This is a genomic window from Candidatus Eisenbacteria bacterium (genome assembly GCA_013140805.1).
GTDB lineage: Bacteria > Eisenbacteria > RBG-16-71-46 > RBG-16-71-46 > RBG-16-71-46 > JABFRW01.
Window position 1 is genome coordinate 1 of sequence record JABFRW010000086.1, and the last position, 46,021, is coordinate 46,021.

Below are 46,021 nucleotides of genomic sequence, written 5' to 3' on the forward strand. Positions count from 1 at the left end.
GGTTGAGTCTCCGCAGGCTTCGGCTCCGCGCGCGCCGGGCGCGGCGCGCCGGTCGGGCGCGACGCGGGTCCGACACCGGGGCCGCGTCGCTTGGGTCGCGTGGGTCGCGCTGAGTCCTGCTTGAGTTCCGCGATCTCGTCTTCGTCGAGCGCCCGAACGTCCCCGCGCCTCAGCTCGCCCAGTCGCAAGGGTCCGTAGCCGGCCCGGTGAAGTCCGGTCACGGTCAGACCGACCGCCTCGAACATGCGGCGCACCTGCCGGTAGCGACCTTCGTGCACGATGATCTCGACCAGCGGCCGATTCGGATCCTCGGCGCGCAGCCGCACGTCGGCCGACGCGCTGCGGATGCCGGGCTCGAATTCAACTCCACGCCGCAGTCGGTCGAGTTGGTTTGCCGTCGGCATGCCCGGCACTCGCACGCGATACACCTTGCGAACGCCGTAGCGTGGATGCATGAGGTGATGCGCCAGCTCGCCGTCATTGGTCAGCAGCAGCAGTCCACTGGTGTCGGCGTCGAGTCGTCCAACCGGAAACAATCGCGCACCGGGCGGCAGGAATTCGCGGATGGTGGGCCGGCCCTCCGGATCGCTCATGGTGGTGATGATGCCGACCGGCTTGTGCAGCATGTAGTAGCGCAGTGTCACGCGGCCAGGAATCGGCTTGCCGCGGACCATGATGCGATCGTGCTCCGGGTCGACGCGGGTGCCCAGCTCGCGAATCACCTCGCCGTTCACGCGCACGTCGCCTTGCGAGATCAGTTCGTCGCAGGCGCGCCGCGAGGCGATACCCCGGCTGGCCAGCAGCTTATTGAGGCGCACGCCGGTCTGCGGTTCGCTCCGAGCGACGTCACGTGCCACGGGTGCCTACCGTCTCGCTACGCGCGCGCTCTTCATCGGCGTCGTCATCGTCATCTGTTTCCTCGTCCTCATCGGCTTCCTCATCTTCTTGGGCGTCCTCGTCTTCCTCGTCTTCGAACTCCTCCTCGTCCTCGTCGTCGCGTTCCACGTCGCCGTCAATTCGGAAGTGTTCGTCGGCCTCGTCGGAGGTCTCGTGTTCGGCCCCCGGCGAGCCCGTCACCGGACTACCGGCCGGCAGTCCGGACGCGGCCTCGGCCATGACTTCGAGATCCGAGAGTTCCATCTGTTCGGGCTCGCGAGCGGCGACCAGCGCCTTCAGCTCTTCGGGGCGCGGCAATTCGGTCAGATCCTTGAGCCCGAAGTAGTCGAGGAACTCCGAAGTGGTGCCATAGAGCAGCGGGCGTCCCACCACCTTCGAGCGTCCGCGGATCGTCACGAGGTTGCGCTCGATGAGAGTCGCGAGCACGCCGGTCGCGTCAACGCCGCGAATGGCCTCGATCTCCGACTTCGTGACCGGCTGCTTGTACGCGATGATCGCCATGGTTTCGAGGGCGGCGCGGGACAGCCGCATTTTCTTCTTGCCGCGCAGCAGGCGGCTGACCCATTCCGCATGCTCCGGTGCGGTGACCAGCACCCAGCCACCCGCGATCTCGCGCAGTTGCACCCCCGCCTCGCGCTCGGCATAGGCAGCCTCGAGCCCGCCGAGGCCCTGCATCACTTCCTCGGGCGTGACGTCGAGTGATTCGACCAGCAGCGCCAGTGGCAGCGGCTGATCGGATGAAAACAGCAGCGCCTCAAGCGCCGCCTGGAGATGTCTCGGAGGCATGGTCGGAACTCCCCTCGGGGGCGCGGGCGACGATCGCGATCTCGCCAAACGCCTCGCTCTGCACTGCGGCCACCTGACCGAGCTTGATCAGCTCGAGCAGGGCAATGAAGGTCACGATGACCTCGGCGCGCCCGCGGCATCGCGCGATCAGCGTCGCGAACGACACGCCGTTCTGTTCGTGAGTGAGTCGGGTGATGAATGCCATCTTGTCATCGAGGTCGTAGACCTCGCCCTGCACCTCGTACACGACACGCTCGGGCATCCGCGACAACACGCGGTTGAGCGCATCGAGGAGGTCGAACAGCGTCGCGGGCGCGAGCGGTCGCGGACCGGCTTCCTCTTCGCCCGGCACCATTCCGCGCTCGAACAGCTTGCGGCGGTCGTCCTCGCGCACCTTCAACGTGCCGGCCGCCTCTTTGAACTGCCGGTACTCGATGAGGCGCTGAACCAGTTGTTCGCGAGGATCGCCCTCGTCCTCCTCCTCGCCCACCGCCGGCTGCGGCAGCAGCATCTTCGCTTTGATGCGCATGAGCGTGGCGGCCATCACCAGGAACTCGCCCGCCACGTCGAGATCGAAGGAGCGCATCAGATCGAGGTAGGCCAGATACTGCCGCGTGATGTGCGCGATCGGAATGTCGTAGATGTCGATCTCGTCGCGCTTGATGAGATGCAGCAGCAGGTCGAGCGGACCCTCGAAGCGCTCGAGTCGCACCATCACCGGCGGGCGACCCGGGCGGCGCGGCAGAACGGTCATCTCGAGATTCGAAGCCGGATCGGCCGGCGCATCCGGTGCCGGCGCGGCGGGTTCGACGTCGGCGGTCGGCGCGGTCGTGATTTCGGGCTCGGAGTCGCGATCGATCATGCCCACGTCCCCGCTCGGGCGCTCAGGCCCATCGCCGCGCGCGCCGCCTCGAGCGTCACGGTCGCGATCTCTCGCGCGCGCTGATTTCCGTCGCGAATGACATCGTGGACCGCGTCCAGATCGCGAGCCCAGCGCTCGCGGCGCTCGCGGATCGGCGCCAGTGCGTCGGTCAGGATCTGCGCGAGCTCGCGCTTGTCGGGCACGCACGCCAGCTCGCCTTTTCGGCAGCGCTCGGCGACTGACGCGGCGCCTGCAGAATTGAACTTGCGGTGGTACTCGTACACCACGCAGCCCGGATGCCCGTCCGCAGGATCCGGCTCCGGGCGTCCGGGATCGTTCGCGCGCAGCTTCTTCGGGTCGGTGTAGGCACTCTTGACCCTGGCCACGATTGCTTCCGGCTCCTCGGCGAGCAGGATCGTGTTACCGACCGACTTGCTCATGCGATTGCCGTCGAGGCCGCGCAGGCGAGCGAAATCGGTCAGCAGCACGTCGGGCTCGACGAACACCGGAGCGCGGTCCTGGCAGTAGGTGAAATTGAAGCGTCGCGCCAGCTCGCGCGTCAGCTCGACGTGCGGCACCTGGTCCTCGCCGACCGGCACGTGGGTCGCGCGGTAGAGAAGGATGTCGGCGGCCTGCAGCACCGAGTAGCCGAGGTGCCCGTAGGAGATCGTCGCTTCTTCGAGTCCCAGGTCACGCACCTGTTCCTTGAGCGTCGGAATGCGTTCGAGTCGCGCCTTGCTGACCAGCATCGAGAGCAGCAGGTGCAGCTCCGCGTGCTCCTTCACCGCCGACTGCACGAACATCACGCTGCGCGCCGGATCGAGCCCGGCGGCGAGCCAGTCGAGCACCATGTCGAGGATGTGATCCTGGAGCTGCGAGGTGTCCTCGAACCCGGTGGTGAGCATGTGCCAGTCCGCGACCATCAGGTAGTTGGTCCAGCCTGCGTCCTGCAGCCGCACCCAGTTCTCGAGCGCCCCGACGTAGTTGCCGAGATGCAGCCGGCCGGTCGGGCGCATGCCCGACAGGATGCGCCCGGTTCCAGGCGTCGAAGTCACGACAGCACCTCGCCAGGCGACAGTCCGACTGCCGTGAGGTAAAGCGAGACCACGGCCTCGAGCGGCCCCATGAACACCACGCGAGAAATCGCCGGCACGGCGAGCAGCACCGCCACGACCGCGAGTCCCGCGAGCCGGAAGCGCTGAATGGCCCGCACGTGTCGAAACGGCAGGAATCGCATCAGGAGCCACGAGCCGTCGAGCGGCGGGATCGGCAGCAGGTTGAAGAGCCCGAGAGCACAGTTGGCGATCACACCGATCAAGCCCATGACCCGCAACGGTGCGAACAGGCCCTGCTCGGGAGCGACGCGCGCGAGCAGCGCGAACGCGAGCGCCAGCAGCGCATTTGAGAGCGGACCCGCCATCGCCACCTTGACCATGTCGTTGCGCGGCTGTCGCAGCCGCGAAGCTTCGATCGGGACCGGTTTCGCCCACGCGAACAGAAACGGCGACTTGAGCAGCAGCAGAACGCCCGGCAGCAGCAGCGAGCCGATCGGATCGATGTGACGCAGCGGGTTGAGCGTCAGCCGCCCGCTGTCGCGCGCGGTCGGATCCCCACACCACAGCGCGGCCACGCCGTGAGCGCACTCGTGGACGACCACGCTCAGGACCAGGACGGGAACCGCGAGCAGCACATCGGGATCGAAGGGCACGGGACAGCTCCGGGGCCGGAAGATGCGGGGAGCGCGCAGCCTATCGGCCCGCTGGTGGCGCGGTCAAGAACGTGTTGCTCGATTCCGAGCGCTCGGCGTGCGGCTGCGCGGCATCGCCCACTCAGCGCGAGTCGGCCTGCGGCCTCACCTTGACCACCATGAGCGTCAGATCGTCGTTCTGGCCGCGCTCGCCGCACCAGTCGAGGACGGCTCGCACGATCCCGTCGAGGATCTCCTGCGCGCCGCGTTCGCGCAGCGCCGCGATGGTGTGCTCGAGGCGCGTGGTGCCGAACTGCTCGCCCATCGGCCCCTCGGCCTCGGTGACGCCGTCGGTGTAGAGCACCAGCACGTCGCCGTCTCGAAGCGGGAACGGCCGGTCCTCGTACTCCGCTTCGCGCAGCACCCCGAGCGCCACGCCACCGTCGGTCAGGAGCTCCACTTCGCCGTTTTGCCGCAGCAGAATTGGCGGGTTGTGGCCGGCGTTCGAATAGATCAGGACGCGGTTCTTCAGATCGAGCACCGAGTAGAACGCGGTCACGAACTTGTCGCGATCGGTGCTCTCGTGGAGCAGCGAGTTCACCTTGCGCATCACCGCGCGGATCGCGAAGTCGTTGCGGATCTCGGCGAGCAGGCTCATGCGAAAGCCGGCCATCAGGATCGCGGCCGGAATGCCCTTGCCGGACACGTCGGCGATCGCGAGTCCGAGGCGGCCATCGCTCACGCGAATGAAGTCGTAGTAGTCGCCGCCGACCTGCGTGTGCGTGAGTGCGGTGCCGGCGAACTCGAAGCCGGTGACCTGCGGTGCGCGCTTGGGCAGGAAGGACTCCTGGATCTCACGCGCGATCGCCAGCTCGCGCTCGAGGCGCCGCTGATCGACCAGCTCGCGCGTCAGCTGGGCGCGTTCGATGGCGACCGCGGCCTGCGCCGCAAAGGAAGTGAGCAGCTCGAGATGCCCCTCGTGATACGCGTCTTCGCTGTCGCTCTCGAGATTGAAAACGCCGATCGTCTTTCCGCGCAGCACCAGCGGCGCCGCGATCTCGCTGCGTGTCGAGGGACGCTCGGCGACGTAGCGCGAGTCGGCGCGCACGTCCGGAACGATCACGGCCTCACCCGTCTTGGCGACCCAGCCCACCAGTCCGACGCCGACCCGCAGGTTGAACACCTCCGCCGCGCCAGTGCCGAAGCCCACTCCGCTCACGCGCTCGATCGCGAGCGTCTTGCGGTTGACCAGATAGACGGCGGCCGCGTCGTACTGCACGACCTCGCGCAACGACTCGAAGATCGCCGCGATCACCGCGTCGAGATCCAGAGGCCCGGACAGGGTCTTGGTGATCTCGAGCAACACTTCCTTCTCGTGCACGCGGCGTTCGATCTCTTCGGTGAGCAGCGCGTGATCGAGTGCGATCGCGATCGCTTCGGAGGCGACCCCGAGTCGTTCGACGTCCACGTCTGTGAAACCTTCGGCGGCAGCGGCGCCCTGGCGATCGAGACACTCGATCACGGCGAATGCGGCGCCGCGCCGAAACAGCGGCACCAGCAGCGCGGAGCGAAAGTCGGCGTGTCGGGTGGCGTCCGAAGGCCGCGGATCCGAAGGCGCGAGCCGCATCACCTTGGGGTCCGCAAGCACCCGGCCGGCCAGACTCTCGCCCCGCAGCAGCCGCAGCTCGGCCACCGCCGCCCCATCTTCCCCACGCAGTTGCGTCACCAGCCGCCGCCCCCCGCGGCGCGCGAGCCACACCCGCGCGAGCCGACAATCCACGAGGCGCCGGCAGTGGCGAGCGGCGGTGTCGAGCAGCGAATCCAGTCGGGACGGGCCGGCCGCGGAGGTGACGCCCGCGCTCACGGTGTCCGCGATCGCGGCCAGAGTGCTCTCGGTAGGGTGGTCGGACACGCGGCGAACGCTAACAAAGCACCTCGCGAGCGGCAACAGAAGGCGTGTTCGAGCGGTGAATTTCGACCTCCGATCGGCCGATAACTCCCGGGTCAACCCCTTCAGTACCCACCTCGGAGTCACGGATGGCGCGCGATCACAAGCGACTGGGCGACCTCCTCATCGACGAGAACATCCTGACTCCCGAGAATCTCGCGGACGCCATCACCGAACAGCGGCGGAGCGGGGAACTTCTGGGATCGACGCTCGTGCGCATGGGGCTCGTCACCGAGCACCAGCTCATGAAGGTGCTGCAGCTGCAGCTCGGGCTCCCGCTCGTCGACCTCGCCGAGGTGGTCGCGGACGAGCAGGCGCTGTCGCTCATCAAGGAAGACCTGGCCCGCAAGTACAGCGCGCTCCCGCTCGAGCTGGAAGGGCGCAAGACGCTGGTCGTTGCGATGGGGGATCCGCTCAACGTCGCGGCGCTGGAGGACCTGCGCTTCCACTCCGGCATGTTCATCAAGCCGGTGCTGGCGTTGCCGAGCGCGATCCAGGAAGCAATCGCGCGCTACTACCACATCGACACTTCCATGAACGAGGTGATCAGCAACATCATCTCGACCGAGGAAGAGCTGGTGATCTCGGCGATCACCGAGGAAGATCCGCAGGCGCAGGCGATCGACGAGCTGATGAAGGAGGCCGAGGGCAAGCCGATCGTGCGACTCACGAACTGGCTGCTGCATCGCGCGGTCGAGGATCGCGCGAGCGACATCCACATCGAGCCGCAGGAGAAGGAAATCATCGTGCGCCTGCGCGTCGACGGTCTGCTGCAGGCGGTGCAGCGGCTGCCCAAGTGGACGCAGAGCGCGATCGTGTCGCGCATCAAGGTGCTCTCGAACCTCGACATCGCGGAGAAGCGACAGCCTCAGGATGGCCGCCTGATGGCCGACGTGCGTGGACGGCGCGTGGACATGCGCGTCTCGACGCTGCCGACCACGCACGGCGAAAAGGTCGTGATCCGCGTGGTCGACCAGTTGCGCGCCAACGTCAGCCTCGACGAAGTCGGCCTGCTGCCCGACGATCTCGCGCACATCCGGCGCTTCCTGGATCGCCCGCAGGGCATCATTCTGGTGACCGGTCCGACCGGATCCGGCAAGAGCACGCTGCTCTATGCGGCGCTGCGACACCTCCAGCACGAGACGCGCAACATCGTGACGGTCGAGGATCCGGTCGAGTATCAGATCGGCGGCATCAGTCAGGTACAGGTCGACGAGAAGGCAAAGAAGACCTTCCCCGCTGCGCTGCGTGCGATCCTGCGACAGGACCCGGACGTCATCATGATCGGCGAGATCCGCGATCGTGAGACCGCCCAGATCGCGTTCCGCGCCTCGGTCACCGGCCATTTGGTGCTCAGTACCGTGCATACCAACGACGCCGCGGGCGCCGTCACCCGCCTCGTCGACCTGGGACTCGAGCCGTTCATGGTCGCCTCTTCGCTGCTCGGTGTGGTGAGCATGCGGCTGGTGCGCACGCTGTGCCCGCGCTGCAAGGAGACCTACGAGGTCAACGCCTCCAATCTCAATCGCCTCGGTGTCCGCGACCTGGTCGACGGCACCGTCGAGTTGAGCCGCGGCCGCGGGTGCCCGAACTGTCGCGAGACCGGGTACATCGGCCGCACCGGCGTGTTCGAGGTGCTCGAGATCAGCGATCACGTGCGTGGCCTGGTGCTGCAGAACTCGCCCGACTCGGCGATTCGCCAGGCGGCGGTCGAATCCGGAATGCGCGGCATGGGTGAGGACGGCCTGAAGAAAGTCATGATGGGGCGCACCACGCTGGAAGAGGTCACGCGCGTGGTGTATCTGGCGGAGAACGAAGCCAAGACCTGCGTGGCGTGTGATGCCGTGGTGGCGCGCACCCACGAGTTCTGCACGCAGTGCGGTGCGTTCGTCGGTGACCACTGCACCAAGTGTCACCGCCGCATCGACACCAAGTGGACGTTCTGCCCCCATTGCGGAAACGACAGCGGACGCGCGCGCGAGGACGACGCCGAGGGCTCGAAGCCCGACATCTCGCACGGACGCCGGCCGCGCCGGGGTCGAGCGGAGCTGCGCAAGGCCGGTTGAGCGAGACACGCGAGCGTGCTTGAGAGCCGCGCGCCCGCCGCCTAGACTGCCGCCGCTCGCCCGCTCCTCGCTGCTTCCCGATCCGCGCCCGCTCCTGCTCGCGTCCTGGAGACTCGCTCGTGCCGGCACTCTACCTGGTGGTGATCTCGGCGCTGGTCGCGATCATCGCCTATCGCACCTACGGCGCGTTTCTGGCCGCGCGGGTCGCGACGCTCGACGACCTGCGCCGCACGCCCGCGCACACGCAGCGCGACGGCCGCGACTTCGTACCCACGAATCGATGGGTGCTGTTCGGCCACCACTTCGCGGCGATCGCCGGCGCCGGTCCCCTGATCGGCCCGGTGCTCGCCGCACAGTTCGGCTACCTGCCGGGCTTCCTGTGGCTGCTGGTCGGCTCGGTGCTCGCGGGTGGCGTCCACGACTTCGTGATCCTCACCGCCTCGGTGCGTCGCGGCGGCCGCTCGCTCGCGAACATCGCGCGCGAGGAGGTCGGCCCCATCACCGGAACCGCGACCGCGATCGCGATCGTGTTCGTGATGGTGGTGGCGCTCGCCGCGATGGCACTGGTGGTCGTGAACTCGCTCAGGGACAGCGCCTGGGGCGTGTTCTCGATCTCGCTCACGATTCCGATCGCGCTCGCGATGGGACTGTGGTCCTACCGCATCCGGCCCGGCTCGCTGCGCACCGCGACCGTATTCGGCGTGATCGCTCTGCTGGTCGCGGTCGCGGCCGGCGCATGGATCCAGAACTCGCCGATCCGCGAGTGGTTCGTGTTTCCCGATCGCGGCATCGCGATCGGCGTGATGCTCTACGGATTCATCGCTTCGGTGCTGCCGGTCTGGCTGCTGTTGTGCCCGCGCGACTATCTGTCGTCATTCATGAAGATCGGCGCGGTGCTGCTCCTCGCGGTCGGCGTGATCGTTGTGAACCCGGTGCTGCGCATGCCGGCGCTGACGCCCTACATCCACGGCGGCGGCCCGGTGTTCCCCGGCACGCTGTTTCCGTTCGTGTTCATCACCATCGCGTGCGGGGCGATCTCGGGCTTCCATTCCCTGATCGCCTCCGGCACCACGCCCAAGATGCTCGATCGCGAGCGCGACATCCTGCCAATCAGCTACGGCGCGATGGTGCTGGAAGGCTTCGTGGGAGTCATCGCGCTCATCGCCGCGTGCGCGCTGCATCCCGGCGACTACTTCGCGATCAATGCGAAGCCCGAGGTGTTCGCGAAGCTCGGGCTCGCGGTGCATGAGCTGCACGTGATCGAGGCGCAGGTCGGCGAGAAACTCGCCGGCCGACCCGGCGGAGCGGTCTCCCTCGCGGTCGGCATGGCCTCGATCTTCACCTCGATCCCGTGGCTCAAGGGCATGATGGCATTCTGGTACCACTTCGCGATCATGTTCGAGGCGATGTTCGTGCTCACGCTCATCGACACCGGCACGCGAGTGACGCGCTACATGCTGCAGGAAGTCGGCGGCATGGTGGTGCCGGCGTTGCGCACCTGGCAGGGCGTGGCGCCCGCGATCGTGTTCAGCGCGCTCGCGGTGCTCGGCTGGGGCTACTTCGTGTGGACTGGAACCGTCAGCACCATCTGGCCGATGCTCGGAGTGGCGAACCAGCTGCTCGCGGGGTTCGCACTGGCGATCGGGACCTCGGTGCTCATCAACATGGGAAAGCAACGCTACATCTGGACCACGTTGCCGCCGCTCGCCTTCATGTGCGTGAACACACTGACCGCTGGATGGCTCAACCTGAGCGTCAACTATTTGCGGCCGCAGCTCGCGGCCGGCGCCCCGAACCTGTGGAGCGCATTCCTGGCGGCGCCGACGCCGGCCCGCATCCAGTGCCTGATCACGCTGGTGCTCATGACGCTGCTCGTGATCGTCGTGGTCGACAGCGTGGCACACTGGACTCGCTCGCTGCGTGGGGCGCTTCCGGCGCAACGCACCACCGCCCCCTCGCATGCCGCCGGATCGTGATCGCGTGACCGCCGTGCGCCGTGTCCTGCCTGCGCTGTTCCTGGTCGCGGCACTCGGGGTCTCGGCACTCGCGTGGCGGTCGCAGCTGGTTCCGGTCATGCGCGAACGGCTCGAGCCGCGCTCGCTTCGACTGACGCCCGCAACTGAGCGCGCCGCGATCGAGTTCGACGTGGTGCTGCCGGTGGTGCCGGTCGGCGAACGGCGCTTGCACTCGCGAGGCCGACCGATGATCGTTCACTACTGGGCGCCTTGGGAACGGAACGGTCGCGCGCAGATCCAGGCGCTCGACTCGCTGCTCGCCTCGAGCGACGCCTCGGGGATCGAGGCGGTCGTGGTGTGCGGTGACCCGTTCCCGACCGTTGCGCGCTTCATCGGGCGGCATCACATCCGGGTGCCGGTGGTGCTCGACGGTGCGCGCGCGTTGCGTGGCCAGCTCCCGTGCCCGCTCCTGCCCTACACGTGGGTGATCGATGCCGGCGGTCGGGTGGCGGCGCGAATCGAGGGTGAGATCGACTGGCTTGCGCCCGAGACGCGTCGGGCGCTGCGCGAGCTCGCGGCCGAGGGGCCGGAAAGTGGTGGAGCTGAACGGGATCGAACCGTCGACCTCCTGACTGCCAGTCAGGCGCTCTCCCAACTGAGCTACAGCCCCACCTCGACTTGCGGCGTTCGGGCCGTCGGGTGGCCCGTCGCGAACGCGGAGTTATAGCGAGCCGACGGCCGCAGGGTCAAGGCGCACGCGCATCGAATCGACGATGCTCGCACGGCGGAATGCCGCGGACCGACGAATCGAGCCTCTAGAAGAGTCCGCGCCGCCTCGTGGTCCGGCGCCGCGGCGGCGGGCCGAGAAGGGCCCCCATCACGCCGCGCATCACCTGCGTGGCGGCGCGGCCCGCGATGGTCTTGACCAGCGGCGAGTTGAGCATTCCGGCCAGCCCGCCCGCTTCCGCCGCATCACGTGCGCCTCGCGCCGGACGCGCCGCCTCGGAATCCTTCGCGACTTCACCCGCGTCGCCGCCACGACCCGCCGCATCGCCGGTCATGCGTGCGGCGAGCAACTCCCGGGCACTCTCGCGATCGACGGCCTGCGCGTACTCCTTCACCTGCGCCGAGGCGCCGAGGCGCTGCTGCATCTCGGGTTCGGTGAGCGGCCCCATGCGCGAAGCCGGCGGAATCATGCGGGTCGCGAATGGCGGCGTGGGTGCACCGTTCGAGTTGAGTACCGTGACGAGCGCCTCTCCGATGCCGAGCGTCGTGAGCGTCTCTTCGATGTCGTAGAACGTGGTCTTGGGAAACGTGCGGGCCGCCGCCCGGAGTGCCCTGTCGTCGTCGGCTGTGAACGCGCGCAGCGCATGCTGCACTCGATTGCCGAGCTGGCCGAGCACATCGGCCGGCACGTCCTTGGGGCTCTGGGTGACGAAGAACACTCCCACGCCCTTCGAGCGGATGAGCCGCACCACCTGTTCGACCTGAGCGAGAAAGTCTTTGCTCGCGTCCGCGAACAACAGGTGAGCTTCGTCGAAGAAGAACACCAGCTTCGGCTTCTCGACGTCGCCGAGCTCAGGCAGCTCCAGGTAGAGCCGCGCCAGCATCCACATCATGAAGGTCGAGAACAACGCGGGCTTATCCTGCACGTCGTTCAGCTCCAGCACGCTGACGAGTCCGCGGCCGTCGCGTTCGATCTGGATCAGATCTTCCAGTTCGAACTCGGGTTCTCCGAAGAACTGACCGGCCCCCTGCTGTTCGAGCTGGATCATCTCGCGCAACAACACGCCGACGGTGGCCTTCGACATGCCGCCGTAGTCCTTGAGGTCGGCCGCACCGTCTCCGGTCAGGTGCTGCAGCACCGCGCGCAGGTCCGCGAAGTCGAGCAACGGGAGCTTGCGGTCGTCGCAGTACTTGAACACCAGCGCGAGCACGCTCGACTGAGTTTCGTTGAGGCCCAGCACTTTGGACAGCAGCAGCGGTCCGAAGCTCGAGACGGTGGCGCGCAGTTGCGCGCCGCGACCGCCCGAGAGGCTCAGGAACTCGACCGGGAACGAGTTCGGCTGCCAGGCGAAACCGGTGTCGGTGGAACGCTGCGCGACCCGTTCGCTCGTCTCGCCGGCCACGCCGAGCCCGGAGAGATCGCCCTTCATGTCGGCGACGAACACCGGCACGCCCGCGTTCGAGAGCTGTTCGGCGATGAGCTGGAGCGTCTTGGTCTTGCCGGTGCCCGTCGCGCCGGCGATCAGCCCGTGGCGGTTGAGCATGGCGAGCGGCATGCCCACCAGCGGCTCTGCGTGGCACTCGCCGTCTCGCAGCGGGGCGCCGAGCGTCAGTGCACCGGCGCCACGTGGAAACGAGGAACGAACCGCGGCGAGAAACGTCTCTTCCATGGGCATGCGCCTCCGAAGTGGAGGCGCATGCTATCGCGTCGACGCTACTTCTGCATCTTCAAGACCACGCGGGCCTCGTCGCTCTTGGCGCGCGCCACGAGACGCACGTGATCGACCTTGCGGCCGTCCGCGAACTCGAGAACGTCGTAGTGGCCGGGGCCGCGCGTGTACTCCTTCATGTCGACCACGCGCGTATCGCCGTTCTCGAACACGAGTTCCGCCCAGTCGAACTGCACGCGACCTTCGACCACCTGCAGCCACATCCGAGTGCCGCGGCTATCGGCATTCAGCGTGACCTCGGTCCAGTCCTCGTCGCGGCGGATGGTCTCGCCGTCCTCCCACACCATCGCGGTGCGCGCCGGAGCGGTGGCGATCATCGCGCCGCTCCACACCACGAGCGGCAGGTAGGTCACGGGCGCAATGCGAATCACGGTGCGCGCGGGACGCACGATCACCGCTCGATAGGGTCGGCGGATCGGCCAGCCGCGCCGGACCACTACGGTGGTGCGGCGGTGCGCGCCACCACGAACCACCACGCGGCGCGCCGCGAAGGCGGGCGCGGCGATTTCGACGCCGAGGAGCAGCACGAGCAGGACAGTAAGAAGTCGATTCATGGCGGACTCCGAGTTGGGGTGTTTGGGAAGTCACCGGACACGACCGAAGAACTGCAGGCCCTGTGCCACCCGAGCCGAGCCGCTAAGTGCTTGTCGCAGCGAGCCTGGCCGTGGAGTGGGCAGCCCGAGCGGGCCGCTGGCGGTCCACCGGCGACTACGGGTGTACCGGTTCGGGCGGCGACCCGGGATCGCTGCCCAGCAGCACCCCGACCTGCACGCGCCCCGAAATCGCACGCGCCAGCAGGGAGACTCTCGAGACGGCACCCGCCACGAAGTCGGCGCGCCCCGCTCACCACTTCACTCTCGAAACGAGTAGATGTCGGCCGGGTCTACGGCTTCCATTCCGGCAACCGACCGGGAGTCCACGGCGCTCGCGCCTGCTCGGCGGCGTTCTCAAGTTTCGACAAGTCGTTGCGCACCAGCCCTCGCAGCGTCTCGAGCAGCGGCGCGAATTCCTGCGCGACGATTTCGACCGCGCGTCGCTGCGTTGCGGTCGGGCTCGCGGTGCTCGACCACTGCGAGTAGACGACCGCGTCGAGTCGTTCGACCAGCGACGGCGCGTCGGGCTCGTTGCGGGAACGCCGCACTTCGTCGCCGTTGAATCGCGTGCGCAGTTCGCGCAGGCGCGCCTCGAGCGCGCGTGCATCACGCGCCAGCGTGGGTGGTGCGGCCGGCGTGTCGTCGATGGCCTTCTTCAGGTGGCTCACGCGCGATTCAGCCTCGGCGAGCGACCGCAGTGCTCCGCGCACCGCGCGCTGCGCCTCGGCGGTACGCCGGCGGAACTGCAGCAGCTCCGCTGCGTTGGTGGCCGGCAGCGTAGCCGCACCGAGCGGGGCGCATGTGAACTTCTGAGGCGGGCCGAGCGGCGTCTCGACGCCCTCGATGCGAGTGCTCAACGCGACCGTGTACTCACCGGGTGCCGCGGGTGGCCCCAACGTCGGCGCGGAGTAGCGGCCCGGCGGCGTCGGATTGAGATCGGTCGGTGTCGCGGCCGGGTACGTGAAGTCCCACGCCACGCGGTGGAATCCCTCGGCGGTCGGTCCGGACAATCGCCGCACCACCCGCCCTTCGGAATCGCCTACGGTCAGGATCAGGCTCGGCGCTTCTTCGCGGTCTTCGGCGCCGAGGCTGTCCCAGCTCGGGTAGTAGATGCTCTTGCCCGCTTCGGCGAGCTTCTTCTCGTCGGCGCGTCGCCGATCGCGACGCGACTTGAGTTCGTCGCGCAACCGATAAGTAAAGATCGCACCGAACGGCGGATTCGGCGCCACAAAGAAGTTCTCGCCCATCTCGGCCTTGCCGTCACCGCCATTCGGACTCGAGGGCACGTACATGAGCGCACGCTTGACCGGCGTGAGTCCCCCTGCCGAGGTCAGGTACGGCAACGTCGCGTGGCGCAGCGGCGAGTAGTCGTCGAGCACGTAGTAACCGCGACCGAAGGTGCCGACCACCAGGTCGTTCTCACGCTTTTGAATCGCGAGGTCGCGCACGCAGATGGTGGGGATTCCGCCCTTGAGCTGAACCCAGTGACGGCCGCCGTCACGGGTGAAGAACACGCCGAACTCGGTGCCGGCGAACAGCAGGTTGCGGTCGACGTGATCCTCGGCGAGCGCGTAGACGGTGCCGCGTTCGGGCAGGTCGCCGGCAATCGAGGTCCAGCTGCGGCCGCGGTCGTCGCTGCGCAACACGTAGGGCTTGAAGTCACCGATCTTGTGCGCGTCGAACGCGGCATAGACCACGTTTTCGTCGTGTTGTGAGGCCTCGAGCCGTGAGACGTAGGTGATCTCGGGTACGCCGGGAAAGCGCTCGGCGCGCCGCCAATGACTCCCCGCGTCCTCGCTGACCTGAACGAGTCCGTCGTCACTTCCCACGTAGAGCAGTCCTTCGCGTTTCGGTGATTCCGAGAGCGCGACCAGGTTGCCATAGAACGAAGTGCTCGCATTCTTGGACGGCGCATCGACGCTCCAGACACGCCCCATGATCTCGAGCCGATTGCGATCAATCTGGCGCGTCAGGTCGGGGCTCACCGGGCGCCAGGTATCGCCGCGATCGTCGGTGCGGTAGAGCCGATTAGCCGCGAAGTAGAGCCGCGTGTGCGAGTGAGGGCTGATGATGAGCGGGCTGTCCCAGTTCCATCGCAATCCCGGTTCGCCGGGTTCGGGCTGCGGCTGGATGTCGAGCGCCTCGCCGTTGCGACGATCGAAACGCACCAGCTGACCGTGCTGCCACTGCGAATAGACGATGTTCGGATCGGTCGGGTCGACGCGCGGCTGGAAGCCATCACCGCCGACGGTGATGAACCAGTCCGAGCTACGAATGCCGTGCACGGTGTTGGTGCGCGACGGCCCGCCCTGTGTGTTGTTGTCCTGCGTCCCGCCGTAGATGTTGTAGAACGGCTCGGCCTCGTCGACACAGATCTTGTAGAACTGCGTGATCGGCAGATTTGAGAAGTACGACCAGATCTTGCCGCGGTCGTAGCTCTCGTAGAGGCCGCCGTCGCAGCCCACCAGCAGGTGCTCGTTGTCGGCGGGATCGATCCACATCGCGTGGTTGTCGACGTGCTTGCTCTCTTCGCCGAGCCGCCTGAACGTCTTGCCGCCGTCCTCGCTGACCTGCATCCAGGTATCGAGCGAGTACACGCGATCGCGCACCTGCGGATCGGCGACGATCTCGTTGTAGTACTGAGGGCTGGTGGCGCCGTAGTCGCCCATCTTCTCCCAGCTCGCTCCCGCGTTGCGCGATCGAAAGAAGCCGCCCTTTCCCTGCGCCGCGTCGATGATCGCGTACACCACGTCCGGATCGACCGGCGAGATCGCGAGCCCCGGGCGTCCCATGTCGGTGGCCGGCAGCCCGGTGGTCAGCTTCGTCCAGCTCTTGCCGGCATCGGTCGACTTGTGGATGCCCGACCCGGGACCGCCATTGACGAGCGTCCAGACGCGGCGATGGCGCTGGTACGTCGAGGCGTACATCACCTTCGGGTTACGCGGATCGAGGTGCACCTCGTTGACGCCGGTCCACGCGTCGACTTCGAGGATGCGCTCCCAGGTCTCGCCGGAGTCGGTCGTGCGGTAGAGCCCGCGATCTCCGCCCGCGCTCCACAGCGGTCCCTGCGCGGCCACGTACACGGTGCGCGAGTCGGAGGGGTGCACGACGATGCGGCCGATGTGCTCGGAGGACTTGAGGCCAACGTTCTTCCAGCTCACTCCCCCGTCGGTCGAGCGATAGACTCCGTCGCCGTAGCCCACGCTGCGCTGGCTGTTGTTCTCGCCCGACCCGACCCACACCACCAGCGGATCGTTCGGATCGATCGTCACGCAACCGATCGAGTACGAACCTTCCTTGTCGAAGATCGGTGCCCAGGTGGTGCCCCGATTGCTGGTCTTCCACAAGTTTCCAGAGCACGCCGCGACGTACCAGGTATTGAGGTCCGACGGATGAATCGCGAGGTCGCCGATGCGTCCGGACGTGAGTGCCGGCCCAATGCCGCGAAACGCCAGCCCGCTCCAGGTTTCGGGCTTGAGTTCCATTGGCTTCTCGGGCGCGGTAGATTTGCCGCCCTTCGACTTGCCGCCCTCGGCCGCCTTCGAAGTCGGAGCACCCTCGGCCGCGACGTGAAGCACGGCGAGCGCCAGCACGCACACTGCGGTTCGAATCAGCGAAGACATGGACGGCGGCATACGAATCCTCGGAGGTGAACTCGAGATGAGCTGGGCCGCGACGACGATGGACGGAGACCGAGCCTGAAGCCCGGGGAATCTAACGCTGTGGGCGAATCGCAGCCAGCGACTCGACGCCCCGAAGCGGAACCCCGCGAGGGGGCGCTCGCAGGGCAGCGACGCCTGATCGCGCTCGACGCGATCCGAGGGATCGCGATCGTGCTGATGACGGTGGATCATGCGGCCGCGCTGGCTCGATTCAATGTTCTGGCGGAGCGCTATTCCGGACGATTCGAGCCGATGGCGCCCTTCCCGTGGTGGGTTCTGGGACTCGTGACCAACTTCGCTGCTCCGCTCTTCTGGTTCGCGAGCGGCGTGAGTCTCGGGCTCTTCGAGCGCGGAATGCGCGGCCGTGCCGATGCCGGGCTGAGTCTCACAAAGATCATCCTCGTTCGGGCGGGATTGCTGCTGTTGCTCGACGCGTTCGTGATCTCGCCGCTCTGGGCCCCCCTGCTTCGACTCAAGGTCTTTTACACGTTCGACATGTTGTCGAGCCTCGGACTGTCGCTCGCACTCCTGGCCGGGCTCCGGTTCCTTCCGCGCCGCGCGCTCGGCGTGCTCGGGTTGGTGCTGATCGTCGGATTCGAGGCGCTGCGTGCGGCCCTGCCCGCGGGTCTGCGGGAGGCCGGCGGATTCTGGCTGGCGGTGTGGCTCGATCACGTCGGAGGCAGCCATCCGGTGGTCTCGTTCCCGGTACTCGGCTGGCTCGGCCTGCTGCTGTTGGGGTACGCATTCGCGGTGGCCGCGCTGCGGCCCACCTGGCGATCCCCCGGTCGTTGGGTGTGGATCGGGGGCCTGTTACTCACGAGCTGGGCGGTGCTTCGTTGGTCGCGTGGCTACGGAAACCTCGACGTCCCGATCCCCGAGACCGGCTTCGTGGAATTCCTCACGATGACGAAGGGCCCGCCGAGCCTGACTTTTCTGCTCTTCAACCTCGGGCTCGCGGCGTTGGCCTACGCAGGTGTCTTGCTGTGGGAGACGCGCGGTGGCGGCCGAATCTGGAGTGCGCTGGGCGACCTCGGGCGAGCCGCCCTGTTCGTCTACCTCGTGCACCTAGTGCTCTACAAGGTGATTGCATGGGGCACGCACCGCGCGATCCACGATTACGAGGTCATCCGTTTCGTGATCACGTGGACGATCGGCATTACGGTCCTGGTCCCGCTGGCGCGCTGGTATCGCAAGCTAAAGATGAGCTACCGCAAGAGCGTATTGAAGTACTTGTAGATCATCGACTGCGTTGAACGTAGGGCGGTACCGCTGCTAGGCTCGCTGCCCTTCCGAGTGCCGGAGTGGCGAAACTGGCAGACGCGCGGGACTCAAAATCCCGTTCGGGCAACCGAGTGGGGGTTCGACCCCCCCCTCCGGCACCAACTCCTCAAATGACTTACGCCGTCGACTCGTCCTCCGCCGTTCCCCTCGTAGCACCAAACTGGGCGGGAACTGGGCGGGAGTTCGAACGAAACGCGGCTCGCCGACCGACGCCCTCGGCAAGATCCGCCTCAGAGACGATGGCGTACCGGCGGTAGATGCTTTCGGTCTTGTGGCCCGTCAACTTCATGGCGACCGAGCGCGATACCCCCGCTCGTTCCATCTCTCGAACTGCCGTCCGGCGCAGGTCGTGCACGAGTCGCGCGGGACAACCTGCCTCGCGACAGGCTCGCCGCCATGCATCGTGGAAGGTGCGAACCGGTTTCCCGCGGCGGTGAAAGACCCACGGCACCAGCCGTCCCTGCTCCTGCTCGACGACTGATGTGAGCTGCCGCTGACGCTGGAGCAACGCACAGAGATCGGGCGCTGCACCAAAGGGGAACACACGGCCTTCGTCGTTCTTGGTGGTCCCCGGCTCAAGCCGAACGATACTGGCCACGAAATCGACCTGCCGCCATTGCAGCGTTCGAACCTCACCGATCCGCCACCCGGTCAGGAACGTGAACTCCACGATCCCGCGGATGTCGTGCGGCAGACGCTTGAGGACGGCTTGGAACTGCTCCTCCTCAAAGAATCCCGAGCGCGTATTGCGCACCTTGATTCCAGGGAAGGCAGGCCGGGCCGCGACCTTGCCCGCGCGGTACGCCAGGCTGAACATTCGCTTGAGCGCCGCCAGTTCGTTTTGGATCGTCGCCGGCTTCGCTGGCGGCGTGGCCTCGAGCCGGAAGCGGATGTAGGAGCTCACCCGATCCGATGTGACCTCGATCGCACGGCAACCGCCGAAGAACGAACGCAGGTGTCGAATGGACCGAACAGCGCGATCCAGTGACTTGCGTCCATTAACTTGGTAGTCATCGACCAGCATCTGCGTCAACTCCTCGAACGTCGTGCGCTCGAATTGTGGTCCGACAAGCCGCCCCGTATCGACTTGACCGAGGCGTCGGCGCAAGAGTGCGACCGCGTCGCGTTCACGAAACGAACCTGACGACTCCCGGTGCTGCCGGCCTTGCCACCAGTACTCGATGTACCACTTCTTACTGCCTCCTCGTTGAAACACCCTGCCTTGGCCGCGAGCCATAGTTGCCTCCCTTCTTCAGCCGGACGCAGCGCGTCGGCTGAGGCTTCGGCAGTTCCCGCAGGGGTTCCCGCAGTCGGATCGTGCCTGCGAAGAGCACTCCTGACAAGAATTCATCGGTGTTGCATCCAGTGCGTCAGTCCACGCTCCGAGATGAGGAGCGTCTTCCGCGATGGACGCTTGGCGAACGTCCAGCGCCGCGCCTGTCGGTAGACCCAAGGACGCGTGCGCCTGAGTCGGACCGCCACCTCGTCGGCAGTCAGCCACGCGTCGGGTGGCGATGCTTCGTGCGCGCTGGCCGCCTCCGGTCGCGGCGTGAGTTGGCGGGCAAGCAGCCTCACCTCGATCAAGCGCAAGACCCCGAGCAGTTCCGGAATGACCTCGGCTGGGACGACCGCGCTATCGCCGGCTTGACGCCAGAGCTGACTCAGCAGGTCCTTGAGGTCGGACATCGGCCGCGGTCTGCGCTCCTCACTCATCTTCCGAAGGCCCCACTCCCGTTACGCCGAGGCCCGCTGCAACGACACGACTTGCGTCATCGTGACTCCCGTTACAGTGACGGGAGTCCGTAACGGGAGGCACGGAGCTCTCGACGAGTGATCGAATCTCGTCGGCGAGCACGCTCGCTGGCGTCCAGATTCTGCTCGGTCCGCCCCACTCCTTCGCGAGGAGGTCACGGACCTTGCCCTCCCGTGAGCGACCGGCCTCATCGAGCACGAGGACCAAGTCGAACGACGTCCAGTCGAGAAAACTCGGGCGCGCGACGCGCGCTTCGTCGAGAAGGCGAACCTTGCGCCGGAGCACTTCCAGCGACTCCGTACCGCGATCCAATTCCACCGCGAGACAGACGCGGCGCTCCTGCCCGTCCGATTCGCAGGCAAGTTCAATGAGCGCGTCAGGAACCACACCGAGGCCGACGGCAGCACCTGCACGAACCTCCCAGTCAGGCACGCATCGTGTGAGTCGCACGTCAGGAAGCAGGTGGAGGGCTGACGCGATGCTCGTCCAGAGCCGGACGATGCCGAGGTGATGCGGCCACGGCTGGCGCGGCACCGCTCGGGCGGTCGCGCCCGCGGTCCGCGTCCAGGCGATGCCGGCCGGTCCCAGCGAGTAGATATTTTCCGCAGCGCGATCGAGCACGTGCGCCTGAACGAAGCCGGCATCGAAGAGCGCCCGCAGGCGAGCGGCGAGCACGTCACGGTGCTGACCGGGAAAGAACAGGCGCCCCAGGTCGCTCGATCGAGCGATCCGAAACCGCCCGAGCGCTCGCAGAAGCGCGGCATCGCGCACGGTGAGCCGCACCTTCCCCCCGCCGCGACGACGATCGCGCGGCTGACGCTTGCGCGATCGCGCGTCTACGTCCATGGGTTCGCCACTGCCACACAGCACTTCGGGCATGGCGTCCACGCCGGCCGCGATCCACACAGACGGCATGACCGGAAGAGATACCCTTCACTCGTCCCGCGGCAGCTCGAGCACCGATACACGCCGTAAAGCGGGACACGATGGCCACGCGGACACCGCGTCGTCTCGGCGAATAGCGTCCGGGCGCGCGTAGCGAACACTCCGACGCGCCAGAGCACACGCGCGCCAAGCCAGATCGTGACCGCGACCCAACCGAGCACACGTAGCACGTCTTTGATGAAAGATCCGACCTTCCGAGCATCACCGAGGAGATTCATCGCTCATCCGAGGGCCGGGAACGGCCCCTCCTCGGGCTCGGTGTCGGTCGAGAGCGCGGTGCTGTGCGTCTGCGACTCCGACAAGCGCGCCTTCGACACGACCGCCTCGGCCCGCGGAACCGCGGCGATGCCGCGGCGGATCGCCAGCCGCGCCTCCGGCGAGAGCGACTCTCCCGCCGCGCGAAAGCGGTCGAAGTCGATTCGCGGCGCAAGCGCGAGCTGGGCCGTCTGTCCTATGTCGCGGACGGCGATGTAGCAGTGCCGCTGCGGTAGCCGAGTGAGGCAATTGATGAGCGTTCGGCGCGCGGTCTCGCCTTCCGCTTGCTGCGGTAGCAGGTGGGCGAAGGCGGCCGCATCCTCGGGGCTCGAACGAAATTGAACCTGCAGTCCGACGTTCGCCCGCAAGGCCGCAACCAAGCCTGGGTCCACCGCGCTCAGCTGTGATCGACTCTGTCCGGTCACCCAGACGGCGGCGCGCTTGAAGCGCGCGATCGCCAGTAGCCGACCGAACTGCCGCGCCTCCTCTGGCCCGAGGTTCTCCTGAATCTCCTCGGCCACGAAGAGTGCTGGCAGCGTGTCGGGCCTCACCTCGCGGCTCAGGATCGCGCGGACGACTTTGCCGAGCAGAAGTGCGCCGAAGAAGCGCGCCAACCGCTCGGCCCCCGCCGGCGGCGAGCCGGTGCTGATGACGGTGAGGCCGGGCTCGGCGAGCGCGTCACTGAAGGAGATCGAGCCCGGCGCGCACAGTGCCTGCCGCGCGCCAGGCCAGAGAAACAGCGCGTTGAGCCGTGCGCCGAGTGCTCGGAGCGACTCCTTGCTCTCCTGCTGGAATCCGACGCGAGCGTACTCGCGGAGCGACTCGTCCTCAGATTGCTGAGCGGCCCGGAGAAAATTTGCGGGGGCGGCCAGCCACTCCGAGACCTGGGTCAACGGCCACCGCTTCTCGATGCAGAGGGTCACGAGCCGCACGAGGACGTGATGCATGCGTCCACCGAGCGGCTCGGCCAAGGCCTGCTCGACCGCCGCGGCGACGCCGAACGCCTGCGCCTCGCGCGGCACGCCAGCCTCCGGGTGGGTGACGTTCAACAGCGGCACGAATTCGTGGTCGAACACGCGAACGACGCGCAAGCGCGCGAGCAGTGCTTCGCCACCTTCAACCTCGAGCACGTACGGCACGAGAAGCTCGAGCACTTGATCCGCAGTCTCGCCCTTGAAGTCGGCAACGAGCAGCGGAAATTCGCCCCGAGTGAGCAGCTGGGTGAGGACTCCGAAGAGCCAGCTGCTCTTGCCGGTTCCGGTCCCGCCGCTGATGGCCGCGTGCATCCCAAGCAGCCGCTTCGTCGGGAGACCGATCCACTGCCACCGGCCGCGGCCATCCGGCATCGTCGCGAGTACGACCTTGCCCGGTCCGGGTGATGTGGCAAGCGCTCGCATGAAAGCGCGTCGATCGCGAGCCACCGGATCGATCAATCTCGACTGCCACCGCCGAGCGAGTGACGCTTCGGGCCCGACCAGCCACCGCTGCGCGAGGCGCAAGGCCCAGTCACTCATGACTTGCCTCGTCGAAGTGGTAGCGGCGGGTCGTCGCTGGAGCGACGCCGACGTCGAAACGGCGGCGTCTCATCCGATAGTTCCCGGCCTGAGGCGCGTTGAGGCCGCCCGCCTTGGCGTCCACCGCCCGTGAGCAAGTCCCGAACAGCATCGACTGTGCGTACCGCGAGCCCGATGGCGAAGCAGACGACCGCCGCGCACGCCAAGACGGCGCCCAAGGCGACGCCAGCGTCCGTGGCAAGCGAGAGCGCGGCGCCGGCCAGGATCGGTGAAAGGGCCGTCATGCGGACCGGCCCCGGTCACTACGCGTCTCCTCCCCGAGACGCTGGCACAGCGATTGGAAGGAAGCGCGGGTCAATTCCGTCTCCCGAACAGGATGCTCAGCACCACGACCGCGCCGACGACTGCCAGCGTGGCTCCGACCGGGCCGAGATGCGACCGGTCGCAAGGCTCGGTCACCCGCTCAGTACGGACTTGCGGCACGTAGACGGTCTTGGCTGGCGGACGACGGTGATGATGGAAGTGGTGTTTTTCGATGCGAATCAATTTCTGCTCGCTCATGGCGAACTCCTTCTGGAGATCAGAACGGACGTGAGGGTGACAAGGGTGAGATCTGCCTAGCGAAAGTGTTGCGTCCCGCACCGCGGACAGATCCACCGCGGGCGACGTTGGCCAAAGCACCACCCGACGCCGGCCCGCTTGCAGTGGCAGGCGCGATGCGGGAAACGGACTCCTGCGCACATTGGCGAGTTGCTGCGCGGTCGGCGTCGGACTTGCGGGGTGCAGTTCCAGGTCATCGATGATCTCCTTTCATCTATTCAGCTACCTTAGTGATCCGGCCACGCCAAAGGGCACCGTCATTGGAGCTACCCATCGCGATTTCGGAGAGAACTTGTGTTCGCGCTTGCGCGTCCGACAGCACCACTTTGGTCAGCCTTGGCCTAATCAGATAGAGGCGCTGTTGAACGGCAACAGCTAGCGCAGCCTGCTTCATCTGCGCTGCCATTCCGAGCAGTCGAGTGACAATTGTGTGCGCAGCGGTTCTACCAATCCGTTTGCGAAGGTAGATGTCAAGCGTTGCGATCGGTTCCGCCACTAGCGTTTTCGCGTCATCGAGCCAATAGCCGAAGCCACGGTGTTCGATTGCTCCTCCGCTATATGGAAGCGCAACGCTCAGCACGGCAGCGGTCCACTTGTCGAGCTTGAGTGCCCTGCCCTCCGCGGTACGAGAAGGAACGACGATCCGTACGAACGTCCCGCGCGCAAGGTGGTGCTCCAGCCGGTCGGCATCCGACTGCGGACTAGTCCGATGCGGGGGACGTGCGCTCAACCTCGATCACCCCCTCCGAGCGTTGCAGGACGATTACGGCTGCTTCAATCTCGCGGCCTTCAACACTGGGCCACATGATCGAGACTAGCGGCCCGATTCGCCTGTCTCGGACAAACGGGTGCTCTTGATGTCTGATCGATGGTCTAGTCAGACCTTTGATTGCGCGGTATCCTCTCGACATGCTCGTAATTGCCATCGCCACCAATGACTAACGCGACTCGCGAGTCTCGAATCAGACTGGCGCTGGATTCGGCGCAAATGGCACGCCGAAAGGACTTCGTCGCCGCCATCGACGGACTCACGCTCGACGACGGCGTAGCGGCGCCGTTGGACGAAGTCTGGCTCACCGCAGAGCGCGCTCACATTCGCGGGTGCCCTAACGTCACCCTGCAACGCTTCAAGCGCTTCGAGTCGGATGAACGCATCGCTAGCGCGCCGGCGTGGCAGCGATACCTCAGCGCACATCGCCGATGCTTCGCGCACCTGCAGATGGGGCAGTACGGTCTAGTGAGCCGCAGCCTTGCCGAAGCAGAAGCCGCACTCGCCAAGTCTCCCGAGCTTCAGTTCTACCGCGCCGACCTCGATGTCTTGCACGCCTATCTCTTTGAGCTGCAAGGCGACTTCCATCGCGCCTACGCACGCATTGCGCTAGCGCATGAGTCAGCCACCTCAGATCAGAACTGGCATCGAGCCATTACCACGGCTTCCGACGCGGGTCGGATTGCGCTCATCCTGCAGGAACCCACGAAAGCACGGGACTGGTACGCGATAGCCGAGACTCTGGCCGAACGCCACGGATCCCTCTCGACTCGGTTGGCCGTGCAGGAACGGTTGGCTGCCCTCTGGAAGACCATCGGCCGACAGGCCGATGCCGCTCGCCTCTACGCATCCGTCATCGCCGGATGTTCGGACGGGTCATCGCCCGCCACGCTTGAAGCGGCTCTGACTGGCCGAGCCGATCTCTCCTTTGCGGAAGGCGACTTTGCATCTGCGGAGGCTGACTATCGCAGCGCGCTCGCCATTTGCGAGTCGCATGACATGCGTCGTCACGCGATCTATCCGCTCAAGGACCTAGCGCGACTCTGCTTGGCTCGCGATGGAGACGGCGACTCGGACGAAGCGAGGGAACTGTTCTCACGAGCCGTCGACATCGTATTTGCGTTGGAGCCTTCGCAACCACTCCACTTCATGCAACTGGCCGAAGACATTCTTCGCGAACCGCGCTTCCTCGGAGCATCGCTGTCGTCGCGAACAAAAGACGACCTCGTTGCCACGCTCTCAATGGTGCGCGAGCTCAGTCGGATCCAACCCTATCAGCAAGCGGCTCGTCGGCATGCCAATGCAGCGGCAATACGCAGGCTAATCAGCCTCCTGCAAGCCATCAGATCCCCCACCATCCGTCTGGCGTCCTGCGTGGTTCGGCCCCTAGCTCAGACAGTTGTGAGTAGTTCCGACGCGAAGGTGCGCCGGATTACCTCCGCGCAGTTGGAGGTATTGACGTACCTCCTTGCGCTTCCGCTACACAGCGCATCCTTGTTAGAGCTCGAACATGACCTCAACCTTAGGTCTCCCGAGGCGACTCAAAAGCGCGTTGATCGATTGCGCGACGCGATAGGTGACGATCTCCAGGTCGCGACGCGCGGGGCCATCTGCTACTACACTGTGCGCACGGGCCTGCCCGACTTGCGCGCGAAGTCGTGAGCGCCAGTCGTTAGCAGGACCCGCTGCGCCACAGCAGAAGCCGCTCTCGCAATGTGGCAACCAGTGCACACCCACCCCGCAGACCGTAGTAGAGGTTCGCTTGTCGCATGTTGTGGTTGATGCGCGCACGATGCTTCCCAACCGCGACGGCCTCGGCATGTATACCTACTTCCTCGTTCGGCGACTATGCCAATGGCGCACTCGCGCCACTCGCATGTCTATTATCCTAGCGCCCGATGCGCCATGGCCACGCGCGCTCAGTTCCGGGTGCAAGTCGCTGCGGGTTGTGTCCCTGCCATACGCACGTCCCGGACGATTCTTGTGGCAGCGGAATACACGAGACGAGTGGGATGCGTTCATAGGCACATTGCGGCCAGACGTGTACGTGAGCGCGGCCTTTGTGCCGACGCGCCTCGCCGTACCACAGGCGGTCGTTGTTCATGACGTATTGCCCGTACTGCATCCCCAGCTTGTGCACCCCGAGAAGACTGCATTCTTCCACGAGGCTATCCGAGATGCCGTCAATCACGCCTCGCTTGTCGTTGTCACGAGTGATTCAACACGAGCGGATCTGATGCGATTGTTTAGCTTGCCACGAGCTCGGTCGCTAACCCTATACCCAGACATCGATGGCATGATGACACGGATGGCTTGGAGACACGCGCGGCCCCCCAAGCGCCTAGCACAAATGTTGATGGTGGGCGTGAAGTGTGCGCGCAAGAATGTGACGATGGTGCTTGACGCGTTGGTGCGACTGCGAAGTGCTGGTGTGCAAGTACCTCGCACCATCTTTGTCGGCAACCTGCGCGAGGACGTCGTGCCGGTGACCACTGGGATCGCAGAGCGCGGACTCGCAGACTATGCGACCATAACGAACTATGTTTCGGATGCTGCGATGCGGCGAGTGATGTGGAGTAGCGCAGCACTTCTCTTTCCGAGCATGTATGAGGGGTTCGGGATGCCGCTTGTCGAAGCATTGGCATCGCGGACGCGAGTTCTTTGCACTAGACTGCCCACGACCATTGCCATTCTGGACAAGCTGGGCACCTACTTAGCTGCTGACGCGGGTGCACTAGCGCTCGCGATGAGGGACGCTTGCCAATCACCTCGAGGACTGCCAAGTCGATTGTGCAATGAACGACTAGCGATACTCGGCGCTCAGAACGAGCTCCAGTTCGCAACGCTTCGGAAGTGGATTGATGAGGCGCTGGGGACGCCGTGAGCGCATCGCCTGACGCCTAGAGCGCAGGTCGTTGAGTCTCGCGGGAGATTGAACGTCGCAGAGCCTCGGAGATTTCGAGGAGGTGACGCCGGTTGACGCGGTCGTGGTCAGCGATGCGGCTCGAGGCTTCGCTGAGCGATTTGGCACTTGAACAGGCCAACAATGTCCCCTTCGCGAACTGAGCCGCCTCCGAGTCCCCTCCGTAGTGGAAGAGTGAGCACGGCGTGCTCGCAGTGAGCCAGGAAGATTGGACGCTCGGACCGACTTCCTGAACCGTGCAACCTAGCCGCCTGGCCGCCCACCCAAACGCAATCTCCTCGCGCCACCGAGCCGGGATGCTCGGCCGCAATACTTCGTAGCATTGGCGCCACTCCTCCGCACATCGGGTCATTGTCGCCGGACTCAAGTAGAGAAGTGATGTATTCGGGTGTCTCCCATCGAGCATCTTCGCAAGGTCTCCTGGAGGTCCTATCACCTTGGAGTGCGCGAGGGTCTCACGCTGTGAGCTGATCCAGACAACATCGTCGTTGCAAGGCGGTAGCGATGGCGCCGAGTACGCCAGGTGATCGTAGTCCAGATACAGCATGGCATCAGTCTCGCAACTGCTGAGCCACGCTGGTGAAGTAAGCAGAAACTTGAGGCCATATGGATCATCGCTGGGCAGCTGACAGCTCACGGGCACGATGCGAGCACGCGCCGGTTGGGCTCCGACTAACGTGCTGATGCTCGCGGCTTGCTCCATCGGGCACAAGATGTCGATTGGCCCGAATAGTTCGGTCACCTGATCGATCGCAGCCAATTGATCAATCAGACAACGAAGCGCGCGACACTGGGTCCGCAATCCGCTGCAAATGGTTACTAGCCGAATCTGCATGGCGGCGATTCCCCAGGCGGCTAGATCGTCCGACGGCGGTATCAAGGCGAGTCAACAGGCAAACTCGATGACGCGCAGCCGCGCGCTCCTAGATAGACGCTTGGGCTGATCGCGCGATGCGACTGGGGCCCGCCGGTTCGGCGGGCCCCGTCGACGAGCCTAGTGCCCCGACAGCACCGCGACCTTCTTCGTCTCAACCCACCCGCCGGCCTAAATTCGACAGACGTACATGCCCGCTTCCACAGGCCGGCCACCGAACGCCTTCCGATCCCATGTCACCGTGTGCACTCCCGCCGGGAGTTCCTGATCAACTGGGATCGCCACGCGACGCCGAGCAGGTCCAACACTGGTTGGCCATCGACTGACTTGGTACCTCGGCTCAGCTCGTATCCGGATGGCGGAGATCGAGGTCGGCACAGGCCCAGTCTTGCATGACCTCCTGCGGCTTGATCCGCGCGAGCTGCTCCGAAGACCCGTTGTAGCCTTCCTGAGTCAGGTAGCGAATGCAGGCGATCCAATGCGGAAGTCTATCGGCGCCGGACAAGGCGCTCTTGGAGTGTCCAGCGAATCCGCCGAATACTCCCCTCCGCAGGCTGACGTGCCTGTTGCATTCGCCCGATGGCCTCGTCAAGAACTAGTAGTTGGCTCGAATCCACGGATACCGAGTCGAGGTCGACCATCTCCTCAAGTCCGGTGACGAGGTCAAGTCTCGCATAGTCGCTTGAATCTGTCGCGATCGCCTCCACGAGATAGGGAACTATCGAATCCCCCGAAGCTCTTAATATTTCCACCGGCGACTGAGAAGGGTGGGTGAGATTTCGCGCAAGTCGAAACAATCGCACTCGCTCCCTCATGGGCATGCGCAACGCGTAGGCGATTTGCTCTGATCTCGATTTGTGAAGATAGGCGCTATCTTCAGGGCTCGGCTTCGGATCGCAAGAGCACGATACTGACATCAAGCAGAGCGCGCCGACCACAACATACCTATTCACAGTCACCCTCCGGGCATGGGTCGCGATCGCCGTACTCCGCCCTCAATCCCTCGCGGATAACCCGCTCATAAGCCCGCGCTTCTCTTTCAAACCCAATTTGCAGATATGCCTCATCGTGACCCAATCCTGCAAGCTGCCCCTTCAGATAGTCAGTCGTGTATCGAGTCATGAACCCTATCACCCCGAAGTGTTGGAACTGCCTCGTATGTGCCACTTCGTGGCCAATCAGCGCAAGTCCTCTTGAACTAAATGGATCGTACGCTCCTGGCGCAAAATACACTGAACTACCGAGCGTGATCGCGCTCGCGCCATCAGGCGGGTGACTATTCGGGAACAATTGCACGCTACCAAGGTCGAAGCCCGGAAAGTAGGCGGCCAGAATACCCCTTGCACAATCGGGTATTGGCATTAACCCGTCAGGGTCAACGTGGTTGATCGGCTCCGAAGCGCAGTATTGCTGAAGGTTGGGACTTCCGGCCGCGAATAGCACTGGGTCTCGCCTAGTCCAGCGTCCCACTCGAGGATCGTAGTCCCGCGCCCCGAACCGCGCGAGCCCACTAGTCGCATCCCACAGCCCGCCCGCATAGCCGAAGCACTGGAATCCGGGGTTGGTGTCAGTGATCAGACGCCCATAGCCATCGTAGTCCATGCGCTCTGCGATCCAGCCACTTGTGGCGTTGACGACCAGGCGCACCGATCCCAGGTGATCAGAGACGATCCGGTAGGTAGTGTCGCCCTTGATCATGAGGTCGGGCACGTGGCTCTTGGTGGCGTACACGTAGCGGACCAATAGGCTATCCGAGCCGTTGAGTTCCGCGACCGGCTCGAGCTGGTCTTGGTACAGCCACTTGCGCGTCACCACGCCATTCCACTTGCGCGCAACCCGGCGGTTTCGGCCGTCCACCAGGTAGTTCAAGCTATCAGTGCTCTGGAATCGAATCTTGATCAGGTTGCCGAGCGGATCGTAGGTGAAGCGCGTGGTGTCGGTGCCGGTGATCGAAGTCGCGAGTTCACCCGAGGCGGTGTAAGTGTAGCGAGTGTCTTTGTAGCGGAGCTGGCGATCCTGATCGTCGTCGTTGAGCGCGCTCGCTGAATCCCCGGGGGAATTGAACTGGGAGCGATTGCCGTTGCCGTCGTAGGCGTAAAGCTCGGTTACGGTGCCGGCGGTGGATACCGATTTCAAGAACCCTGTGTCGGAGTAAGCGTAGACGTATGCCGTGGTGGTGCCGAGTACGGATTCTGAGATGCCGGTTATGCGGCCGAGGCCGTCCCGGGTGTAGGAGGCCTTCCACAGCGTGTCCGAGCCTCGTGCAAGTGCGGAGACCAACGGCTCACCAAAGCCGTTGTACGCCTCAACGGAGGCAATCGTGGAGCTGGCGAGAGTCGTGCCAGTCATGAGTCCATTGTCGGCGTCGCGGGCAATCGTGAGCGGACCGGCGCGGGTCACGAGCCCGTCATCGTCATAGCCGTAGATCATCGGACTTCCGGCATTCACGCGCTGGCTTGAGACCCGGAAGTCGCGATTAAGCGACACAGACACACTGCCTGTGACCGCCCCGCTCCAGGTCGTCACCGTGTCGGCCGGGCCGTCGTAACCGAATGCCAGGGTCACGCCATCGGGCGAAGTGACTCCCGACAGCAAGCCGCTTGCACTCGAGTAGCTTAGGTTCAGCGTCCCGCGCGGAATCGCGATCGACTCGAGGCGGCCGTTCGAGCTGCCGTAGATGAGCGTCACGTTGCTACTGTCTGGGCGTAGGATGCGAAACACCTGCTCATCGCTATTGTATAGGTACTGCGTGAGCGAAGCTGCCAGGCCAGCGGCGGGCGGGCGGTACTTATCAGTCAGATTCACTGCGGTGTAGTCGAACTCATGGGCCGGGCGCCCCGGAGGCGCAACGCTGGTGAGATTCCCGACAGCGTCGTAGTCGAATGCGATCGATCGGCCACCGGGCATGGTCTGACTCGTCAGGCGATCGGCATTGTCGTATCCGAATGTCGTCATGCGACCTAGAGTGTCGCGCAGAACCGACAGTCGGCCACTCGCATCGTAGCTGAAACGAACACCGCGGCCCGCCTGAGCGATGACGGAGTCACGTCCACGCTGGTCATACTTGAAGGTTATCGGTTCCAAACCCGGAATCGTGACCATCAGTGGGCGCCCGGCGCTATCCACCGTTGCGGTGGCGGTGCGACCCTCGGCGGAAGTCAGTGTCAGCTCGCGAGTCGAAGAGTTGAACTCGGTCGTAGCCGCTGTTCGGTCGTTTATTTCAAAGGAGCTTGAGACGGTCCCGTGTGTCGTTGGTGGGTCGAAACCGCCGCTGTACGTTCGCGAAGCCTCACTCGTGCGCGCGATGCCGCTCGGGAGCTTCTCAGTTGTGAGGCGTGGCATGGGTCTCAGCATTCCGAATCGCGGCTCGCGACCAAGGCTGTCGACCATCAGGAGTCCGCTGGGCGCCCACCGCCTGATCTTCGCGTCCGCGCTATCGCTCTGGTAGGTCAGCAGTCCGTTCGTGCCGATCACGCGATGCTGCCTGCTGCCGTCGAACAGGTCGGTCACCGAGAACTTGCTGACCCGCGCCATTCCGGTTGTGCGCGTTACCTCCCGCGTGGTGCCTGAGAATACCGTGCTGAGAGCCTGACTTCCGCCCGCCGGATCGGCCTCAGAATCAAGTCGACCGTCCTCCGCGTTGAACGAATACGTGTGCTCCCGGTCCAGCGCATCCTTCGCCTTTGTTAGGAGGCCATTTGTTCCAAAGGTCAGTGTGAAGGGTTCGCCTGCCGGATTCGTCACTGTCTTGAGGAACCCGTTCTCAAGAGTGAGGTCGGTTTCCTGCCCGAAGGGTCCCGTGATCATCGTGGGAACGCCACTTGATCGCGTAACCGTCGTCGCATCGCCGTTCATGTCGTGGATGGAACTCAACCGACCGCCTCCGTCATAGGCAAAGCGGTATCGAACGGCGCCCGTTAGCGCGTCACGCGTCCGAAGATGACGGCCATTGAGACTGAAAAAGTAGATCTCAGATCCGTCTTCACTCGTGACACTGAACTCGTCAATGCTTTCCCCGCGCTCGGAGGCACCGATTCGCCGCACTCCGCCTTGTGCGAGAAAGAGACTGCCGTCGGGCGCGCTCGCGATTCCGTACGAGACGGCCAAGTGCGCCCCAAGCGCCGGAATGCCGTCGGCAAGGTACTCCGACGCGCCCGGTCCGCCGCCCGCGATTACAGTCAGCGTTCCATCCGGATCCAGTCGGTGTACTCGCTTGATGAGGGTCGGGTTGTCGGGGCCGGAGGCGATGTAGACCGCACCGTCCGGAGCCGCTACTAGGTCGTAGGGCCAAAACGACGAAGTCACATTGTCTAGTAGCGTGACCATGGAGCCGTCGGGCGCAACCTTGCGCACTCGGAGACTTCCCGCCTCCGCGATGAACAGATTGCCCGCTGCATCGCACGCCAATCCACTGGGGGCGCCAATCGCGGTGGAGTCCGCTCGGCCGCTGGTTGCGGTGCTTGCCTCAACGCCGGTGCCTGCATATCTGTCGATGTACCCGTCGGGCCCGATCCTCCGAACGGAGTAAGTCTCGCGGTCGCCCACAAAGATGCTGCCATCTGGCCCGATCGCGATGGCGCTCGGCACGCTGAACCCGCATGTGTCGGCTCGCCCTCCATCGCCATAGTTCACACCCGCGTGGCGTGTACCATCGCCAGCGATGCTGCGCACATAGCCGTCTGTCCCAATGCGTATCACTCGCTGGCAGTTGTTGGAAGCCTCGGTGTCCATAACAAAATAGACACTGCCGTCCCGCGCAACCGTCAATTGACGCGCGCCGGTCAAATACGTATCGGTGCCGAGCACGCCGTCGCTGTATGAGCCCGACGTTGACTTGCCAGCGATAATGGCAATGAACACACCCTTGCTGGACCACTTCACGATCGCGTTGCCGGACGACGTGTAGATTGCCCCGTCTGGGCCAATGGCGACATCATTGGCGTTGATGGACGTCCCCGGAATGACCGTAGTAATGACGGGGTAGGTGCGCTCGCCAAGATCCACACGACCATCGCCATAGTAGAGAGTGCCGCGACCAGTGACGTCATAGAAGTGATGCGGACTGATCGTCCATCCGCCGAGCCCCGCCGAACCCGCTCCTGGGGCCCCCAGACTCACTCGTCGCCTGCTCCAGCTTATCCACCGCTCTGAGCGATCGCCGCTTGCGAGCCCCAAGAACGCACCCCGAGCCCCCGCCGCATTGAACGACGGCCCGCCTCGACCACCAGCGCCGGCGCGCCAGTTTGGAGCAGATCGATACCCGACAGCGACGAGTGCTTCGATTGCGCCCTGCACTAGGCGACCAAATACGTCGCGTCCGTCCCATTTGATTTCAGCGATCTTGTTTTTCAGGGTTGACGCATTGCCGGTGAAGCTCTGCTCGAGGCGCTGGCCGGCGACTTCAAGACGCGTGATGATTTGCGAGACATTCGGAGGCACCGAGTCGCCACTGACCTGAATTCTGAGCGTCCTCATGGCGACGTCGCCGGGCATGCGAAAGCTACGATAGTGCAAGCTGTACGGCGTGCCGACGATCGGTACCTCCTCACCTAGAACGCGGTTCTCAACTTCGATGACACACCCATGGCACAGGCTCGGATTCTCAGCAAGCTCCATGGGTTGTCCCGCCCGGCCGGCGGCAAAGGACTGTTGCGCGGCGGCCTGATCGACGTTCACATTGTCATCGGGCGTGCTGAAGTGATCGTGCACAGCTCGCCAGAGCGTGTCGCCGACGGCGAATTCCTGGGCGAGCACGATCAGTTCGTCGGCGCTGATTCCAAGCGAATCAAGTCTACCGGATCCGTCGGCCAGGCCGTTTCCGTCGCTATCGATCGTCGCGCTGCCACCTGATGTCGAGAGAATCGCCAAGACATAAGCATCCTTGCCCGCCTTCCACTGGCCTGACCAAGGGTCGTATGTCCCGACTGGGACTGCTGTACCGACAGGGAAGTGCAGAAAATTGCGGACATATCGGCTCACTGGCTTTGAAAAGACCACGCCTGGCTCGGGTTCGCCAGGGATCCACAAGGTGTCGGACTCATCGAGGCGAAGGTCGACGCAATACGTGTAGGCCGTCGTCGGGGGAAGTGCGCCTGGCATGGCGTTCTCCCCGTCCGCGCCGACCGTGTATTCCGTGATCCGCACTCCGACCTTGGTATTACTCAGCGTGACCGTATCGCCCGGAGCTCGGCCAATCTTGACCGTGGTCCCGGCCTGAAAGAACAAGCGCACGTTGCGATCGCCATTCGCGTCCGTCTTGAAGCGACTGCGAACCATCTGGTTGAGAGCGAGATTCACCTCTGATCGGACGGCAGTGCGACCGATGAGCGCCACTGTGTCGAGAATGGCGTACTCATTCCATCCAGGCGTCACGGAGCGCTGACTCTCGAGATGGCCATCGCGGTTGAACCGAACGGTGAGTTGCCCACCACCGTTCACAAGCATGTCGAAGCGGCCATTCCCGCGTGTCTTCGTCATCCCATATTCAGGGTGACCGAGGATGCGAACGTTTACGTTTGCGAGTGGCCCGAAGTCGCGACTCTTTACGTAACCGTGCAGGACCGCCATCCTTTCAGGATCGAGGACGGTCGTATCGATGTCGGTCTGGAGCGGAGGCGAGGCGGCGTAGAGGAATCGCACCTGATCCTTGAAGGAACTGACGATGGTGGGGTCGAGCGCCGAAGGAGCGACCCCCATGGTATCCGCCTCAACCGTGAGTTTGCGGAAGACCATCCACGTAAGTTGGGTCTTGTTGCCCGCGGCGTCTCGTGCGCGGATCGTGATGCGGTTCGAACCGAGGTCGAGCAGCACCGTATCGGCGAATGATCCACCAAACCCGGTGCCGACTGTGTCGTCCTCGATCGTGACGACGGTTCTCGTTGTGTCTGGCCCCCACGTACCCGAAACGGGGAAAAGCGAATCGGTGACCGTTTGCGCGGTCGGAAACGGGCTCGCAACCGTAAGCGCGGGCGCCTGAGTATCGCGCCACACAGTTCGAGTCGTCGCAGTCGACAAACTCGCGCTGTTCAACGTCGTGATCGTCAGTGGGTACTTGCCATCGCTCGCCATCGGGACGATGTCAGTCAACGTGTCCGGGGCTACGAACGCCGGGCGACTGTTGACTCTCATGGTTCCATACGTCTCATCCGTTACGACCGCAGAGACTTCGATCTGCGAAGCGGTCGTCACCAACGAGTCGACAGGCCCGAGCCACGTCACGATCGGAGCGGTGTTATCCGTTACGCGGAACCGCACGCTGTCGAGATAAGTGCCGGAACCGCTCTGGTTGTAGAAGTCGATCCGATTGGTGTCAGCGAGCGTCACCGTCTTAGTCACGGTCGCTACGCCCGTGCCCAAGTCCGCGGCCGACATCACCTGCGTGCCGTTGATTGACAGCGTCGCATTGCTCACGCGGTTCGAGCCGTCGGGACCACCGTTGTATAGCCGCACTTGGTAGGGCGATGTGCCGGTGGCGAGGTTGAACGTGTCGAGCTGGTGCACCGACGAACCCGGCTTGGTGTAGCGCTTGGGTCCAAACACCACGTAGGTCGGATCGTTGACTCGCACGATCCGGAAGTGGACGAATGTGCCACTCGTGCCTTTGAGCATGACCGTGATCGTGTTCTCACCCGTGACCGGCTCGAAGATACGGGTGATGCTCGGGGTGCTGGTACCGCACTCACTTGAGCCCACGAACTCGCGCCCTTGAATGTCGACGATCACCTGGCTCACCCGGTTGGTGCCGTTGGTGTTGCCGTTGGTGAAGTCGATCAGGTACCGATGACCACGGATTGAGTCAGGGGTGAACGCATCCTCGAACACCGTCCAGGTCGAGGACCCGCCAGTCTTGGTGTACTTGGTGACCGCGAACACCACCACGGTGTCGAGCGACAGAATGCTCTGGAGTTCGGGGTGACGATCGCCGGACTGACCGTTGCTTGGCAGTTCGGCCTTGGGGGTTTCGTGCGGGGCCTGGCGCCCCGCAGCGCCGCGTAGCACATCGAGCACGCTCCGCTTTGCGGCGTCAGCGCCGAGTGGCGCGCCACCATTGCCCGCGAGCCCCATGAGCACCAGAGCAGCCAGTAGCGCCGAAGCAGCAACCCGGCGAACGACTCGCGGCGACTGTCGTGGCGGAGGAATTCGCATTGGCACGTCGTGATCGGTTGTCGTGGACTCGGGTTCCTTGCTCATCGGACCAGCACCACTTTGCGAGAGAGGGTGCGTGAGCCCTGGGTAAGTCTCACGAAGTAGACACCGGTGCGCGTGCCACTGGCCGGGCGGATCTCGGCCGAGCGCTGCCCCGGGAGGTACTCGGCCAGCGTCCGGCTTGCCACCCGTCGGCCGGCCACATCAATCAGTTCGAGGCGAGGCGCAGGGCCGCGAGGCAAGGCGAACTCGATCCGAATCACGTCCGATCCGGGTGGACTCCAAGCGCGTTGAAGTGCCAGTTCAAGCGGCGTGACCGGCACCTGCACGCGAATCGGCGTGAGGAACCGCTCCTCCTCGCCGATTGAGACCGACAGGCTGTAGCCGACCTCTCGACCTTCGGGTGCTTGCGCATCCTCCATCGCAATCTGACCACGGCCGTCGGGGATGAGCGTTGCGAGTTCTCGCAGTTCGCCCCCCTCTTCGATCCGGTAGGCGCGATAGGTCGCTGGGGTCTTGCGGTCAACGCTCCAGGTGAAGCGCACCCGACCGGGATCGATCGAAGTCTCGATCAACTGGGGCCGTATGACGCTTTGACCGGCGAGCAACAGCGAACCGCCGGCGGGCTGGTTCGCGGTATCGACCCAGGTGACGATCGCGCCGCCATTTCCATCGGGCGCGAGAGCCGGAGCAAACTGTTCGCCTGAGGCCACGCACACCGCGAACCCCTGCTCGGGCCAGCTAGCATGACGACTTCCCGCGGCCGCCACTCGTTGGGCAAAGATGTCGCCGTCGTCGTCGAGTCGGCGGTCAACCCAGGCGACTGTGGCACCACCGTCGCCGTCGGCAAGGATTGCTGGCGCGTCGAAGCCGACGGGGCCCGCACAGAGCGCCGCCCCGTTGGCTGGCCAGCCAGGCGCTACGGCCGCGCCTGCAATCAGCCGCACGAGACGAACGGATTCGTTACCAGCGCCACGCTCGCTCCACCCAATGAGCGCGCCCGCGCCGTCAGCGAGCATCGTCGGCGGGCCAACCATTGTGCCAGTGGCGAGCAATCGTGGGCTCTCAAGCGCGTGCAGCGGTGGCTGACTCACATTCACCGTCGCGGCCAGCAGTCGTGCCGCTTCAAGACTTTCCTCACGCCACACGAGCAACAGCTCATCGTTGGCGAGTCGAAGCGTCCTGAGGAGGGTCACTTGGAACTCAGGTGCGCCAACCACTAGTTCTGCACCCTCGGCTGGCCAAGCCCCATCGCGCGTGCCACTGGCCGAAACGCGCTGTGCCCGCACTCCGAGCCGGCGTCCAGAGCGTTCGAGCCACACGAGCACCGCTCCGCCCGTGCCGTCCGACATGATCTGCGGATGTGCCTGCTCCGACCCACTCTCCGAAACGCGCAAGCCACCCGCGGGCCACTCCTGAGTCAGGGTTCCGGCGCCAGTCAGCCGAGTGACGTAGATGGCGCTCGTTTGCGCCCCGCGATGCTCCTGCCAAGCGACGAACACCCCGCCCGCTCCATCGCTGCACAGAGACGGATACTCACGCGCGCCAGCGAAGTCTGCGACTGAAGTCGCGTCGATGCTCCAGCCCTCGGCGACGGATCCGCCACTCGTCAGGCGCTGGACGAGGACGTCGGGCTCGCTTCGGCGCGAGGCCGTCCATGCCACGAAGATGCCGCCGTTGCCATCGGACACGGCGTGACGCGCAAGGCCATGTGGGGAGCCCGTGCAGTCCCGCGTCGAGTCCGGCACCCAGGCGGAGTCGAGCATCGCCGAGCCGAGGATCCGCTGAGCACGCACTTCGAACGGTGTGCCGGTGCGTAGATCGGTGCAGTTGGCGGGCTTGCCGCGACTACTCGTATCGCCCGGCGCGAGCACACTTCGGTCTGGAAGGCTCGGCTGGGAGTTGCGCGGCTGGCTGGACGAGTTCGCGGGAATTGCCGCGAACAGCTGCAATGCGAGCGCGCCGAATGAGATAAACCATGCGAGCGAGGGTGCGGTGGGAACAAACAGGCCAAGCAGTAGCCGGCGGGCAGTGCGTCGAGTGGAGTCCATTCACGTCTCACGAGTCGGTGGTGGGTTGAAGCGAACAGATCGCCCGATGCTCGTTTCGCTGCTGGCCACCATGCGCCCGTGATCACCGTCAAGGCAATGAAAAAATTTTCCGCCCTCGTAGCAGCTCGACGGAGCCACCTCCAACCAACGCTAGCGCGAACAAAACGCTGCAGTGAACATCATCGCCGTGGACGTTTCCGAGGCTATTGGCAGGCCGTTGGATTCGACGTCCGCCAGGTCACACAGCTGAACGCGTACGTCCCACCATCCGGATCGGGTCGTCGGCCGTTGATGACGATCGTGTAGTAACCGACCGGGTCGCCCGAACACTCGGGATAGATGCAGGACACATCGCGAAAGACATACGGTACTCCGGCGCGCAGGAGAAGTGGCGGCGCGTAGTTTGGATCGTAGCCACACCCAGAACTTGCCCCACCCGGCCAGATGTGGAATGCGGTGACCAGGAGGTCCTCAGTAGGCGTCACTTGGAGTGCGAACCCTGGGCAGTTTGGATTGGTCGGCGCGACCGGAAAGAGCGCGATCGTGGGCGTGTTGAGATTGCGGATGTACACACCGGCGGTTCCTTCGGCGCTCCCACCGTGACCGTCGCTCACGGTCACGAAGATCGTGTCACGGCCCCACCCCGACGTGGCGACGTAGGTGGCCGTCGTCGCAGTCGGCCCACTCGAGTTGACGGTGCCGTACTTGGCCCGCCAGCTGAGGGTCAGTTGGTCGCCGTCAGGATCCGCGGGCGTAGCCGTCAACTGAGCGGTCTGACCAGGGTTGAAGACGGTTTGGCTGATGTTGAGGTTGACCGTTGGCGCGTGATTGCCTCCGCCCCCACCGCCAGGTGGTGCAGTCGGACCGTCACTTCCGCCTCCACAGCCGAAGGCGATGGAGACGAGAAGGAAAGCGGAGAGTGGCATCAGCAGTCGCGAAAAGTGCCGCTTCGGAGTCATAGCGTTGCTCCTTCTGCGGGGGCAGTTGGTGGGGCGGAGGAAGGCGAGATGGGTCGCGCGGGTTGAACGATCCACGGCGAACGCTCGAGCTTCTTGAACAGCGCTTCGCGATGGCGGTCGGTGATGCGGGCGTAGATCGCGGTCGAGCGGATGTTCCGATGACCCAGGTGGTCCTGGACGAACTCCAGTGACGCTCCGGCATCGAGCAGATGCGTGGCGATTGAGTGGCGGAGTGAATGCGTGGTGATGTGTCTCGGTAGCTGGGCGAGATCGCGATAGCGGACGAAGCGGAGCTGAATCTGCCGACGCTGGAGCGGCCCCGCGCGGCCGACGAACAGCGGCTCGTCCGGCGTGCCGAAGGTTTGGGTCGTATGCGCGCGCAAGAGCGCGGCCGTGCCGGCGAAGAGGATCTGCTCACTCCAAACGCCGCCCTTGAGGCGCCGAACAAGAAGCCGACCACGACCTAGGTCCACGTCCGCTCGCCGTAGCAGGAGGACTTCGCCGACTCGGAGCCCGTGGTGATACATGAGGGTGAAGAGCGCGCGGTCGCGGGGATTCGCGATCACCGCGAAGAAGCGCTCGACTTCGGGCTGCGTGAGATACCTAGGCGGGAGTTGATGAGGGTGCGGAAGAATGGACAAGGGGAGCGTGGTGAATTGCTCGACGGCCCCGCCACTGCGCGTACTAGCAGAAACGCGCAGTGGGCGCCGAGGACGCGAGATTCGGCGGGAGGTCTAGTTGGGCAGGGCGGCCACGAAGCCATCCACTGGCTTGCGGGCCGGCTCAGACGCAGCAGAATTCAGGGGGAAATGTGCCGCGGAGCTTGGGAGTGCGCGCTTCTGCTAGAAGGCGCACTGTTGAAGAATACAGGAGCCGTGAGAGAGATCAAGCCCAAGACGCCAACTCATTTCCAGCTACCGAGGCTGTCGGCCCACCAGCTGTTCGAGGGCGAGCAGAAGGGCGATCTCCTTCGCCAGCGTCGGGCCGTAGTAGTTCGGCAGCTCGAAGCGAGGCAACCACACGACTCGCTCAATCCGCTCACCGGACTGTGTCTCGACCCAGACACGAGCACCCTCCCGCTCTGCGGACGCCATTGCCGCCAAGCGCTCGTCGATCGATCCTTCGGGTAGCGGCGGATCGAAGAGTCCCTCGGATCCATGCGCCGGGTGGTTAGTCTCCATTTCAAGTTCCGCGATGCGCGCGTGGATCGGGCTATGCTCAAAGTCAGCCTCCACTTCGACACCGATTACCCAGTCTTGCACGCGCTCCTGTCGCTCATCCTCGGTGAGGCTTTGAAACTCCTCCACCGAGAGCCCGATTTCCTCCGGGTCGAATGCCTCGAGCCGTGCACGCGTTGCGCGCCGCGCCATGACCTCACCAATGACTGCGTCCAGGATCGAGCTCTTCGTTCCCCTGGAAAGCGATTCGAAATATCGTGACCCGACCACCAGATACGGCGTGCCTGAAGACTTGGCTACCACAAGTTTGAGCCGAATAAGTCGACTCCACGGTGCGCTGGTTGGCAGGACCGGCTGGTAGTGGTCGCCGACGTTGACGCCGTCTCCGAGCTCATCGAAATCGACGCACAAGACGGCATTGCCACTCTCATCGCAGAGTGTGTACGGCACCGTCGCACTGGACAGGGCCGAGCCAAAGGCCACGTCCTCCACACCCGCGAGATCGAAGATGTTGCCGAACGGCAGTCCGTAGAAGACTCGATACCGGTCCCCCCACTGCTGGTTGAGACTCAGAAAGTGTTCCTGCTGTTGCGGGGACGAGAACACGCCACTATCCGACACACGACCTCCCTCGACAGGTTTCGAACCTAATGCTCATGCCGGGATTGAACCGGTCAGGAACATCTCGCGGAATTCCGCAGCCCCAGCCCGACCCCAGAAATCGCGTCACTGCGACGGTAGCTCGGCATTCACACGAGTGAGCCAATCGCGAAACGAGAACAGCCGAGACGGCGATATGGTCACGTACATCGGCGGATACGCACGCGACTGAAAATAGGCTGCCGGGATTTGCTGACGCTGGATTACGCCAAGGACAATGCAATCGGTCCAAGCGAACGTCATTTCGTACTCACTCCATAGTGCTTCGCGCCTCCAGCGCGCTCCAGTCTCGAGAAGTGAAGCAACCCCGGCGTTCAGAGCTTCAATCTGTGCTAGGTCGACAAATACCTCGGTACTCGACTGATACCCTGGCCCTTCGCGAACCGGGTCGAGCCAAGAGTTCGGAAGCTCTGGCGGCGGCGACTCGAAACGTCTGGTGTATGGGTTGCTTGGCGGCTCTTTGACTGCTTCGGACCGAATTACGAAGCGAAGGCCTCGCGCGATTGCGCTTGCAGACTGGTCCTCGCGTAGCGCGAGTGCTTCGACATGCACGTGTTCCTCCACCAGGCAGAACTCCGCATGCCGGATGCGGTAGGCGGGACGCCGAAGCCGGCGGTATTCAATCTCGAGTCGCGGGCAGGCCCTTCCTTCCTCGTCCGTTTCGGCTCGTGGCTCCGCGGTTGCTCTTGCCGACGGGGCGCTCACGCTGGCCCGCCAGTTTCGCGCTCTTCGCAGCCGACACACACTATCGGGGCCTCGACTTCGCGAAGGGAGCCGTCAGGAACCTCGCCGAAGAGTCGACCCGTGTCGTTGACATACAGGCGAAAGTTTGGCCCTTCATTCACGTTTCGCTCACGGAAGACGTCCAATCCACACTCGCCGCATGCAAGCGGCCAGTGTCCTGGATGCGCGCTCCTGGCTCTTCCCCCCTCCAATGGAACACCTCCTGTGAATTCAGCTAGAAGCCGCGCTCGAATCGGTTACAGATCTCGTTCCAAATTGCCTCGGCGAGTTCATCACCGGTGAGCCGATACGTGTCGCCCAAGTTTGGAAGCAGGCTCATGTTGTGCAGGACAATGAGGGGCAAGCCGCGCTCACGATCCCACTCGACGGTCCCGGTGGCATTCACGCCGTTTGAGCTCATCCGGGAGGCCCCAATCGAGAAACAGATGGTGTTGTCGCCCCAATCTCCACCGATCCAAACGTCGAGGCCGTAGACCGACGCTCCCGACCGCATGATCCGCAGCATAAAGCGGCCATTTCGATCCTGCGTGTGCACGCCGAAGCCACGGCCCTCGAGTTCTGCCGTCCGTCGCTCGAGGCCGGATCTCAGTAACCGAACCGCCACTTCGGTCTCAGCGTATGGATTGAAGTCCGACGGCGGCAAGGCGCGCAGTCGCGGCGATACCTCGGAGGGAAGTGGCGCCGACGCCGTCTCGCCCGTCAGCCGCTGAAGGATCGCTCTTGCCACTTCGTCGGGAGTCAGCTTGACGCCATCGAGATAGTGGATCGTAGGGCGAAGGCCGGGTAACTCGGTCTGGTCGAATCGAACCGGCAATATGTAGGGCTCGACGGATTGCACCGCGGTGGCCAGCGCGCTCCGAAATTCGTGCTGAGGCCAAGCCTTGCTCGCATAGGCCGCCGACACAAACGGCACGACGAATCGGGCGCTAGAGCGATAGACCGTATCGAAACGCACGGCGAGATCGTGGCCCCACAACGCGACTGCTTCGAACTCGTCGAAAAACACGCTTGCGCCTCCCGCGCGCAGTGATTCCGCGACGCGTTGTACGTAGGCGCGCTGTTCGCCTGCGAATGAGAGCGCTACGTCGTAATTTGACGTCGTCACTGTTGGCTCCGTCGTTGTGATGCGCGATCGTCGAAGTACCCGTTTGCGTCTGCGAGGAGTCGGCCGAAGCTGAGTCAGGCTCGCGCTTGGAACTGCGCCCTTGGTCGGGACCACGGAAGCCGCCGGCAACTCGTAGCGCTGCCCACATTGAAAGCACTTAAGTGCACTCGGCCGCGCAAGTAGGTGGAGTCGGTAGCGCGCGCCACAGCTCCAGCACGCGAAGGGTAGGCCAGCCGGTCGAAGGCCGGAGTTGTCGGCCGAGACAAGGCCAATGATGCCGCCGATAAGCGTGCCCGCTCCACTGGCCCTGGTGAGCACCGCCCCGGCGCCAGCGCCAGTGAGCGCGCGACCGAGCAGCTCGGAGTCGTCGTACGACTGCGCCACCGTGCGAACGAACTCAGAAATGTCCGAAGTGCGATCGGAACAGATGACCAGGTGCTCAAGTCCCGAACAGCGAAGGGTTCCGTGAGCGGCATCCTCCGCGGCGCTGAAAATCCAGACGGGTGTGCCGGTCAGGCGACCGAGGAGCCACGACAGTCGCTCGCGCCATGTCGGGGACGCCTCCGCCGCCTTCGTGTGAGCCACCAGAACTGCCGCTGGCGTCGGTGTCGGTTCCCACGAAGTGTTTGTGCAGGACATGTCGCGCGTCAGCGGCATCTGGTCCAGTCCCAGCCAGATGGTAGCCGCGAGTGGTTCGGACTCGGAGACGCTAGCGATCGTGATTCTGGCCATGGTTCCTACCGCGGGCTCCGTCCGAGCTTCGGGGTACGCTGGCTCCCATGCGAACGCGACGGCGCGCCCAAGACTGGAGGCCGCTTTTCACCTCTGGTACGCTCCATACGAACGCTCCTTCCGATTTGCGGTGGGGCGCCGACGCTGACACGTCGACACCCCGAGTCCGCGCGCCCTGGCTAGCTCGTCATCTTCACACGGACCTGAGCAGTCAGGGCGTTCCTCTTGATCCAGTCAACCATCGCTTCGCAATCGGTGCGATTGTGGTACGCCTCGCCACTGTCACCGATGATCCGGTTGTTGTTGGCGAACATGCGCCACCGCCACTGATTCGAGCGATCGACGTAAATCTCGAACGACATCTTGTTTCTCCTCCCTCCTAGCCGAAGAAGCCCCGAGGAGCATCGGGCGCCCAGCGCCGGCTCGGCGTCGGACTGTTGCGAGCGTCGATCACAGTCAACGCGCTCCGAACAAGGCACGCTGCTCAAAACAATGAGGAGCCCCGGCCCAGGAAGGCCACAGGGGCTCCTCATCGCTTTCGTCACCGCCGTCCGGCTGGCTCTCGTGGGTGCTGCCACGCTTCGAGCAACCTACTACTGCGCCCTTGGTGGCCCGGGCCGCCTCATCCTCAGCGATCCGCCGAACGCTTCACGTCTGCAATGACCGCGCGCGAACATCGCGCACGTCACCCCTCTTGAACGTCCGCGCGACCATGCGGACGCGCTATAGCTTGAACTCGATTCGCTTCGCACGATCCTCGAACTGCGCCCGAGTGATATCCACCTGGCGCAGAATCGCGCGAAATACTCGCTCGATTTCATCGTCACTGAACTCGTAGATCCCGCGGTTGGAGCAGTTCCCTAGAATGCGGAGCTTCTCCAGCACCTGCTGGGTCCGACGCTCAGCGATGCGCACGAACCTCTCGTGCTTCGTCTCGCCGGGAACTGCGTCGGTCAGAGCGATATCGGGATCTTGGTCCTTCATGCGGGCCGCATCCTAGAGCCATCAGATTCCATCTGGCAAGATCTAAAAGCACCTGGCAGCTTCAGTTCGCAATTACCGACGGTAGAGCGCCTCCAGGCGCGTGGACTGCCATTCGTGTTCAAGGCGGATTGGAGGCCGGAGCGGACTCGCAAATAGGACTGCCAACTGATTGTATGGCAACATTATACTAGAACCGATGAGGACCGCTGGCTCTGCCCCCGGAGACCAGTGGTGACGCGTCCAGGGCCCCTTGGGCTCCCAGGTTGCGACCGGCTGCGGCATCTCGTCCGGGTGGCTCATCCATCAAGCTCCCATACCTGAAGCGCGACGCTCCCCAGCCGTGGCGACCTTGACGAGTCTTGGCGCGCCGATGGAGGTGTTCCTCGCACTCGAGTCGCTGCGGTGGGAGACGCGAGGCTTCGAATCTGCTGGGGGGACCGGAAGCACTCAATCGGCCAAGACGAGCACAGCGCAAACAGTCCGGCCGATGAGGATCAGGGGCGCACGCGAGTTCGCCGCGCGAGCGCTCTCCCGGCAGCCGTGCGTCTACTCCTCCGCCTCTTCCTCGACCACGTCCCCAATCGCCCGCCACTTCGAGTCATCGTCCCAGGGACAGCCGCTGATCGAGGTGTTCACGCATACCTCGCAGCTGTAGACCGGGTGGATCTCCCAGAGGCTCACACGCGCCGGCTGCCCCGCGATCGGCTCGGTGCCGTTACAGAGCTTGTGGACTGAGTCGAAGAAGAGGTGCCCGCTGATCCGTACTGGGTGGCTCTCGATCTGATTGAGTGCGCCGACCGTCCAGAGATCGGGCCGAAAGTGCGGGCTAATCTCGGCGGTGATCGTCTTGCACTTGGGCTCGGCGTGCGTGCGGCCGAGGCTGACGTGAATGTCGGTGTTCTCGACGCCCGTCTCGCTGCAGTTGCACGACTCTTTCCCGGCCGCCTTCGCCTTGACGATGAAGCCGACGTAGACGACGCGGCTACCTTCGCCAATCGTCATGCCGTCGGTGGTCGTATAGATGTCCCGAAGAACCGCGCGATCGGTCGGCATCGCGCTGGCCGATCCGAACGGAATGCCGAGCTGGGTGACCTTGTTCTGCAGTCTTTGAAAACTGACCAGCGTGACGCGCGCGGCCGGGGACGGCGCGCAGAAATTACTCTTGGCGAGGTTCTGCGCCTTCTTCTTGGCCGTGCTCGCGTCCCCCTCTCGACCGCAAGTGCCGTCGATGGGGTGCTCGACCTTGATCGCGTCGAACGGAAGTACACAGCCAGGATCGAAGGGCTCAGCGGTGGCGGGGCTCGCCGCTAGCGCGACGAGCAACCCGAGAGCGATGACTGAGGCGCGTCGCCACCGCTGCGATCCAAGGTTCCGCATTCCCAAACCTCCACGTCCCGCCGAACCTTGCGCCTCGGACGAAGTCAGATGCATCGGCCGCTGTCACGCTGGGTCTTCTTGCGAACATCCGGCCGCACGGATTCGCACGTGCGGCCGTTCACTCGCAGTGGGCCTAGCCCGGTGTATTCGTGAAGGGTAGGAAAGACAAAGACCTCCATGTGGTAGAAAGCACTTGTTCAGGGAGCTTTCTGCCGACAACGGAGGTCTTCGCGTGCGCGACTCTATCACGACACCGTGCG

General features: G+C 64.6%; 29 protein-coding genes, 2 tRNA genes and 1 pseudogene. 8 read left to right on the forward strand and 24 right to left on the reverse strand.

The window, feature by feature from the left end; translation table 11 throughout:
* The 6 genes from HOP12_07390 to HOP12_07415 form a co-directional block, all read right to left on the reverse strand.
* Positions 1 to 818: rRNA pseudouridine synthase (locus tag HOP12_07390; protein NOT33979.1), on the reverse strand; the 818-nt coding region annotated here is incomplete at its 3' end.
* A gap of 28 nt (positions 819 to 846) precedes the next feature.
* The gene (gene scpB, locus HOP12_07395) at positions 847 to 1,683 is read right to left on the reverse strand and encodes an SMC-Scp complex subunit ScpB (protein NOT33980.1); all 837 of its coding nucleotides are present in this window, start codon (positions 1,681 to 1,683) and stop codon (positions 847 to 849) included.
* Complete coding sequence (locus tag HOP12_07400) at positions 1,652 to 2,398, reverse strand: segregation/condensation protein A (protein NOT33981.1); 747 nt, start codon at positions 2,396 to 2,398, stop codon at positions 1,652 to 1,654. Before HOP12_07400 ends, scpB begins: the two co-directional genes overlap by 32 nt.
* Positions 2,399 to 2,541: 143 nt before the next feature.
* Positions 2,542 to 3,561 carry a tryptophan--tRNA ligase gene (gene trpS / locus HOP12_07405; GenBank protein NOT33982.1) on the reverse strand — a complete coding sequence of 340 codons (1,020 nt, stop codon included), beginning with the start codon at positions 3,559 to 3,561 and terminating at the stop codon, positions 2,542 to 2,544.
* A gap of 35 nt (positions 3,562 to 3,596) precedes the next feature.
* A complete protein-coding gene (locus HOP12_07410; protein ID NOT33983.1) occupies positions 3,597 to 4,253 on the reverse strand; it encodes a site-2 protease family protein in 657 nt (218 codons plus the stop codon).
* A gap of 121 nt (positions 4,254 to 4,374) precedes the next feature.
* The gene (locus HOP12_07415; protein ID NOT33984.1) at positions 4,375 to 6,144 is read right to left on the reverse strand and encodes a SpoIIE family protein phosphatase; all 1,770 of its coding nucleotides are present in this window, start codon (positions 6,142 to 6,144) and stop codon (positions 4,375 to 4,377) included.
* A gap of 125 nt (positions 6,145 to 6,269) precedes the next feature.
* On the opposite strand from HOP12_07415, the gene tadA reads away from it, so the two are divergent.
* The 3 genes and pseudogenes from tadA (at position 6,270) to HOP12_07430 (ending at position 10,715) form a co-directional block, all read left to right on the forward strand.
* Entirely contained in the window at positions 6,270 to 8,246 is a 1,977-nt protein-coding gene (gene tadA / locus HOP12_07420) for a Flp pilus assembly complex ATPase component TadA (protein NOT33985.1), read from the forward strand.
* A gap of 119 nt (positions 8,247 to 8,365) precedes the next feature.
* Complete coding sequence (locus tag HOP12_07425) at positions 8,366 to 10,222, forward strand: carbon starvation protein A (protein ID NOT33986.1); 1,857 nt, start codon at positions 8,366 to 8,368, stop codon at positions 10,220 to 10,222.
* Positions 10,206 to 10,715 (forward strand): annotated as a pseudogene (locus HOP12_07430) (redoxin domain-containing protein). Before HOP12_07425 ends, HOP12_07430 begins: the two are co-directional and overlap by 17 nt.
* A gap of 80 nt (positions 10,716 to 10,795) precedes the next feature.
* On the opposite strand, the gene HOP12_07435 reads toward HOP12_07430, so the two are convergent.
* The 4 genes from HOP12_07435 to HOP12_07450 all read right to left on the reverse strand — a co-directional run bounded on the left by HOP12_07435 (position 10,796) and on the right by HOP12_07450 (position 16,873).
* Positions 10,796 to 10,871: transfer RNA gene (locus HOP12_07435), tRNA-Ala, on the reverse strand.
* Positions 10,872 to 11,016: 145 nt separating this feature from the next.
* On the reverse strand, positions 11,017 to 12,603 hold the full coding sequence (locus HOP12_07440; GenBank protein ID NOT33987.1) for a DUF853 family protein: 1,587 nt from the start codon (positions 12,601 to 12,603) through the stop codon (positions 11,017 to 11,019).
* A gap of 38 nt (positions 12,604 to 12,641) precedes the next feature.
* A complete protein-coding gene (locus HOP12_07445) occupies positions 12,642 to 13,211 on the reverse strand; it encodes a hypothetical protein (GenBank protein NOT33988.1) in 570 nt (189 codons plus the stop codon).
* Between the two features lie 329 nt (positions 13,212 to 13,540).
* A complete protein-coding gene (locus tag HOP12_07450) occupies positions 13,541 to 16,873 on the reverse strand; it encodes a glycosyl hydrolase (protein NOT33989.1) in 3,333 nt (1,110 codons plus the stop codon).
* 99 nt (positions 16,874 to 16,972) lie between these two features.
* Between HOP12_07450 and HOP12_07455 the strand changes: the two genes are divergently transcribed.
* A complete protein-coding gene (locus HOP12_07455) occupies positions 16,973 to 18,148 on the forward strand; it encodes a DUF1624 domain-containing protein (GenBank protein ID NOT33990.1) in 1,176 nt (391 codons plus the stop codon).
* A gap of 59 nt (positions 18,149 to 18,207) precedes the next feature.
* Positions 18,208 to 18,294: transfer RNA gene (locus tag HOP12_07460), tRNA-Leu, on the forward strand.
* Between the two features lie 14 nt (positions 18,295 to 18,308).
* Here HOP12_07460 and HOP12_07465 read toward each other — a convergent pair.
* The 4 genes from HOP12_07465 to HOP12_07480 form a co-directional block, all read right to left on the reverse strand.
* On the reverse strand, positions 18,309 to 19,430 hold the full coding sequence (locus HOP12_07465) for a site-specific integrase (GenBank protein ID NOT33991.1): 1,122 nt from the start codon (positions 19,428 to 19,430) through the stop codon (positions 18,309 to 18,311).
* Between the two features lie 110 nt (positions 19,431 to 19,540).
* Complete coding sequence (locus HOP12_07470) at positions 19,541 to 19,879, reverse strand: hypothetical protein (GenBank protein ID NOT33992.1); 339 nt, start codon at positions 19,877 to 19,879, stop codon at positions 19,541 to 19,543.
* Between the two features lie 19 nt (positions 19,880 to 19,898).
* Positions 19,899 to 20,861, reverse strand: coding sequence for a hypothetical protein (locus HOP12_07475; protein NOT33993.1), 963 nt, complete (start codon positions 20,859 to 20,861; stop codon positions 19,899 to 19,901).
* A 251-nt stretch (positions 20,862 to 21,112) separates the two neighbouring features.
* Entirely contained in the window at positions 21,113 to 22,168 is a 1,056-nt protein-coding gene (locus HOP12_07480) for a hypothetical protein (GenBank protein ID NOT33994.1), read from the reverse strand.
* Here HOP12_07480 and HOP12_07485 point away from each other — a divergent pair.
* Positions 22,088 to 22,525: a hypothetical protein gene (locus tag HOP12_07485; protein NOT33995.1), complete on the forward strand. Its 438-nt coding sequence runs from the start codon at positions 22,088 to 22,090 to the stop codon at positions 22,523 to 22,525. The genes HOP12_07480 and HOP12_07485 overlap by 81 nt on opposite strands.
* 489 nt (positions 22,526 to 23,014) lie before the next feature.
* On the opposite strand, the gene HOP12_07490 is transcribed toward HOP12_07485, so the two are convergent.
* Positions 23,015 to 23,221, reverse strand: a complete 207-nt coding sequence (locus HOP12_07490; protein NOT33996.1) for a hypothetical protein — start codon at positions 23,219 to 23,221, stop codon at positions 23,015 to 23,017.
* A 1,027-nt stretch (positions 23,222 to 24,248) separates the two neighbouring features.
* On the opposite strand from HOP12_07490, the gene HOP12_07495 reads away from it, so the two are divergent.
* Both HOP12_07495 and HOP12_07500 read left to right on the forward strand, forming a co-directional pair.
* Positions 24,249 to 25,691 carry a hypothetical protein gene (locus HOP12_07495; GenBank protein NOT33997.1) on the forward strand — a complete coding sequence of 481 codons (1,443 nt, stop codon included), beginning with the start codon at positions 24,249 to 24,251 and terminating at the stop codon, positions 25,689 to 25,691.
* Positions 25,692 to 26,379: 688 nt separating this feature from the next.
* Positions 26,380 to 26,913 (forward strand): glycosyltransferase, encoded by a 534-nt coding sequence (locus HOP12_07500; protein NOT33998.1) that lies wholly within the window; start codon positions 26,380 to 26,382, stop codon positions 26,911 to 26,913.
* A gap of 1,858 nt (positions 26,914 to 28,771) precedes the next feature.
* Here the strand turns inward: HOP12_07500 and HOP12_07505 are convergent.
* From HOP12_07505 to HOP12_07545, 9 genes are all read right to left on the reverse strand, one after another.
* The gene (locus tag HOP12_07505) at positions 28,772 to 36,016 is read right to left on the reverse strand and encodes a DUF4157 domain-containing protein (protein ID NOT33999.1); all 7,245 of its coding nucleotides are present in this window, start codon (positions 36,014 to 36,016) and stop codon (positions 28,772 to 28,774) included.
* Positions 36,013 to 37,191: a T9SS type A sorting domain-containing protein gene (locus HOP12_07510; protein ID NOT34000.1), complete on the reverse strand. Its 1,179-nt coding sequence runs from the start codon at positions 37,189 to 37,191 to the stop codon at positions 36,013 to 36,015. Before HOP12_07510 ends, HOP12_07505 begins: the two co-directional genes overlap by 4 nt.
* Positions 37,192 to 38,225: 1,034 nt before the next feature.
* The gene (locus HOP12_07515; protein NOT34001.1) at positions 38,226 to 38,786 is read right to left on the reverse strand and encodes a hypothetical protein; all 561 of its coding nucleotides are present in this window, start codon (positions 38,784 to 38,786) and stop codon (positions 38,226 to 38,228) included.
* A 191-nt stretch (positions 38,787 to 38,977) separates the two neighbouring features.
* Positions 38,978 to 39,622: a tyrosine-type recombinase/integrase gene (locus HOP12_07520; protein NOT34002.1), complete on the reverse strand. Its 645-nt coding sequence runs from the start codon at positions 39,620 to 39,622 to the stop codon at positions 38,978 to 38,980.
* A gap of 273 nt (positions 39,623 to 39,895) precedes the next feature.
* Entirely contained in the window at positions 39,896 to 40,765 is an 870-nt protein-coding gene (locus tag HOP12_07525) for a hypothetical protein (protein ID NOT34003.1), read from the reverse strand.
* A 1,012-nt stretch (positions 40,766 to 41,777) separates the two neighbouring features.
* Positions 41,778 to 43,400, reverse strand: coding sequence for a TIR domain-containing protein (locus HOP12_07530; protein ID NOT34004.1), 1,623 nt, complete (start codon positions 43,398 to 43,400; stop codon positions 41,778 to 41,780).
* A 179-nt stretch (positions 43,401 to 43,579) separates the two neighbouring features.
* Positions 43,580 to 43,762: a DUF1508 domain-containing protein gene (locus tag HOP12_07535; protein NOT34005.1), complete on the reverse strand. Its 183-nt coding sequence runs from the start codon at positions 43,760 to 43,762 to the stop codon at positions 43,580 to 43,582.
* Positions 43,763 to 44,123: 361 nt separating this feature from the next.
* A complete protein-coding gene (locus HOP12_07540) occupies positions 44,124 to 44,384 on the reverse strand; it encodes a hypothetical protein (protein ID NOT34006.1) in 261 nt (86 codons plus the stop codon).
* A 546-nt stretch (positions 44,385 to 44,930) separates the two neighbouring features.
* Complete coding sequence (locus tag HOP12_07545) at positions 44,931 to 45,761, reverse strand: hypothetical protein (GenBank protein NOT34007.1); 831 nt, start codon at positions 45,759 to 45,761, stop codon at positions 44,931 to 44,933.
* Positions 45,762 to 46,021: the final 260 nt, after the last annotated feature.

Excerpts from the sequence above, each read along its gene's own strand:
- scpB (NOT33980.1), bottom strand. The coding sequence starts at position 1,683 with ATGCCTCCGAGACATCTCCAGGCGGCGCTTGAGGCGCTGCTGTTTTCA.
- HOP12_07400 (NOT33981.1), bottom strand. The coding sequence starts at position 2,398 with ATGGTGCGACTCGAGCGCTTCGAGGGTCCGCTCGACCTGCTGCTGCAT.
- trpS (NOT33982.1), bottom strand. The coding sequence starts at position 3,561 with ATGCGCCCGACCGGCCGGCTGCATCTCGGCAACTACGTCGGGGCGCTC.
- tadA (NOT33985.1), top strand. The coding sequence starts at position 6,270 with ATGGCGCGCGATCACAAGCGACTGGGCGACCTCCTCATCGACGAGAAC.
- HOP12_07440 (NOT33987.1), bottom strand. The coding sequence starts at position 12,603 with ATGCCCATGGAAGAGACGTTTCTCGCCGCGGTTCGTTCCTCGTTTCCA.
- HOP12_07445 (NOT33988.1), bottom strand. The coding sequence starts at position 13,211 with ATGAATCGACTTCTTACTGTCCTGCTCGTGCTGCTCCTCGGCGTCGAA.
- HOP12_07450 (NOT33989.1), bottom strand. The coding sequence starts at position 16,873 with ATGTCTTCGCTGATTCGAACCGCAGTGTGCGTGCTGGCGCTCGCCGTG.
- HOP12_07465 (NOT33991.1), bottom strand. The coding sequence starts at position 19,430 with ATGGCTCGCGGCCAAGGCAGGGTGTTTCAACGAGGAGGCAGTAAGAAG.
- HOP12_07470 (NOT33992.1), bottom strand. The coding sequence starts at position 19,879 with ATGTCCGACCTCAAGGACCTGCTGAGTCAGCTCTGGCGTCAAGCCGGC.
- HOP12_07475 (NOT33993.1), bottom strand. The coding sequence starts at position 20,861 with ATGCCGTCTGTGTGGATCGCGGCCGGCGTGGACGCCATGCCCGAAGTG.
- HOP12_07485 (NOT33995.1), top strand. The coding sequence starts at position 22,088 with ATGCATGCGTCCACCGAGCGGCTCGGCCAAGGCCTGCTCGACCGCCGC.
- HOP12_07490 (NOT33996.1), bottom strand. The coding sequence starts at position 23,221 with ATGAGCGAGCAGAAATTGATTCGCATCGAAAAACACCACTTCCATCAT.
- HOP12_07495 (NOT33997.1), top strand. The coding sequence starts at position 24,249 with ATGGCACGCCGAAAGGACTTCGTCGCCGCCATCGACGGACTCACGCTC.
- HOP12_07500 (NOT33998.1), top strand. The coding sequence starts at position 26,380 with ATGTTGATGGTGGGCGTGAAGTGTGCGCGCAAGAATGTGACGATGGTG.
- HOP12_07505 (NOT33999.1), bottom strand. The coding sequence starts at position 36,016 with ATGAGCAAGGAACCCGAGTCCACGACAACCGATCACGACGTGCCAATG.
- HOP12_07530 (NOT34004.1), bottom strand. The coding sequence starts at position 43,400 with ATGGCCAGAATCACGATCGCTAGCGTCTCCGAGTCCGAACCACTCGCG.
- HOP12_07535 (NOT34005.1), bottom strand. The coding sequence starts at position 43,762 with ATGTCGTTCGAGATTTACGTCGATCGCTCGAATCAGTGGCGGTGGCGC.
- HOP12_07540 (NOT34006.1), bottom strand. The coding sequence starts at position 44,384 with ATGAAGGACCAAGATCCCGATATCGCTCTGACCGACGCAGTTCCCGGC.
- HOP12_07545 (NOT34007.1), bottom strand. The coding sequence starts at position 45,761 with ATGCGGAACCTTGGATCGCAGCGGTGGCGACGCGCCTCAGTCATCGCT.